At 67.3% G+C, this 46,620-nt stretch carries 41 protein-coding genes (1 of these 41 only partly in view); 18 read left to right on the top strand and 23 right to left on the bottom strand.

The features are described 5' to 3' along the window. On the top strand, positions 1 to 1,900 hold a 1,900-nt coding region (locus tag HF690_RS07015; RefSeq protein ID WP_168608944.1), incomplete at its 5' end, for a TonB-dependent receptor domain-containing protein. A gap of 529 nt (positions 1,901 to 2,429) precedes the next feature. After that, positions 2,430 to 3,290, top strand: a complete 861-nt coding sequence (locus HF690_RS07010; RefSeq protein ID WP_168608943.1) for a YbaY family lipoprotein — start codon at positions 2,430 to 2,432, stop codon at positions 3,288 to 3,290. 138 nt (positions 3,291 to 3,428) lie between these two features. On the opposite strand, the gene HF690_RS07005 is transcribed toward HF690_RS07010, so the two are convergent. Next, a complete protein-coding gene (locus HF690_RS07005; RefSeq protein ID WP_168608942.1) occupies positions 3,429 to 5,282 on the bottom strand; it encodes an autotransporter domain-containing protein in 1,854 nt (617 codons plus the stop codon). A 238-nt stretch (positions 5,283 to 5,520) separates the two neighbouring features. Between HF690_RS07005 and HF690_RS07000 the strand changes: the two genes are divergently transcribed. Beyond that, positions 5,521 to 6,126, top strand: a complete 606-nt coding sequence (locus tag HF690_RS07000) for a hypothetical protein (RefSeq protein WP_168608941.1) — start codon at positions 5,521 to 5,523, stop codon at positions 6,124 to 6,126. A gap of 55 nt (positions 6,127 to 6,181) precedes the next feature. Here the strand turns inward: HF690_RS07000 and mnmG are convergent, their stop codons facing one another. Then, complete coding sequence (gene mnmG, locus HF690_RS06995; RefSeq protein WP_113066095.1) at positions 6,182 to 8,059, bottom strand: tRNA uridine-5-carboxymethylaminomethyl(34) synthesis enzyme MnmG; 1,878 nt, start codon at positions 8,057 to 8,059, stop codon at positions 6,182 to 6,184. A 608-nt stretch (positions 8,060 to 8,667) separates the two neighbouring features. Here mnmG and HF690_RS06990 point away from each other — a divergent pair. Continuing rightward, positions 8,668 to 8,850: a hypothetical protein gene (locus HF690_RS06990; protein WP_146742354.1), complete on the top strand. Its 183-nt coding sequence runs from the start codon at positions 8,668 to 8,670 to the stop codon at positions 8,848 to 8,850. 119 nt (positions 8,851 to 8,969) lie between these two features. Here HF690_RS06990 and HF690_RS06985 read toward each other — a convergent pair whose 3' ends face one another. Together HF690_RS06985 and pepN are read right to left on the bottom strand one after the other, a co-directional pair. Continuing rightward, positions 8,970 to 9,518, bottom strand: coding sequence for a hypothetical protein (locus HF690_RS06985; RefSeq protein ID WP_113066094.1), 549 nt, complete (start codon positions 9,516 to 9,518; stop codon positions 8,970 to 8,972). Positions 9,519 to 9,601: 83 nt separating this feature from the next. Beyond that, a complete protein-coding gene (gene pepN, locus HF690_RS06980; protein ID WP_193568409.1) occupies positions 9,602 to 12,235 on the bottom strand; it encodes an aminopeptidase N in 2,634 nt (877 codons plus the stop codon). Between the two features lie 72 nt (positions 12,236 to 12,307). Between pepN and HF690_RS06975 the strand changes: the two genes are divergently transcribed. The 5 genes from HF690_RS06975 (at position 12,308) to HF690_RS06955 (ending at position 16,681) form a co-directional block, all read left to right on the top strand. Beyond that, the gene (locus HF690_RS06975; protein WP_168608940.1) at positions 12,308 to 13,282 is read left to right on the top strand and encodes a pyridoxal-phosphate dependent enzyme; all 975 of its coding nucleotides are present in this window, start codon (positions 12,308 to 12,310) and stop codon (positions 13,280 to 13,282) included. A 118-nt stretch (positions 13,283 to 13,400) separates the two neighbouring features. Further along, positions 13,401 to 14,135, top strand: coding sequence for an MHYT domain-containing protein (locus HF690_RS06970; protein ID WP_240151626.1), 735 nt, complete (start codon positions 13,401 to 13,403; stop codon positions 14,133 to 14,135). Positions 14,136 to 14,232: 97 nt separating this feature from the next. Continuing rightward, a complete protein-coding gene (locus HF690_RS06965) occupies positions 14,233 to 14,799 on the top strand; it encodes a DNA-3-methyladenine glycosylase I (protein WP_168608938.1) in 567 nt (188 codons plus the stop codon). A 210-nt stretch (positions 14,800 to 15,009) separates the two neighbouring features. Continuing rightward, entirely contained in the window at positions 15,010 to 15,768 is a 759-nt protein-coding gene (locus HF690_RS06960; RefSeq protein ID WP_168608937.1) for a hypothetical protein, read from the top strand. 91 nt (positions 15,769 to 15,859) lie between these two features. After that, positions 15,860 to 16,681, top strand: coding sequence for a transporter (locus HF690_RS06955; protein WP_113066088.1), 822 nt, complete (start codon positions 15,860 to 15,862; stop codon positions 16,679 to 16,681). 64 nt (positions 16,682 to 16,745) lie between these two features. On the opposite strand, the gene bioC is transcribed toward HF690_RS06955, so the two are convergent. Both bioC and bioH read right to left on the bottom strand, forming a co-directional pair. Then, on the bottom strand, positions 16,746 to 17,633 hold the full coding sequence (gene bioC, locus HF690_RS06950) for a malonyl-ACP O-methyltransferase BioC (protein WP_113066086.1): 888 nt from the start codon (positions 17,631 to 17,633) through the stop codon (positions 16,746 to 16,748). Beyond that, a complete protein-coding gene (bioH, locus tag HF690_RS06945; protein ID WP_168608936.1) occupies positions 17,630 to 18,406 on the bottom strand; it encodes a pimeloyl-ACP methyl ester esterase BioH in 777 nt (258 codons plus the stop codon). Before bioH ends, bioC begins: the two co-directional genes overlap by 4 nt. Before the next feature lie 126 nt (positions 18,407 to 18,532). Here bioH and HF690_RS06940 point away from each other — a divergent pair, with 126 nt between their 5' ends. Beyond that, positions 18,533 to 19,048 (top strand): hypothetical protein, encoded by a 516-nt coding sequence (locus tag HF690_RS06940; protein WP_113066084.1) that lies wholly within the window; start codon positions 18,533 to 18,535, stop codon positions 19,046 to 19,048. Here the strand turns inward: HF690_RS06940 and bioF are convergent. Next, positions 19,018 to 20,235 carry an 8-amino-7-oxononanoate synthase gene (gene bioF / locus HF690_RS06935; protein ID WP_168608935.1) on the bottom strand — a complete coding sequence of 406 codons (1,218 nt, stop codon included), beginning with the start codon at positions 20,233 to 20,235 and terminating at the stop codon, positions 19,018 to 19,020. The genes HF690_RS06940 and bioF overlap by 31 nt on opposite strands. 68 nt (positions 20,236 to 20,303) lie before the next feature. On the opposite strand from bioF, the gene HF690_RS06930 reads away from it, so the two are divergent. After that, positions 20,304 to 21,113, top strand: a complete 810-nt coding sequence (locus HF690_RS06930) for an SdiA-regulated domain-containing protein (protein WP_168608934.1) — start codon at positions 20,304 to 20,306, stop codon at positions 21,111 to 21,113. A 12-nt stretch (positions 21,114 to 21,125) separates the two neighbouring features. Here the strand turns inward: HF690_RS06930 and bioB are convergent, their stop codons facing one another. Further along, a complete protein-coding gene (gene bioB / locus HF690_RS06925; RefSeq protein WP_168608933.1) occupies positions 21,126 to 22,151 on the bottom strand; it encodes a biotin synthase BioB in 1,026 nt (341 codons plus the stop codon). 158 nt (positions 22,152 to 22,309) lie between these two features. Here bioB and HF690_RS06920 point away from each other — a divergent pair, with 158 nt between their 5' ends. The 3 genes from HF690_RS06920 to HF690_RS06910 all read left to right on the top strand — a co-directional run bounded on the left by HF690_RS06920 (position 22,310) and on the right by HF690_RS06910 (position 23,749). After that, positions 22,310 to 22,516 carry a hypothetical protein gene (locus tag HF690_RS06920; protein WP_113066080.1) on the top strand — a complete coding sequence of 69 codons (207 nt, stop codon included), beginning with the start codon at positions 22,310 to 22,312 and terminating at the stop codon, positions 22,514 to 22,516. An 83-nt stretch (positions 22,517 to 22,599) separates the two neighbouring features. Beyond that, the gene (locus tag HF690_RS06915) at positions 22,600 to 22,983 is read left to right on the top strand and encodes a hypothetical protein (RefSeq protein WP_168608932.1); all 384 of its coding nucleotides are present in this window, start codon (positions 22,600 to 22,602) and stop codon (positions 22,981 to 22,983) included. A gap of 46 nt (positions 22,984 to 23,029) precedes the next feature. Further along, positions 23,030 to 23,749 carry a ComF family protein gene (locus HF690_RS06910; RefSeq protein WP_168608931.1) on the top strand — a complete coding sequence of 240 codons (720 nt, stop codon included), beginning with the start codon at positions 23,030 to 23,032 and terminating at the stop codon, positions 23,747 to 23,749. Positions 23,750 to 23,765: 16 nt separating this feature from the next. Here the strand turns inward: HF690_RS06910 and ubiA are convergent, their stop codons facing one another. Beyond that, positions 23,766 to 24,659: a 4-hydroxybenzoate octaprenyltransferase gene (ubiA, locus tag HF690_RS06905; protein ID WP_425495905.1), complete on the bottom strand. Its 894-nt coding sequence runs from the start codon at positions 24,657 to 24,659 to the stop codon at positions 23,766 to 23,768. Positions 24,660 to 24,878: 219 nt separating this feature from the next. On the opposite strand from ubiA, the gene HF690_RS06900 reads away from it, so the two are divergent. Continuing rightward, the gene (locus tag HF690_RS06900) at positions 24,879 to 25,229 is read left to right on the top strand and encodes a VOC family protein (RefSeq protein ID WP_168608929.1); all 351 of its coding nucleotides are present in this window, start codon (positions 24,879 to 24,881) and stop codon (positions 25,227 to 25,229) included. Between the two features lie 16 nt (positions 25,230 to 25,245). On the opposite strand, the gene ilvN is transcribed toward HF690_RS06900, so the two are convergent. The 14 genes from ilvN to HF690_RS06830 all read right to left on the bottom strand — a co-directional run bounded on the left by ilvN (position 25,246) and on the right by HF690_RS06830 (position 42,434). Continuing rightward, positions 25,246 to 25,503: an acetolactate synthase small subunit gene (ilvN, locus tag HF690_RS06895; RefSeq protein WP_168608928.1), complete on the bottom strand. Its 258-nt coding sequence runs from the start codon at positions 25,501 to 25,503 to the stop codon at positions 25,246 to 25,248. Between the two features lie 25 nt (positions 25,504 to 25,528). Continuing rightward, on the bottom strand, positions 25,529 to 27,370 hold the full coding sequence (ilvB, locus tag HF690_RS06890; protein WP_338042885.1) for a biosynthetic-type acetolactate synthase large subunit: 1,842 nt from the start codon (positions 27,368 to 27,370) through the stop codon (positions 25,529 to 25,531). 62 nt (positions 27,371 to 27,432) lie between these two features. After that, positions 27,433 to 28,455, bottom strand: a complete 1,023-nt coding sequence (ilvC, locus tag HF690_RS06885; RefSeq protein WP_168608926.1) for a ketol-acid reductoisomerase — start codon at positions 28,453 to 28,455, stop codon at positions 27,433 to 27,435. Between the two features lie 44 nt (positions 28,456 to 28,499). Next, the gene (gene ilvD, locus HF690_RS06880) at positions 28,500 to 30,179 is read right to left on the bottom strand and encodes a dihydroxy-acid dehydratase (protein WP_168608925.1); all 1,680 of its coding nucleotides are present in this window, start codon (positions 30,177 to 30,179) and stop codon (positions 28,500 to 28,502) included. Between the two features lie 10 nt (positions 30,180 to 30,189). Beyond that, the gene (leuB, locus tag HF690_RS06875) at positions 30,190 to 31,287 is read right to left on the bottom strand and encodes a 3-isopropylmalate dehydrogenase (protein WP_168608924.1); all 1,098 of its coding nucleotides are present in this window, start codon (positions 31,285 to 31,287) and stop codon (positions 30,190 to 30,192) included. A 124-nt stretch (positions 31,288 to 31,411) separates the two neighbouring features. Then, the gene (gene leuD / locus HF690_RS06870; protein ID WP_168608923.1) at positions 31,412 to 31,996 is read right to left on the bottom strand and encodes a 3-isopropylmalate dehydratase small subunit; all 585 of its coding nucleotides are present in this window, start codon (positions 31,994 to 31,996) and stop codon (positions 31,412 to 31,414) included. 115 nt (positions 31,997 to 32,111) lie between these two features. Next, complete coding sequence (leuC, locus tag HF690_RS06865; protein ID WP_168608922.1) at positions 32,112 to 33,530, bottom strand: 3-isopropylmalate dehydratase large subunit; 1,419 nt, start codon at positions 33,528 to 33,530, stop codon at positions 32,112 to 32,114. Next, positions 33,527 to 34,582, bottom strand: a complete 1,056-nt coding sequence (locus HF690_RS06860; protein WP_168608921.1) for a branched-chain amino acid transaminase — start codon at positions 34,580 to 34,582, stop codon at positions 33,527 to 33,529. The genes leuC and HF690_RS06860 overlap by 4 nt, the downstream gene beginning before the upstream one ends. Before the next feature lie 55 nt (positions 34,583 to 34,637). Then, positions 34,638 to 36,248 (bottom strand): 2-isopropylmalate synthase, encoded by a 1,611-nt coding sequence (locus HF690_RS06855; protein WP_168608920.1) that lies wholly within the window; start codon positions 36,246 to 36,248, stop codon positions 34,638 to 34,640. A gap of 465 nt (positions 36,249 to 36,713) precedes the next feature. Beyond that, positions 36,714 to 38,012, bottom strand: coding sequence for a threonine synthase (thrC, locus tag HF690_RS06850; RefSeq protein WP_168608919.1), 1,299 nt, complete (start codon positions 38,010 to 38,012; stop codon positions 36,714 to 36,716). Continuing rightward, positions 38,000 to 38,944 (bottom strand): homoserine kinase, encoded by a 945-nt coding sequence (locus tag HF690_RS06845; protein ID WP_168608918.1) that lies wholly within the window; start codon positions 38,942 to 38,944, stop codon positions 38,000 to 38,002. The genes thrC and HF690_RS06845 overlap by 13 nt, the downstream gene beginning before the upstream one ends. Continuing rightward, complete coding sequence (locus tag HF690_RS06840; protein ID WP_168608976.1) at positions 38,941 to 40,068, bottom strand: homoserine dehydrogenase family protein; 1,128 nt, start codon at positions 40,066 to 40,068, stop codon at positions 38,941 to 38,943. Before HF690_RS06840 ends, HF690_RS06845 begins: the two co-directional genes overlap by 4 nt. 98 nt (positions 40,069 to 40,166) lie before the next feature. Next, positions 40,167 to 40,310 (bottom strand): hypothetical protein, encoded by a 144-nt coding sequence (locus HF690_RS06835; protein ID WP_168608917.1) that lies wholly within the window; start codon positions 40,308 to 40,310, stop codon positions 40,167 to 40,169. A 135-nt stretch (positions 40,311 to 40,445) separates the two neighbouring features. After that, on the bottom strand, positions 40,446 to 42,434 hold the full coding sequence (locus tag HF690_RS06830; RefSeq protein WP_168608916.1) for a bifunctional 2',3'-cyclic-nucleotide 2'-phosphodiesterase/3'-nucleotidase: 1,989 nt from the start codon (positions 42,432 to 42,434) through the stop codon (positions 40,446 to 40,448). A 237-nt stretch (positions 42,435 to 42,671) separates the two neighbouring features. Between HF690_RS06830 and HF690_RS06825 the strand changes: the two genes are divergently transcribed. The 3 genes in view from HF690_RS06825 to HF690_RS06815 are tightly spaced (at most 7 nt apart) and all read left to right on the top strand, a layout consistent with a single transcriptional unit that may run on beyond the window. Then, a complete protein-coding gene (locus HF690_RS06825; protein WP_168608915.1) occupies positions 42,672 to 45,125 on the top strand; it encodes a TonB-dependent receptor in 2,454 nt (817 codons plus the stop codon). A 7-nt stretch (positions 45,126 to 45,132) separates the two neighbouring features. Next, positions 45,133 to 45,828, top strand: a complete 696-nt coding sequence (locus tag HF690_RS06820) for a lysoplasmalogenase (protein ID WP_168608914.1) — start codon at positions 45,133 to 45,135, stop codon at positions 45,826 to 45,828. A gap of 1 nt (position 45,829) precedes the next feature. Beyond that, on the top strand, positions 45,830 to 46,620 hold the 5' portion of the coding sequence (locus HF690_RS06815; RefSeq protein WP_168608913.1) for a sterol desaturase family protein. 463 nt of this gene lie beyond the right edge of the window; the window shows 791 of its 1,254 coding nt (coding positions 1-791); the start codon lies at positions 45,830 to 45,832; its stop codon lies off the right edge, out of view.

Raw genomic sequence — 46,620 nt, 5'->3', positions numbered from 1 at the left:
CAACAGCGTCAATACGCAGTCGGCCGACAACGCCAAGATCATGATCGCCCACTACACCAGCTACATCACGGACAACGCTACGTTGAGCGTGCTGTACGGCAAGGGTGACTTCCAGAACCCGACGGTTTACGGCAACAAGAGCAAGCTGCCGCTGATCACGCGCGCCACCAGCCAGAACCCGGCGTACTGGGGCAGCAATGTCGATCCGAACATCGGCATCATCAACAACCAGAACCGCGCCACGTCCTATGCCGACGATGCTTCGTCGCGTACCAAGGGTCTGCGTGTCGACTTCAACTACGTGCTGGGTGATCACAACCTGGGTGTCGGCATCGACAACATGACGTATGTCGCGCACAACCAGGGTTCGTTCTACTCCGGTGGCCCTGGCCCCGCCGAGCTGGTCAACCCGATTGGTGCGCCGACCGACGGCACGCGTTGGGTCTACAACCAGGCTTCGGACGGCACGTACCTGGTCTACTACCTGAACATCGAGTCGCTGACCAGCATGTCGATGCGTCAGAAGGCCTACTACCTGCAGGACGAATGGCAGGCGACGCCGAACTTGCAGTTGAATCTCGGCGTGCGTAACGATCACTACACGAACTACAACAACAACGGTGTTCCGTTCGTTGATGAGAAGAACCAGTGGGAGCCGCGTCTGGGCTTCAGCTGGGACGTGAATGGTGATTCCAGCTTCAAGCTGTACGGCAATGCGGGTCGTTACTACCTGGCCCTGCCGAATAATGCGGCTGAGCGTGCGGCCAATGCGTCCACCTATGTGTATCAGTACTTCACCTACACGGGCATCGACGCCAATGGTGTCCCGACGGGTCTGACCCCGTACGCCCCGTACACGCCGACGCTGATCTCGCCGGACGGTGAGTACGGTCGCGCCAAGGATCCGCAGGAAGTCACCGCGGCCAACCTGAAGGCGATGTACATCGATCAGTACAACCTCGGCTTCGACAAGAAGCTGGGCGACAACTGGGTGTACGGTGCCAAGCTCAGCTATCGTGATCTGAAGACCACCATCGACGATGAGTGCGATCCGACCCGGATTGCCGCCAAGATCGCGAAGATGGGCCTGAACCCGGCCAACTACGACAACTCGCTGTACGGTGCTTCGTACTGCCGCCTGATCAACCCGGGCAAGACCAGCATCATCCGTGTTGCTCCGAACAATGATCCGGGTTACCTGAACGTTCCGATGTCGACCTCGGATTGGGGCTTCCTGAAGAAGCCGAAGCGCACGATCTACTCGGTCAACCTGTACATGGAGCATCCGTTCGACGGCAAGTGGTTCGGCCGTATCGATTACACCTGGACCCATGCCCGTGGCAACACGGCTGGTCAGGTGCGTCCGGACTTCGGTCAGTCTGACGTCTCCAAGACCGAGGATTGGGATTCCTGGCAGCTGATGCAGGGTCAGGACGGTGAGCTGCAGAACAGCCGCAAGCACCAGATCCGTATCCGCGGTGCTTACCAGCTGACGCCGGAATGGTTGTTCTCGGGTGTCGCCCTGATCCAGTCGGGTACCCCGCAGTCCTGCCTGGGTTACTTCGGCCCGGACGCCACCGGCGATCCGACGGGTTACAACCGTGGCAGCACGGGTAACTACCACTGGTGCGCAGGCAAGATCGTGCACCCGGGTGACAGCTTCGCTGGTCACACGCCGTGGACCCATCAGATCAACGTGGGCGTGCGTTACACCCCGGCCTTCGCTGACCACAAGTTGGCGTTCAAGCTGAATGTCTTCAACCTGCTCAACGAGCAGAAGCCGGTTCAGACGGAGCCCAGCTTCGTGGCCGCGCCGAAGACGAAGTACAACTACTATCACTACCCGCTGTTCCGTGAGCCGCCGCGTTACATCCGTCTCTCGGTCTCCTACGATTACTGATAGTAGTCAGCTAGACCCGGATTTTTTCGGAAATCCATTGGAGCGCCGCCCTTCGGGGCGGCGCTTTTTTTTGCGTGGGTTTTGCACGAAGGGTGATCCCGGATTCATGCGCATGGAATGAATGGACGTCCATACCCCCGCTCGTCGGAGAAGCACAAGGTACGAGAATGGTCGGAGTCAAGCTTGGTGCAAAGAGGCTGACATCCAGATGATTTAGGAGTTATGACGATGAAGGTTTCTTTCGGGGAAGGGGTGCGGTGGATGCCGGAATAGGGTGGTTTCGGAGCATACTCAACCCTGCACGTGAATCAGATTCATATGTTGTCGTGACGTGTGGATCGTTGGGAAGGCGGTGGTGCTTTCTGGGCTCGCCATGCGGCCGTACCGGGAGCGCGGTGATCGCTGTCTTTCCTGCGCACAATATTCCCGCTATGCTTGGAACTTCCCCCATCAAGCGTCGCTCACTCTGTAACTCTTGGTGAGGACAGCTTTTTTCCTATTACCACAACGTTTCCAATGAGGTTTCTCCATGCGCAGGATCGCCTTGACGCTGACGATGCTGGCCGCGCTCGGTGCCGCCGGTTGTAACAAGAACTCCTCCGAGAACCCGAATCAGGCTGCGGCGCAGGCTGTGCACAGTGTCTCGGGTACGGTCGGACTGCTGAAGCCGCGCGAGCTTTCGCCACAGGCGACGATGAAGATCCAGCTGGTGGATGGTTCGGCCGAGGGCGCTCAGCCGCTGGCCACGAAGAACATTTCTCCGGTCAAGCAGATGCCGGTGCAGTTCACACTCGATTTCGATGGCGCCAAAATCAATCCGGCGCACATCTACCTGGTCAAGGTTTCGCTGGTGGACGGTGAGCGCACGTTCAGCATGCCGGTACAGTCGCCGGTCATCACGCGCGATGCGCCGACGTCGCAGGTCAGCATCATGCTGGCCGCCAACCAGACGCCCGAAGAAAAGATGATGGGCGCCTTCGACAACCTGAAGAAGAATCTTGGCGCGTACGAGATCAGCAACGGACGTCAGCTCGAGAAGGACGTTTCGCACGGTTGGCAGACTTTCCGCAGCAACGACAGCGGCAAGATCGTTTTCGTGCGCGAAAACACCGATTACGGTGACAAGGGTTTCGCCAATACCGATTTCGCCTACAAGGACGGCAAGCCCTGGGTTGTCGTGATGCAGCGCAAGCCGAGTCAGAATGCTCGCCCCAGCGAAATCATGCGTGCCGGGTGGGATGCGGACGGCAACTTGGTCGTGAAGGAGCATGTGGCTTCGGGCAAGACGACCGTGCTTTCGGACAGCGATGCCACCATGCTTAAGAAGCAGGCAGAGTCGATGCTGAAGCTGGCACAGGCCAAGTCGCCAGCCAAGAAGAAGAAGCGTTGACGACGGCTCGGCTTGTCCCGAGCGACAGTCAGATAAAAAAAGACCGGGCCATCATGGTCCGGTCTTTTTTTGCCACCTGAAATCAGACGGCCGGAATCAGTCGAGTCGCTCCGAGCGGAGCGGCTCGATCTGTTGCGATCAGAAGTTGATCTTGAGGCCCATGTTGAAGCTATTGATCTTCTGATTGCTGTCGGCAAAGCGGCCCTGATAACCGATCCAGCCGGAGGTCGTCGGGCTGAACTCGGTCATGATGCCGAGATCGGCGTTGGCCCAGCTCTTATCCGGAACAAAGCCGGTCAGCGCGAAGCTTCCGTTCATGCCGATCAGGCCCGCCTCGACCTTGCGCGGATCGGCACGTTGGTCGTGGGTCCAGGAGACTTCCGCATACGGATGCATGGTCAATTCGCCGACGACCCAGTCGCCGCGCAGTCGCCAGCCGAGCGTCTGCTGCATGGAGAAGCGGGACTGTGCATCGAACCACATCGCAGAACTGTCGCCGCTGAATTCCTGGAAGCCGTTGACCTTGATCTTCTGCCATTCCAGACGCGCGAACGGGCCGGTGCGAAGCGAGCCGGCATGGAAGTCATAGCCGCCCATGAGGCCGGTGAATAGCTGCGAGCCGTCAGTGCGGGCGGCTTCGGTGCGCTGCATGGCGCCCAGCTGGAAGCGGCGCTGCACATCGTTGTAGTCGAGCTGAGCGAAGCCCATGTAGCCGCCGAAGTAGCCGCCACCGGCGTGATACATCGCGAATCCGGTGCCCTGGACCGAGTTGAGCTTGTAGCCGCCATGGTTGCCGCTGACGTCGGCACGGTTGTGCGAGACGCCCAGTGCGACACCGAGACTGACGTGATTACCGGCCGGCGCAGTCACGCCGAGGGTCAGGTTCACGTTGTTGCTGTGGGTCTTGGGCGAGGAGTCCGTGGCGTCGAAGTTCTGATTGCCGTAGGTGACGTTGGCGAACAGGCGGCTGCTGCTGGCGTTCAGCGAGTCCAGCGCATTGGTGCGCACCGTGCGCAGGTGTGCGGCGCTGGAAGCCAGCGGCGCTTCGGCCAGCAGCGAAATCTGGCGAGGTGCATTGATCTCGGCCACCACGTACTGAGCGAGCAGCCGGTGCGCTGCGGTGGTCGGGTGTACACCATCCGCGAACAGGTAGGAGTCCTGCGCACCGTCGGGATAGGTATACGGGAGGCCGGAGCCCTGCGGTCCACATTGCAGCGAGGTCGAGGTCAATCCACATGCGGCATCGGTGACGTTGCTGAAACCGTAGGCCTGCGGGTTGCCGATGACTTCGCTGAAAAGACTGTAGGTATCGACCGGAATGATGTTGAGTCCCTGGTCGCTGAGTTGCTTGATGCCGGAATTCAGCGCGCCGTTGTAGACCAGCGAAAGCGAGGTCAGGCTGGCGGAGGCGCTGGCGCCTGCAGCAAGCCCGGACGGGGTCTTGCCGATGTCGGGAAGGTTGAACACCAGGACATAGTTGGCGCCGGCGGCATGCAGCTTGCCAATCAGGTTGACCTCGCCGACGGCCGCGGCACCGACCATGGTCGGGATCTGATTCGGGGCGACCGCGCCGGAGGTGGCGTAGAAAATGTCATTGGCGCCGCCCCAGACCGAGTACAGCGTATGCGCATCGGCGGTGCCGCCATTCGCGGCCAGGTACATGTCCAACTGCTGGCCCAGAAGCGGGATCGGGCCGGCGCTCGAGTTGTTGTTGATGCCGGCTCCACCGAACGCGTAGTCGGTGCCGCCGGTCACGGACGGCGTCAGCATGAAGCCGAAGGAGTTGGCAATGTTCTCCACCGCGACCGTGCCGGGGTTGGTGGTGAAGCGCGTAGGTGTGGTGGAACCCAGCGCCAGCGACAGATTGCCGTTGTCGCTGAGGCTGTCACCGAAGACGACCATGTTGTTGAAATCGGTGGTGGCGGCGTGCGCGGCGCTGGAGAAGGCCAGCGTGGCGACGATAGCCGTGGTGAGGTGACGTAGACGGGGCATTGCGTGGTTCTCCCTGAACAAGCGGCTCTTGTGGGCGCACCCGTGTGGATGCGCGTGGCTGCAACATTATCGTAACGATAATCCAGTCCGTACGGCAGCGCATGTTGCGATGCGGAATCGTCGGCTTGGCTGCGTTTGCGCTTTCCCCAGCCTGTGAATATTCTTGCAAGACGCAACGCGCACGAGGCATGGAGCAACGTGCGGGACGGTTGCGTTTATCAAAATGGTAGGGGGATTCATGAAGAAGTACGTACGCATGACTGCGGCGCTGGCCGTGGCATTGATGCTGGGTGGCTGCATGTCGAGCCTGATGACCAAGACGCCGGGCGCGGCGCCTTCTCCAGAGCCGGGGAAAGCCTTGGTCATTTTCATGCGGCCGTCATCGTTCGGTGGTGCGATCCAGTCGTCGGTCTATGACACGGGCAAGCAGGGCGACGATTTCATCGGTGTCGTCTCGGCGAAGACCAAGCTGGCCTATCAGGCCGACCCGGGAACGCATCTTTTCATGGTGGTGGCCGAGAACGGCGACTTCATGAATGCGACGCTGGATGCAGGCAAGACCTATTACGTGCTGGTCTCGCCGCGCGTGGGCGTGTTCAAGGCCCGTTTCTCGCTGCTGCCGATCCATAACGATCCGGCGGCGAAGTACTCGCTGCAGTCCCAGCGGTTCCAGAGCTGGAAGAGTGAAACCAGCTTCGTCGTCAAGACACCGGCCGCCGACCAGTGGTATGCCGAGCACAAGGCGAGCGTGAACGCCAAGCAGGCGGAGTACATGCAGAAGTGGAATCGCGCCAGCGCGCAGCAGAAAGCGGAGCTGACACTGCATGCCGCGGACGGCATCTGAGTCGCGAGCATGAAAGGATGGCCGCGCTGCCGAATGGTGGCGTGGCCATCTTCGATCAGGCGGCCCGACGACGCTTGAGGTGCACCAACAGTAGTGAGATGGCGGCTGGCGTGACGCCGCTGATGCGGGCCGCCTGGCCGATCGTGGTCGGACGTGCGTGCTGCAGTTTGGTCAGCACCTCCGCGGACAGGCCGCGCACGCATGTGTAATCGAAATCATCCGGAATCGCCGTATGTTCGTTGCGTCGATGACGCGCGATTTCCTCGCGCTGGCGTTCGAGATAGCCGGCGTACTTGGTTTGCACCTCGACTTGCAGCGCAACCTGGGCATCCTCGACGCCCGGGCCGAAGCCGTCGACACCGGTCAGCGCCGCGTAATCGAGTTCGGGGCGGCGCAGGAGATCGAGTGCGCTGGATTCCCGGCTCAAGGCGATGTCGCGATCACGGACGAGTGCATCGCCCAGCGCGTTGCCGGGTGCCACGTGCAGGGCTTGCAGGCGAGCGCGCTCGCGTTCGACAGCATCGCGCTTGCGGCATAGCGCAGTGTGACGCTCGGGCGTGACCAAACCCATCTCGAAGCCCTTGTCGGTCAAGCGCAGGTCCGCGTTGTCCTCGCGCAAGTGCAGGCGATACTCGGCGCGTGAAGTGAACATGCGGTACGGCTCCAGTGTGCCGTTGCTGGTCAAGTCGTCGATCAGCACGCCGATGTACGCCTCGTCGCGACGCGGGGTCCATGCATCGCGCTCCTGCACCAGGCGCGCGGCATTGAGGCCGGCGACGAGTCCCTGGGCGGCGGCTTCCTCGTAGCCGGTGGTGCCGTTGATCTGGCCGGCGAAGAACAGTCCGGAGATGGCGCGTGTCTGCAGGGAAGGCAGCAGGCCGCGCGGGTCGAAGTAGTCGTACTCGATGGCATAGCCGGGACGCGTGATGTGCGCATGCTCGAATCCGGGGATCGATCGGACCAGGGCCAGCTGCACGTCGAACGGCAGAGAGGTGGAGATGCCGTTGGGATAGATCTCGAAGCTGTCGAGACCTTCCGGCTCGACGAACACCTGATGCGAGGTCTTGTCGGCGAAGCGCACGATCTTGTCCTCGATCGAGGGGCAGTAGCGCGGTCCGGTGCCTTCGATCTGGCCGCTGTACATCGGGGAGCGATCAAGCCCTGCGCGAATGAGGTCGTGCGTGTGTTCGGTGGTCTGCGCGATCCAGCAGCTGACCTGACGGGGATGATGGTCCCGATGGCCGAGGTAGGAGAACACCGGCATCGGCGTGTCGCCCGGCTGCTCCTGAAGGCGGCTGTAGTCGATGCTGCGGCCATCGATGCGCGGTGGTGTGCCGGTCTTGAGGCGATCCGCAGCGACCGGCAGTTCGCGAAGTCGCTTGGCCAGTGCGGAAGCGGGTGGGTCGCCGGCGCGTCCGCCGCTGTACTGGCTCTCGCCGATATGGATGCGGCCGGCCAAAAAGGTGCCGACGGTCAAGACCACGGCGCGGGCGCGAAATTGCAGACCCATCTGCGTCACCACGCCCGTCACGCGCCCGCTCTCGATGAGCAGGTCGTCCACGCCCTGCTGGAACAGGCTCAGGTTCGGCTGGTGTTCGACAGCATGGTGGATGGCGGCCTTGTAGAGGTTGCGATCGGCCTGACAGCGCGTGGCGCGGACGGCCGGTCCCTTGGAGGCATTCAGGGTGCGCCACTGGATGCCGGCATGATCCGCGGCCTGCGCCATGATGCCGCCGAGCGCATCGATCTCGCGCACCAGGTGTCCTTTGCCGATACCGCCGATGGCGGGGTTGCAGCTCATCTGGCCGATGGTTTCGAGATTGTGCGTCAGCAGCAGCGTATCCGCGCCGCAGCGGGCCGCAGCCAGCGCGGCTTCGGTGCCGGCGTGGCCGCCACCGATCACGATGACGTCGTAGGTATGCGGATGCTGCATGGCGAAATCGGACGGAAAAGCTGAAAGTTCAGTATTTTAGCCGTCTTGATGACGACAAGCCATGGTTGCGGTGAAGCCTGTTGCGCGATGGAAGAGGGGTGATGCCGGAGGTTGGCATGAAGCGTGCATGATCGTTCCCTGCACCCTCGCCGGGCATAGGCGCTGCGCTGCGCGCGCTGAGACTGGTTTCAGGGGCCGGTCGCGTGCCGGCGAGGGGAAGCACCTGCTGTCAGGTCCGACAGCCCTGCCCCGAGCAGGAAAGGAAGGATCTGGCACCCGGCGGTCCTCAGGAACAGGGGGAATCCAGGATGACCGTGTGCCGGGTGCCAGAAACTTTTTGATCGTTGACGGCTTAATCGGCTGCGCCCCCTGCGTCAGCCTTGACCGTTCATGGGACCGATCATGGAGCAATCATCGTGAACCGAGAATGACTCCATGCCGGACATGGGGCACTTGGTGTGCGGTTGTTGGCACTTTACGACGCTCTGCGTCAGGTCGCCATAGGAAAAAAGGCTAGGTGGCATGCGCCGTTTGCACCATGGGCGCTTGGCACGATTGATGCATCCGTATCCGTGAACAAGCGGCACGTGTTCATCAGGGGATAGACCATGTTTTCGAGTGAAGAACGTAAAAACGATCCGATGGCGTTGCATCACGATCTCCTGATCGAGATGGGACGTGTGGAACTGGCGATGGAAACGCAGTCCAGCGAGGCCGATCCGCTGCGCAAGCAGCGTCTGGAATTGCGCCTGGCCAAGCTGCAGGATGCCGTGCGCCGCCTTTCGGCCTGATCGTTTCGACGCACATCGATTTCGGCGATGCGCTTCGGCGCACCGCCTGCCACGCAAAAACGCCACGCCGGCATCCCGACGTGGCGTTTTGCTTTTCTGGGCTGCAGCCGACGAACCGCTTACTCACGCTCCCGGCGTCGCCGGTCATCGACCGAGCGGCGGAGCAGCTTCGGGTTGCTGCGATGCGCAGGTTGACGTTGCTGGCTCTGCTGGCGCTGCAAAAGTCTCTGGCCAGCCGCACCGAGGCGATTGCTGTGATGCTCGTTGCGGGAACGGGTCGGATAGGTGCGGCGCTGCGCGTGTTGGCGTCGGTCGCTGTCGCTTCGCGAGCGGTAACGGTCGTGGTCGCGGCGGTAGTCGCTGTCGCGATGGCGCCGATCATCGCGATCGCGGTAGCGCCGGTCGCGGTCATCGTGCCGGTAACGACGGTGGCCGTCCCCGTAGTAGTAGATCTGCGTGTGCACGCCCGGTCCCCAGGCATAAGGCGTGTACCACGGGTCTCCGTAGTAGGCGGAGCTGCCGCCGTAGATCACGGTCTGGCTGCGGGTGGGGGCCTGACCGTAGTAATAACCGCCGTTGCCGCCGCTGTAGCGATAGGCCGGGGTGACGCAGCCGCCCAGTGCGGCAAGAGCCAGGACCGAGGCAGCGAGAAGAAGAATGCGTTTCATGACACCCCCTGAGCGCGTCGAACGTGTGCGGAACACGGTTTCACTGTAGAACCGCACACGTTAACGGCAGGTAGACAGTGGACTCAGCCTTCCAGCGCACGTTGCACGATGTCGGCGAGGTCGCGCGACAACGCATGCTCCGAGGCCAGGGAGGCGAGCGCCTCGTGAGCGGCCTCGCGGCGCACGGGTTCGAGTCGCCGCCAGCCGTTGAAGGCATTCGCCAGCCGGGCCGCGACCTGCGGGTTCAACGCATCGATCTCGGCCAGTTTGGCGGTCAGGAAACGGTAGCCCGCGCCGTCTGCGCGATGGAACCCGGTCGGATTGGCCCGTGAGAACGAACCCAGCAGTGCGTTGACCCGGTTCGGATTGCGCAGGGTGAAGGCGCTGTCGTCCAGCAACGTCTCCACGCGTTGAAGCGTTTCCGTGCCGGGGATCTGCGCCTGCACGGCAAACCACTTGTCCATGGCCAGCGGCTGGGTGTGGTGACGTTCCCGGAACGCGGCGGCGGCCGCATCCGCGTGCGGTCCCTGCAAAAGGGTGTGCAGAGCCAGCAGGCGATCGGTCATGTTGCCGGTCTGTGCGAGCAGCGCTTCCGCGCGCCGCAGCGCGGCATCCGGGCGCACGCAGAACAGTAGGCGAAGTATGGTCTTCTTCAGGCGACGGTGGGCCTGCGAGACCGGGTCGAGATCGTCGCTGGCTACCGATTGCAGCGCGTCATAGCGATCCTCGAGACGCTCACCGCCGATGCGGCGAGCAAGGTGGTCGAGTAGCGATTCACGGGCGGCGTGCACGGCCTCGGGGTCGACATCCTGCTCGATACGCTCGGCCAGTTCGATCTCCGAGGTCGGCATCAGCAATTCAGCGAGCAGCGCCGGATCGATATCGGCGTCCTCGAACAGCCCGCACAGGGCATCGCACCATGCCTGCAGCGCGGCCGAACTGGTTTCCCCGCCAAGCATCGCATCGAAGGCGCGGCCGGACAGTTGCTGGCCCGCCGCCCAGCGGTTGAATCCGTCGGGATCGGCGCGCAGCAGCGTGGCCAGGTCCTCGGGTACGTAATCGTGTTCCAGTACGACCGGCGCGGAAAAACCGCGCAGCAGCGAAGGAATGGGCGCTTCCGGTACGTTCTCGAAGACGAACTGCTTTTCGGCGCCGTCCAGCTCCAGCACGCATTCGCGGCTCGGCACGCCTTCTTCGTCCCGCAGGTGCAGCGGCAGCATGTGACCGCCGCGATCGAACAGGGCCATGCGGACCGGAATCGGCACCGGGTGCTTGTGCGGCTGTCCCGGCGTGGCCGGCGTGCGCTGGTGCAGCGTCAGCGTGTAACGGCGTTGCGAGGCGTCGTACTCGCCCAGCGCACGCAGGCGTGGCGTGCCGGCCTGACCGTACCAGGCAAGATAGGGCGTGAGATCCATCCGGTTCGCCTCGCCGAGGGCGGCAAGGAAGTCCTCGATGGTGGCGGCCTCGCCGTCGTGACGGTCGAAGTACAGGTCCATGCCCTTGCGGAAGCGCTCGGCGCCGAGGCGGCCGGCGATCATGCGCACCAGCTCGGAACCCTTTTCGTACACGGTGGCGGTGTAGAAGTTGTTGATCTCGCGGTACTCGCTGGGCCGCACCGGATGCGCCAGCGGGCCGGCGTCCTCGGTGAACTGCGCGCGGCGCAGCAGCGAGACATCCTCGATGCGCTTGATCGAGGGCGAGTTCATGTCCGCCGAGAAGCTCTGCTCGCGGAACACGGTGAGACCTTCCTTCAGGCTCAGCTGGAACCAGTCGCGGCAGGTGACGCGGTTGCCGCTCCAGTTGTGGAAATACTCGTGCGCGACGACCGCCTCGACGTGCTGGTACTCGCTGTCCGTGCTCATGTCGGGCGTGGCCAGCAGGTACTTGGCGTTGAAGATGTTCAGGCCCTTGTTCTCCATCGCGCCCATGTTGAAGTCATGGGTGGCGACGACATGGAATACGTCCAGGTCGTAGTTGCGGCCGTAGGTCTCCTCGTCCCAGCGCATGGAGCGCTCGAGCGCGTCCATGGCGTAGCCGCACTGATCGATGGCGTCGGCCTCGGCCCACAGATTCAGCGTCACGTCGCGGCCATCGGCGGTGCGGTAGTCGCGGCTGATTTTCTCCAGGCGTCCGGCGACCAGCGCGAACAGGTAGCTGGGCTTGGGATGCGGATCGACGAAGCGCGCCCAGTGGCGGCCGTCTTCCAGTTCGCCGGCGCCGTCCGGGTTGCCGCCGGCCAGCAGCACCGGGAAGCGCGCGCGGTTGGCGCGAAGGGTCACGGTGTAGGTGGCCAGCACGTCCGGGCGGTCGGGAAAGAAGGTGATGCGGCGGAAGCCCTCGGCCTCGCACTGGGTCAGCAGGAAGCCGGCCTCGGACGAGCCGGACAGATACAGCCCCTCGAGCTTGGTGTTCTCGGCCGGCTTTACCCGCACCAGCGTTTCCACGACGCTGCCGTCGCGCACGCCGTCGACCTCCAGCGCGTCGTCGTGCTGGCGGTAGCGGTCTTTGTCGAGTGTCTCGCCGTCCAGTTTGAGTTCCAGCAGCTCCAGATCCTCGCCATCCAGACGCAGCGGGCGCTGACCGTCGCCGTGCACAGTCAGCCGTGTGCGAATGCGGCTCGAGGCGATGTCGAGATCGACCTCCATCTCGACGCTGGAAACGCGCCAGTCGGGTGCGGCGTAATCGGACAGTCGGACGGGCAGAGCAGAAGCGGACATGTGCAGTCAGGGGGTGTGGGTGAGGGCCGCAAAGGCTAACATGGCAGGCATTTACAAACACTTAGGAAGCCCATGTCCGTATCGTCCGAAGGTCGAATCGCGAATCTGCCGACGCTGGCCGATGTGCGCACTGCCGCCGCGCGGCTGGCGGGGCGGGCGCGGGTCACGCCGATCCTGCGCAGCGAGGTGCTGGATGCCGCGGCCGGTGCGCGACTGCATTTCAAATGCGAGCATCTGCAGCACAGCGGCGCGTTCAAGTTCCGCGGCGCGTGCAACGCGGTGTGGTCGCTGGACGAGGCGCACGCCGCGCGCGGGGTGGTCACGCATTCGTCCGGCAATCACGGCCAGGCGCTGGCGCTGGCGGCCGCCTCGCGCGGTCTGCCCGCGCACGTGGTGGTACCGGAGGGCGCGGTGCGGGCCAAGGTCGAGGCCATTGAGGCCGCCGGCGCGCGGATCTACCGCTGCGCGCCGACCCAGGCGGCGCGCGAGGCGGAGGCCGCTCGCGTCGTGGATGCCACAGGCGCGACCCTGGTGCATCCCTACACCGACTCGCGCGTGATCGCCGGGCAGGGCACCGTGGCGCTGGAGTTGCTGCAGGCTGTGCCGTCACTGGACACGCTGCTGGTGCCGGTCGGCGGCGGCGGACTGGCCGCGGGCTGCGCGCTGGTCGGGCGCGGGATCGCCCCGAATCTCGCTCTGCTGGCGGCCGAACCGGCCGGCGCGGACGATGCCGCGCGTTCCCTGCGTGCCGGGCGGCGCATTGCCGACGTGGTGCCCGAGACCGTGTGCGATGGCCTGCGCGCGACCGTCGGCGCGCCCAACTTCGACATCCTCAAGGCGTGCGGGGTCGCGGTGCTCACCGTGACCGACGCGCAGGTCCTGGCAGCCATGCGCCTGCTGTGGCGGGAGTTGCGCCAGGTGGTCGAGCCGTCCAGTGCCACGGTGCTGGCGGCGATTCAGGCGCACCCTGAAGTCTTCGCCGGCCGTGAGGTGGGCGTAGTGTTGACCGGCGGCAACGTCGATCTGGACGCGCTGCCTTTCGGCTGAGACGGCGCGTTCCAGTCGGCCGGCACGCACCATGCATCCAGACGCGGCGCCCCTGCGTATCTGTGCCGTGCCCTCCCGAGTGCGGGAGCGGCCATGACACAAGAAACAGGGGTTGCCCATGATCCATCATTCGTACGATTACATGCTCGTTCTGATGTCCTACGTGGTGTCCGTGCTCGGCTCGTTCACTGCACTTCGCCTGATGGCAGGCATCCAGGACGTGCACGACAAGGCCCAGCGCTGGAAGCGTCTGATCCTGGCCAGTCTGGTCGTCGGCGTCGGCGCCATCTGGGCGATGCATTTCATCGGCATGCTGGCGCTGAAGATGCCGGTCACTGTGGACTACGATCCCATTCTGACCGCCCTGTCCGCGCTGGTGGCCGTGGTGGCGTGCCTCATCGGGCTGTCGCTGACTTCGCGCGGTGACCATTCGCGGCTGAACCTGCTGACGGCCGGCACCTACATGGGCATCGGCGTGGCCGCGATGCATTACATGGGCATGGCCGCCATGCGCATGCCCGCGACCACGGTCTACAACGGCGCCATCACCTCGCTGTCGATCCTGATCGCGGTCGTGGCTTCGGTGGCGGCTCTGTGGATGGCCTACAAGCGCAGCAGCGCGCTGCAGTCGATGTTCGGTGCGCTGGTGATGGGCCTGGCGGTGTGCGGCATGCACTACACGGGCATGGCCGCAGCGCGTTTCGTGCTGATTGGCAAACCGGATACGGCCGGCGCCCACAGCATCGACAGCCTGTACCTCGGTCTGATGGTGTTCGGCGTCATCGTCACGATGCTGGTCGGCGTCCTGATCGCGGCGTTGAAGAACCGCCAGGTGCTCGCCATCGATCACTGAGCGAACGCGGCGGACGGGCCGGCCGCAGCGGCGGCCGCGCCTGTCGTCCGCGCGGCGGGCCGGGTAGGCTTGGCGTTCCGAATCAGGAGCGCCGCCCATGAAACGCTGCCGCTGGGCCGAAAATAGCGCCATCGAGCGCGACTACCACGACACCGAGTGGGGCACGCCGCTGCACGACGACCGCATGCTGTTCGAGTTCCTGTGTCTCGAGGGCGCGCAGGCGGGGCTGTCGTGGCGCACCGTGCTGGAGAAGCGCGCGCACTACCGCGAGGTCTATCGCGATTTCGACATCGCCCATGTGGCCGCGATGAGCGACCGCGATCTGGAACGGCTGCTGCGCGATCCGGGCATCATCCGCAACCGGCTCAAGGTCAACGCCATGCGCGAAAACGCCCGCGCCGCACTGCGCGTGATCGACGAGGAAGGCAGCCTGGACCGCTACCTGTGGTCGTTCGTCGACGGCGAGCCGGTGCGCAATCGCTGGAGGCAGCACAGTGATGTCCCCGCCAGCACGCCGGTGTCCGAACACATGAGCAAGACGCTGAAGAAGCGCGGCTTCCGCTTCGTCGGCCCGACCATCTGCTACGCCTTCATGCAGGCCACGGGGATGGTCAATGACCACTTGGCCGGTTGCTTCCGTCACGCGCAGGTGGCCGAAGGCTGAACGGCCCCGGCGCTCATTGCGCAATCTGCGGGGGTCGTCACGCTATCGCGTTTCGTTCGCGTGCCGTTTTGCCGAAATCCCGATTCGGTCAGGGAACGTTCGGTTTCTTCGGCTTAGAACATGGGGTCACGGAAACAAGGCAGCCGCCAAGTACGGTTGCCAGGCCGCAGGACAGGCCCCGATGACACCACACATGACGGGAGCGGGAACATGCATACACGAGGACATGCCGGCAGGAAGCTGCTGGTTGCTGCGCTGACGGCCCTGCTGGCCAGTGGCGCGGCCTTCGCCGACGACGGCGGCAGCGCCACCACGACCGATACCGCCGGCGGTACGCGAATCGTCACCCAGTACACGACGCTGGCCGGCTCGGACAGCAACGCTCAGGCTCTGGTCGACGGTCTGCGCAACGGTACTGACATCACCCTGAGCACCGCCACCACCGCCAGCGACGGCACCACGACCACGTCGGACACCACCTTCACGCCGGCCACCGGCGCGATGGGCTATGGCAATGTCAACATCAGCCTGGCGCTGGCACAGGCCGACCTGGCCGCTGCCGGCATCACCGATCCGACTGCCGATCAGCTGGAAGCGGCGCTCAACGGCGGCACCGTCACGCTGGACGACGGCAGCACCGTCGACCTCCAGGGCGTGCTGGCATTGCGCGCGTCCGGCCAGGGCTGGGGGCAGATCGCCCAGACGCTGGGTGTGAACCTGGGCGCCGTGGTTTCGGCGTCGCACACCACGCACAGCCAGGCCGGCATGACGCACGGCAAGCCGGACGACGTGGCCGCGAAGATGTCCGATCACGCCCACAGCGTGGCGTCCGCGAGCCGTCCGACGCGCCCGGACGTCGCGCAGCGGCCTGAGCGCCCGGATCGTCCCGATCGCCCGAGCAGGCCGGACCGTCCCGAACGTCCGGAGCGCCCCGACCTGCCCGATCACGCGGGCCGTCCGGGCGGTTGATCGCGCCTTCGCGCGATGCATCCATCGTCTCCCCTGAAGTACCGGCCGGGCGCTCTGCGTCCGGCCGCACCACCCCCCGAAGGACAGAATCATGATCCGCATGCGGACGCTTAGTCTCGGCCTGCTGGCCGCATTCGTCGCGATGCCGGCGCTGGCCGGCACGCCCAGCTTCACCGCCGGCGCCGACTACACCTCCGGCAAATACGGCACCGACACCACCACCGACATCTGGTCGGTGCCGCTGACGTTCGGCTACGACACCGGCAAGTGGCGCTTCAAGCTGACCGTGCCCTACATCCACATCTCCGGCACCGGCAACGTCGTGCCCGGCGTGGGCAAGGTCAACAATGGCAATCCGCGGGGTCTGGGGCGCGGCAACGGCAATGCGGGTGGCGGCACCACGACGACGACCACGCAGACCAGCAGCAGCGCTTCCGGGCTCGGCGACGTGGTGGCGAAGGCCAGCTACAACCTGTTCTACGACCAGACCGACCGCTTCGGCATGGATCTGGGCGCGAAGGTGAAGTTCGGCACCGCCGACGAGAACAAGGGCCTGGGCACGGGCAAGAACGACTACGGCCTGAACCTGGACGCCTACAAGGGCATCGGTCACTGGACCGTGTTCGGCGGCGTCGGCTACATGAACTACGGCAGCTCGCAGTACATCAAGCTGAAGAACGGTGCCAACGCCAACGTCGGCGCGAGCTACCGCTTCAGCAAGTCGGACAGTCTCGGCGCGTACTACTACTACCGCGAGCGCATCGCCGACGGCGGTTACGCGCAGAAGGAGCTGACCGGCTACTGGAACCACAACCTCGACGACAGTCTGCGTCTGCAGGCGTATGTCATGACCGGTTTCTCCGATGGCAGTCCCGACTGGGGCGGCGGCGCGTCGCTACGCTACATGTTCTGAGAAATCGTTCGATTTGCACGGATCACGGACGGGCGCCTTCGGGCGCCCGTCTTGTTTTCCGGGTTCAGCGCTTGCGCCGCGAGCCGCGCAGCTGGTCGAGCGAGAAGCTGGCGATTTCGCCGCCGCCTGCGGCGCGGCGCGACTGTCCGCTGGGCGGTCCCCAGGCGTGCGCGGTGACCACTTCCCAGGTGGCGGGGATGCGGCCGTCGGTGTTGCGCATGGCTTCGTAGTGGTCGAGCATGCGCTTCCAGCGGGCCTTGCCGGTCAGGCCGCGCGGGCGCGCGCTGTCGGCGTGGGTCGCGCCCAGGCCTTTCAGATCACGCGCCAGGTCGGCCGGTTCGGCGTAGGTCAGCGTGTAGCGGTCGACGTCCAGCACTGGATCGCGCAGGCCGGCGTTGATCATCGCGTCGCCCAGGTCGTGCATGTCCAGGAATCGGCCCACGTGCGACTGCTGGTCGGTCTCGGCCCAGGCCGCGCGCAGTTCGCGCAGCGTGTCGGGGCCGAAGGTGGTGACGGCCATGAAGCCGCCGGGCTTGAGCACGCGCACGAACTCGGCGAACAGCGCGGCGAGGTCGTCGCACCACTGGATGCACAGATTCGAGTGCAGCAGGTCGATGGAGTGATCGGCCAGCGGCAACTGCGTGGCTTCGCCGGCCACGCGTGCGAAGCGTCGCCGCCAGCGGCTGTGGCGCGCGGCCTGCTGCAGCATCGGCACGGCCAGGTCCACGGCGATGACGTCGGCCTTCGGATAGCGCTGCTTCAGCAGCGCGCTGCCGCGGCCGGTGCCGGCGCCGAGGTCGAGCACGCGCTGTGGCGTCTCCAGATAGAAATCGAGACGGTCGTGCAGGGCGTCGAGCACTTCGCGCTGCAGCACGTCGTGCTTCTCATAGGTGGTCGCGGCGCGACCGAAGGCGCGGCGCACATGTGCGCGGTCGAGGTGGAAGTCGCTCATGCCGACGCTCCTTCCAGCAGCGGGGCCAGTGCCTCGACGACCTGGTCGGCAAAACCGATGAAGGCGGCATGGCCGGCGCGGGGAATGTCGGTGTAGCGGCCCTCGCATTGCTCGGCCGCCCAGGCCATGGCCGCGCCGGGCACCAGGCGGTCGCGGTGGCCGGAGATCCATACGCTGTCCTGCTCCACGGATGCCAGCTCGGCGCGCAGGTCGCTGTGATCGAGCAACGCCAGGCCCTGCTTCAGCACGCGCTTGTCTGGTGCGCCATGCGCGAACACCAGCGCGCGCAGGTTGCGGATCTCCTCGCGGGCGTGCTCGCTGCCCATGGCTTCCAGCGCCAGGAAACGATCCAGCGTGGCCTTGTAATCCTGGTCGAGATCGTCGCTGAACTGCTCGAACACGTCCGGCTCCATACCGTACGGCCAGCCGTCCTTGCGCACGAAGCATGGTGTGCTCGAAAGCAGCGCCAGACCGCGCACATGATCGGGATGGCGCAGCGCGCCGGTCAGCGCGATCAGGCCGCCCATCGACCAGCCCAGCCACACGGCGGGCGGCGTGGCCTCGGCGATGGCGCGGGCGCAGGCCTCGGGTTCCAGCAGCAGCTCGCTGTCGCGCGAACGGCCGTGGCCGGGCAGGTCGACCACGTGCATCGTGCAGCGGTCGTCGAGCGCTTCGATCAGCGGCTCGAACACGTCGCCGTGCATGGCCCAGCCGTGCAGCAGGACGAGGTGGGTGTCGCCGCGACCGCGGGTTTGGATGAACAGAGAGGACATAGCCGATTATGATACCGAGAGGTGAACGGGCCGGCGTCGTGCGCGACGTGCGCCGGCGCATGGGGACGGGTGTCGACCTGCGGTCGATCCCGGCGATGAGCAGCGTTTCAACAGGGGGAACACGACATGGCCAGTTGCGATCAGTGCGGTCGCCTGATTCTGTTCGGCGGCAAGCGAAGCGGTGACCGCGTGTACTGCGGTGCGCGGTGTGCGAGTTACGACGCGGAGATCGCCCTCGGGCGCAGTCTCCCCGACGCGCAGGTGCGCGAGGTGATGCAGCGCTGGCGCAACGAGCCGTGTCCGCAGTGCAACGGGCCGGGACCGGTCGATCTGCGCGTCAGCCACAAGGTGCATTCGTTCGTCTTCATGACGCAGTGGAGCAGCCCGCAGGCGATCTGTTGCCGTCACTGCGCGCGCAAGCGGCAGCTCGGGCACGCGGTCTATAGCCTGCTGCTGGGCTGGTGGGGTTTTCCGTGGGGCCTGGTGATGACGCCGGTCCAGGTGACGCGCAACCTCAAGGCCCTGTTCGGCGACCAGGCCGCGCAGGCGTCCACGCCCGCATTCGAGCGCGCGGTGCGCCGGATCATGGTGCGGCAGTTGCAGGCGCAGCATCAGCAGGAATCCGAAGCAGGGTCGGCCTGAGTTTTGCGCGGCAGCGCGGCGAGGGCATCGAGTAGGCGGTCGACGTCGTCGTCGCGGTGCGCGGCGGACAGCGTGATGCGCAGCCGCGCCTGGCCGTCCGGCACGGTCGGCGGGCGGATCGCGCCGACCAGGAAGCCGGCCTGTTCCAGCGCGGTCGCGGCGGCGCTGGCGCGTTCGGCATCGCCCAGCAGCAGCGGTTGGATCGGCGTGGTCGACGGCATCAGCGGCAGACCGAGCTGGGCCGCGCCGTTGCGGAAGCGTTCGATCAAGTGGCGCAGCCGTTCACGGCGGTCGTCGGCAGCGCGGGCGATGCGTACGGCTTCCAGCGTGGCCGCGGCCAGCGCCGGCGGCGGCGCGGTGGTGTAGACGAAGCTGCGCGCGAACTGCACCAGCCCGTCGATCAGCGCGGCCGAACCGGCGACGAATGCGCCGCCCGTGCCCAGCGCCTTGCCCAGCGTGCCCATCAGGATCGGCGCGTCGTCCTGCGTCAGCCCCGCGTCGGCGAGGCTGCCCGCGCCCTGTGGGCCGAGCACGCCGAGACCGTGCGCGTCGTCGACCATCAGCGTCGCACTTTCGCGACGGCACAGCGCGGCCAGCGCACGCAGCGGCGCGATGTCGCCGTCCATGCTGAACACGCCGTCGGTCGCCAGCAGCGCGGCGTCATTCGGGTGCGCGGCGAGCTGGCGCGCGGCGGCGTCGACGTCGGCGTGCGGATAGCGGCGCAGGGTGGCGGCGGTGGCGCGCGCGCCGTCGATCAGGCTGGCGTGGTTGAGCTTGTCCTGCAGGCACAGGCCCGGCTGGCGCGTGTCGGTGCGACCCAGCAACGCCTGCATCACGCCGAGGTTGGCCATGATGCCGGTGGAGAACAGCAGCGCGCGCTCGCGCCCGGTCCACACGGCGAGCGTTTCTTCCAGTTCGGCATGCGCGCGGTGATGGCCGCTGATGAGGTGCGCGCCGGTGCTGCCGACGCCGTGTTCGGCGGCGGCGCGTTGCAGCGCGGCGATCACGTCCGGGTGCGCGGCCAGGCCCAGGTAATCGTTGCTGCAGAACACGATGAATTCGTGACCGTCGAGGCGGCAGCGGCCCGATGCCGTGTGCTCGACGGCGCGCAGGCGTCGGTGCAGGCCGCGTTGTGCGCGTTCCTGCGTGGCGCGGGCCAGTTGGTCGAGCAGGTCGGGGCGGTTCATGCGCGGGCTCCGGCGCTGCTACATTGCCGGTCACGCGCGCACTGGGCGTGCAACGGGAGCCGCACATCGTGACATGCCGTCATGCCTTGATCTGTCTGATGCTGGCGCTGTTCGTGGCGACGAGTGCGCAGGCATCGTCCGCGACGGGCGATCTGGCCGGCTACCAGTTGCAGAGGCAAGCGCGCGTGCAGGGCGTGGCCGACAATCTTTCGGGACTGGCCTACGACGCGCGGCACGACCGGTTGCTGGCGGTGGTCAACAATCCGTCCACCTTGCTGGTGCTCGACACCGACGGGCGCGTGTTGCGTCGCATCGCGCTCGACGGCTTCGAGGACACCGAGGGCGTGGCGCTGCTCGCCGACGGTCGCGTTGCGGTGACCGAGGAGGGCCGCAACCAGATCGCGATCTTCGCGCTGCCGCCGAAAGGCATCGAGCGCGCCCGGCATCGGGATGCACGTATTTTCCGGTTGGATCTGTTCGCGCATGGCAACGACGGCTATGAAGGGTTGGCCTACGACGCGCGTCACGATTGCTTCTGGATGGTCAAGGAGCGGCGTCCGCGCGGGTTGTTCCAGTGGTGCGGCCTGCTTCGCGAGGGCCCGGTGCAGGCGATCACCGACCACAGCGCATGGCTGAAGGTCGCGCATCCGGGCAAGGACCTCTCCGGTATCGAGTTCGACGCGTCCAGCGGGCATCTGCTGTTGCTCAGCGACGAGTCCCGGCGTGTCACCGAGATCGCGCGCGGCGGCAAACGGATCGCACGCCGCGCGCTGGATCAAGCCCATCCGCCGCAGCCCGAAGGCATTGCCGTGGACGGACACGGACATCTCTACATCGTCAGCGAGCCGAACCTCTTCTACCGTTACGGGCGCGACTGACACGGCGCGGTTTCACGCCGCCGATTCGGCGCGCGCCTCGCAGGCCGGCTCGACGATGTCGGCGTGCACGGTCTCGGAGGTCTCGGTGACCTGCAGCGGCTTCAGGTCCAGGCGCTCGAACAGCTTGCGGTCGCGCTCGGCTTCCGGATTGGAGGTGGTCAGCAGCTTCTCGCCGTAGAAGATCGAGTTGGCGCCGGCGAAGAAGCACAGCGCCTGCATCTCGTCGTGCATCTGCTCGCGGCCTGCCGACAGGCGCACCATCGAGTCCGGCATCATCAGGCGCGCCACGGCGATGGTGCGCACGAACTCGAACGGGTCCAGTGCCTCGGTGCCGGCCAGCGGCGTGCCTTCGACCTGCACCAGCATGTTGATCGGCACCGACTGCGGATGCTCGGGCAGGTTGGCCAGCGTCTGCAGCAGGCCGGCGCGCTGGCTGCGCGACTCGCCCATGCCGACGATGCCGCCGCAGCAGGTCTTCAGGCCGGTGTCGCGCACGTGTTCCAGCGTGTCCAGGCGGTCCTGGTAGTCGCGGGTCTGGATGATCTCGCCGTAGAACTCCGGCGCGGTGTCCAGGTTGTGGTTGTAGTAGTCCAGGCCGGCGTCCTTCAGCGCCTGCGCCTGTTCGGCCTTGAGCATGCCCAGCGTGGCGCAGGTCTCCAGGCCCAGGCCCTTCACCGCGCGCACGATCTCGGCGACCTTGGGAATGTCGCGGTCCTTCGGCTCGCGCCACGCCGCGCCCATGCAGAAGCGGCTGGCGCCGGCCTCCTTGGCGGCTTTGGCGCGCTCCAGCACGGCGTCCACGCTCATCAGCTTCTGCGCCTCGACGCCGGTGTGATAGCGCTGCGCCTGCGGGCAGTACGCGCAATCCTCCGGGCAGCCGCCGGTCTTGATCGACAGCAGCGTCGACACCTGCACCGCGTTCGGGTCGTGGTGCGCGGCGTGCACGGCGTGCGCGCGCGCCAGCAGGTCGTTGAACGGCAGGGCGAACAGCGCGGCGACTTCCTCGCGCTTCCAGTCGTGGCGAATCTCGGCGGACATGGACGGTTCCGGTGTCGGGAAAGGCGACAAGTGTCGGAAGCGCGCCCGAGGCTGTCAACTTGAACGCGGCGTATGGAGTTGACAGTGCGGCACTTGGGAGGTCGCGCCCGAGCCGCTAGGATCGAGCGAAACCGTCATCCACGAGAGAGGATTCGCCCATGAGCACCGGACAAGGCAGCGCCGGCAACGTCATCGCCGCACTGTGCAGTTTCTTCATCCCCGGCCTCGGCCAGCTTTTGCAGGGGCGCGTGCTGATCGCCCTGGTCATGTTCGTGCTGGCCGCCGTGCTGTGGTGGTTCCTGCTGGGCTGGATCATCCACCTGTGGTCGATCATCGATGCGGCGTTGTTCAAGCCGAAGCGGTAGGCGTATGGAAGAACGCCGCCAGCCCTCATTGCGGTCCAAGCTCGCCGGAATTTCCCCTCAGTGTGGACGAAATGAGTTCAAGGATGGAACTTTCAAAAGATCAAACTGATTCGGTGTCACTTGCAGCGCTTGCTGCAGATGCAGGGGTACGCCTTCGGGCAGGGCAGTACGATTGGCTTGCTTCCTCGTACGGTTACGCGTTGGCATACGGTCGCCCGATCCCCGATGCGATTCAGCAGGAACTTCAGGCTTCTCTGGACGAGTTGGGCGCAACGTCGCTCGTGAAGTCGGACCTCCCACCGAGGACATCGGTGGCGTATTTCAAGCCGGGTGAGTCGTTCTTGTTTGCCGTGGCAACATGTGAATTGCCTACGGATGCTTCGGGTTCGGTGCAGCTGGAATTGATCGTCACGATCAGGAATGACCGAACATATTTATGTATCGAGGGGATTAGTGCGCAATTCTGAAATTTGCATATTGCGCTTTTGATTGGAACGACAAAAAGGGTATGGCATGGAAGCCTTGAACCATCTGCGCCGAGTCGGCGCGCATCTTTCACTTCGTCTGCTGCCGCCTCGCTGTCTGCTCTGCGGCGCGCCCGGCGACAGGCTTGATCTGTGCGCGGCGTGCCGCGAGGACTTGCCGGGCAACGCGGTCTGCTGCGCACGCTGCGCGTTGCCGCTGGAGCATCCGGCGGCGCAGTGTGGGGCGTGTCTGCGGCGGGAACCGCGCTGGGATGCGGCATGGGTGCCGTTTCGCTATGCGTGGCCGCTGGATCGGCTGGAGGCGCGTTACAAGTTTTCCGGCCAGCTCGCCGCCGGGCGCACGCTGGCGGAGTTGTGGGCGCAGCGCGCGCCGCCGGCGAAGCCGCAGCTGATCGTGCCGGTGCCGTTGCATCGTCGTCGGCTGCGCGAGCGCGGTTATAACCAGGCGCTGGAGCTGGCGCGCGTGCTGGCGCGTCGGCAGCGCGTGCGGCTGCGGCACGACGTGCTGCGCCGGGTGCGGGCGACGCAGGCGCAGACCGAGCTGGACGCCACGGCGCGCCGGCGCAACGTGCGCGATGCCTTCGAGATACGTATGGCTTCGAAGCTGCCGGCGCATGTCGCGGTGGTCGACGACGTGATGACCACCGGCGCGACCCTGTCCGAGTGCGCGCGGGTGCTCAAGCGGGTCGGCGTCAAACGTGTCGACGTGTGGGCGCTGGCTCGCGCGCCGCTGCCACGTCAGCGCTGAACGGGCGTGGCGGCGATCAGCGGATCGCCAGCGCCACGGCCAGCCCCATCCACAGCGCGAAGCCGACCCAGTTGTTGTTGCGGAAGGCGTTGAGGCAAGGGATGCGCTCGCGGCCGCGGATCAGCCACTGCTGCCACACCATCAGTCCGCTGGCGGCGACGACGCCCAGCCAGTACGGCCAGGCCAGCTGCGCGCGGTGGCCGACCATGACCATCGCCAGCAGAAAGGTCGCCATCAGGATCGCGACGATCACGCGGTCGAGTTCGCCGAACAGAATCGCGGTGGATTTGGCACCGACCTTCAGGTCGTCCTCGCGGTCTACCATTGCGTACTCGGTGTCGTACATTGTCGACCACACCACGTTGGCCAGGAACAGCAGCCAGGCCAGCGGCGGCACGTGGTTGGCGACGGCGGCGAAGGCCATCGGGATCGACCAGCCGAAGGCCGCGCCCAGCACCACCTGCGGCAGGTGCGTGTAGCGCTTGGTGAACGGGTAGATCGCCGCCAGCGCCGCGCCGCCGAAGGACAGCTTGATGGTCAGCGGGTTGGTCAGCAGCACCAGGCCGAAGGCGACCAGCAGCAGCACGAAAAACACGGTCAGCGCGCGCTTCGGCGTGATGCGTCCGGCGGCGATGGGTCGCTCGCGTGTGCGCTGCACCTGCGCATCCAGCTTGCGGTCGGCATAGTCGTTGATGGCGCAGCCGGCCGAACGCATCACGAACACGCCGAGGGTAAAGATCAGCCACGGCTTCCACGGCGGGAAATCCATCGCCGCCAGCCACAGCGCCCACCAGCAGGCCCAAAGCAGCAGCAGTGCACCGACTGGGCGGTCCATGCGCGTCAGCACCAGCATGTCGTAGGTCGGCGCACGCCAGCGCTCGGGAAGGCACTTGAGCAGCCAGCCCAACACCTGGCCGGCGCGCTGCGAGCTGTCTTCGGTGCGTTGGACGCTGGTGCGCGCACGCGGCGGGACGCGCGGCGGCGGACGGCGGCGGGGAGCGGGGCGTGGCGGACGATTCATGCGCGCAAGTGTAGCCGCGCGTTGCGCGGCATTCGAGCGGGTTCTGTCACGAGCCGGTCAAGCGTTCCGTGCTAGCGTCGAGGTACGACTCACGGAACGAGCAGACCCATGCCACGACACCTCGATCACATCGCGCTGATGGTGCGCGATCCGATGCGCACCGCCACCTGGCTCGGGACCCTGTTCGACGATGCGCGGGTCACGCCGGGCGAAGGCGACCATGACACGCACGTGCATCTGGGCGGCGTCTGTCTGGCGCTGGTGGCGGGCGAGCCGCCGGCGAAGACCAACGGCGACCACATCGCCTTCGCGGTCGACGCGGACGAGTTGGCGTCGTGTGCGCAGCGGCTGAAGACGCAGGGGCGCTGCGTGCAGCTCGCTCGTGGCGAGACGGCGTTGTACTTCACCGACGACGACAATCACGTGTTCGAGCTGGATGTCGTGGCCGAGGCCAGATAGATACGGCGCGTCCGCGTCACGCCGCGTGCGATTCAGGCGACTCGCTGCGGTGCTCGACTTGCAGCACGTCGACCAGCTTGCGGGTCTGGTTGAGAATCTGCGTCAGCCTTGCGGCGTCGCCGTGGACGGTCAGGGTCAGGCGCGAGACGGCCGGGTCGCGGGTGGCGGCCACGTGCAGACTGTCGATGTTGTGGCCGCGCGCCGAGAACAGCCCGGCCACGCGAACCAGCGCGCCGACTTCGTTCTGCAACAGGATCGAGAGCGTGTGTTTCATGGTGTTCTCCGTCGGAAGGCTTCCGTCAGAACATGGCGGTGACCGACGGCGCGTTGTCGCCGTCCGCGTCGCGCGAGGGAATGAAGTCGCCGGTGATCATCTGCGCGTAGCGCGCGCCGGGGCCGATCATCGGGTAGACGCCGGCATCCGGGTCGATCATCACTTCAAGAAAGGCGGGGCCGTCGAAGGCGAGGAAGTCGGCGACAGTGGCGGCCAGTGCGCGCGGGTCGTCCAACCGTTTGGCCCATGTGAAGCCGTCGGCCTGCACGGCCTGGACGAAGTCCTTGCGGTGCAGGCTCTTGTCCGAGGCCATGAAGCGGCCGCGATAGAACAGCTTCTGCCACTGCCGCACCATGCCGTCGCCGCAGTTGTTGAGCACCACGATCTTCACCGGCAGGCCGTAGGTGGTGACGGTTTCCAGCTCGCCCAGGTTCATGCGGATGCTGGCGTCGCCGTCGATGTCGATGACCAGCGCGTCAGGCCGCGCGCACTGCGCGCCGATAGCGGCGGGCAGGCCGAAGCCCATCGTGCCCATCGAACCGGAGGTCAGCCAGTGGCGCGGTTCGCGGAAGTGCAGGTACTGCGCCGCCCACATCTGGTGCTGGCCGACGCCGGTGGTGATGATGGCGCGGCCCTGCGTGTGGCGGTTGATTTCCTCGAGCACGGCGTAGGGCTGGATCAGCGCGTGGTCGCGGTCGTAGTTCATCGCGTGGCGCGATTTCAGCGCGGCGACGTGCGCGTGCCAGTCGTTGACATCGAGCTGCACATCGTGTGCTCGACCCCATACGGTCAGTTGTTCGAGCATTGGCGTCAGGTCGCCGACGTGGTGCCAGTCGACGGGTTTGACCTTGTCGATCTCGGCCGGGTCGATGTCGATCTGGGCGAGGAACTTCGCGCCCGGGGCGAAGGCGTCGGGCACGCCGGCGACGCGGTCGTCGAAGCGCGCGCCGAGCGCCAGCAGCAGGTCGCAGTCCTCGACCGCGTAGTTGGCGTAGGCGGTGCCGTGCATGCCCAGCATGTGCAGTGCCAGCGGGTCGGTGGTGTCGATGCCGCCGATGCCCATCAGCGTGGTGACCACGGGCACGCCGAAGGCTTCGACGAAGGCGCGCAGCGCGCGCGCGGCCTCGCCGGCGATGATGCCGCCGCCGGCGTAGATCAGCGGCCGCCTGGATGCCTTGAGCGCGTCGAAGAAGGCGCGGCAGGCGTCGTCGTCGAGTCCGCCGGTGGCGCTGGTGGCGATGCGCGCGCGGTAGCCGGGCAGCGGCAGCTCGCCGTCGCCACGGAAGGTCAGCGCGGCGTTCTGCACATCCTTGGGAATGTCGACGACGACCGGCCCCGGCCGCCCGCTGCGCGCCAGCGTGAACGCGGTGCGCAGCGTGGCCTCCAGACGGTCCGGATCGGTGACCAGGAACACGTGCTTGGCGCAGGCGCTCATGATGTTGGTGATCGGCGCTTCCTGAAACGCGTCGCTGCCGATGGCGGCGGTGCCGACCTGGCCGCAGATCACCACCAGCGGAATCGAGTCGGCCATGCAGTCGCGCACCGGCGTCACCGTGTTGGTTGCACCCGGTCCCGAGGTGACGATGGCGACGCCGACCTTGCCCGAGGCGCGTGCGTAGCCGGCGGCCATGAAGCCCGCGCCCTGCTCGTTGGCCGGCACCACCAGCGGCAAGGGTTCCTTGCCATCGGTGTCGGCGTGCTCGGCGTTGTGGCGGAAGATGGCGTCGTACACCGGCAGGATGGCGCCGCCGGAATAGCCGAACAGCACGTCCACGCCCTCGCCGGCGAGCACCTGCACGACGATGTCGGCGCCGGTCGTGGCGGGCGTGGAAGCGGGTTGTTCGGCGGGCAAAGCGGAAGCGTTCACTGCAAATTCCCTGGATCTTCGAAACCAAGGGCCGGCCTCCGCGCGGGAAGCCGGCCCGCGCATCAGCCGGCTTTCTTCATCGGTTCGCCGGTGGCGGTCGCGGCCTGCTTGTCCTTGTGCAGCCAGGCCATGCGCGCGCGCAGCTGCGCGCCGACCTTCTCGATCGGATGCTCCAGATCGGCCTGCTTGAACTTTTTGTAGTTGGGCAGACCCGCGTCGTATTCGGCCGTCCATTCGCGGGCGAAGGTGCCATCCTGGATCTCGGTCAGGACCTGCTTCATGCGCGCCTTGGTGGCCTCGTCGACGATGCGCGGGCCGCGCGTGTAATCGCCGTACTGCGCGGTCTCGGACACGAATTGCAGCATCTTCGCCAGGCCGCCCTCGTAGAACAGGTCGACGATCAGCTTCAGCTCGTGCATCACCTCGTAGTAGGCGATCTCCGGCTGGTAGCCGGCTTCGGTCAGGGTCTCGAAACCCTTCAGCACCAGCTCGCTGGCGCCGCCGCACAGCACCGCCTGTTCGCCGAACAGGTCGGTTTCGGTCTCTTCCTTGAAGTCGGTCTGGATGAGCATGGCGCGCGCGCCGCCGATGCCGGCCGCGTAGGCGCGCGCCTTGGCTTCGGCCTGGCCGGTGGCGTCCTGCGCCACGGCGACCAGGCAGGGCACGCCGCGGCCGCGCTGGTATTCGCTACGCACCAGCGCGCCGGGGCCCTTGGGCGCGACCAGGTTCACGTCGATGTCCTCGCGCGGTGTGATCTGGCCAAAATGCACGTTGAAGCCGTGCGCGAACAGCAGCGCCGCGCCGGGCTTGATGTGCGGCGCGATGGCTTCCTCGTACAGCTTCGGCTGGGTCATGTCCGGCGTCAGCACGGCGACGAGGTCGGCGTCCTTGACCGCGTCGGCGGGCGTGGCGACCTTCAGGCCGTCGTCCTGCGCGCGCTGCCAGGACGGACCGCCCTCGCGCGCGCCGACGATCACGTCGAGGCCGGATTCATGCAGGTTCAGCGCGTGCGCGCGGCCCTGGCTGCCGTAGCCGAGGACGGCGATGCGGGCGTCTTTCAGAAGGTCGGTGGTGGCGGTGCTCATGGTGTTCTCCAGTGAAGTGCGGATCGATGCGGGGTCGTCGGGTTTCAGGCGGATGTGCGCCAGCGGTAGGGCGTGGAGCCGTTGGTGACGGCGCCCACCGAGGCTGAGCCGACCAGCTGCGCGTACTTGGCCAGTGCGCCGCGGGTGACTTTCGGCGGCGGGGCGTTCCAGCTTTCGCGGCGGGCGTCGAGGTCGGCGTCGGTGCTGAGCGTGCGGGCCTCGCTATCGATGACGATGCGGTCGCCGTCGCGCAGCAGGGCGATGGGTCCGCCGCGTGCGGCCTCGGGCGCGACGTGGCCGACCATGAAGCCGCGCGTGGCGCCGGAAAAGCGGCCGTCGGTCATCAGCGCGACATCGTTGCCGAGGCCACGGCCGATCAGCGCGGCGGTGACGCCAAGCATCTCGCGCATGCCCGGGCCGCCGGCCGGTCCCTCGTTGCGAATGACGAGGAAGTCGCCCTTTTGGATGCGATCGTTCTGCACCGCGGCGAAGGCGTCTTCCTCGCTCTCGAACACGCGCGCGGTGCCGGTAAAGCCGCCCTGGCCGAGGCCGGCCAGCTTCAGGATGCAGCCCTGCGGCGCGAGGTTTCCGTACAGGATCGCGTAGCCGCCGCGCGGCTTGATCGGCGCGTCGACCGAATGCACCAGGTCATGCGCGACCTGCGCCGGCGGGGCGTCGTCGAGCTCGGCGAACAGGCTGCGGCCGGTGACGGTCGGCGTGTCGACCAGCATGCCGGCGCGGCGCAGTTCGTTGGCGATGGCGGCGACGCCGCCGGCCTCGAACATCTCCACCGCGCTGTAGCGACCGGCCGGCATCAGGTCGGCGATCACCGGGGTCTGCTCGGAGGCGGCGTTGAAGTCCTCCAGATCCAGTTGCACGCCGGCTTCGTGCGCGATCGCCAGCAGGTGCAGCGCGGCGTTGGTGGAACCGGCGGTGGCGGCGACCAGGCGCGCGGCGTTGATGAAGGCTTCGCGCGTCATCAGCTGGCGCGGCGTGCGCGATTGCGCCAGGCACGCCATTGCCAGTGCGCCGCAGCGGCGCGCGACGTCCGGCTTGTCCGCGTGCGTGGCCGGCACGTCGTTGAAACCGACCGGCGACAAGCCCAGCGTGGTCAGGATCATCGCCATGGTGTTGGCGGTGTACTGGCCGCCGCAGGCGCCGGCGCCGGGACAGGCGCGGGTCTCGACCTGCTTCAGCTCGGCGTTGGACATCTTGCCCGCACCGTGCGCGCCGACCGCCTCGAACACGTCTTGCACGGTGATCGACTTGCCGCCCAGTGTGCCGTGGCCGATGCTGCCGCCGTACAGCGCCACGCCCGGAATATCCAGGCGCGCCAGCGCCATCGCGGCGGCGGGAATGGTCTTGTCGCAGCCGCACAGCACCACCATGGCGTCGAGGCAGTGGCCGTTGACGGCCAGTTCGATGGAGTCGGTGATGACCTCGCGGCTGACCAGCGAGGCGCGCATGCCCGGCGTGCCCATCGCCATGCCGTCGGTGACGGCGATGGTGTTGAACTCGATCGGCGTGCCGCCGGCGGCGCGGATGCCGTCGGCGACGTCGTTGGCCAGGTCGCGCAGGTTGAGGTTGCACGGGCTGACGTTGGACCAGGTGTGCACCACGGCGACCAGCGGCTTGCCGATGGCGTCGTCGTCCAGGCCGGTGGCGCGCATCATCGCGCGCGCCGGGGCGCGGTCTGGGCCTTTCTTCATGGTGTCGCTTCGCATGCGCCGCCCCTCAGCCACAGGCCCGCATGCCGGCGAGAAACGCCGGCCTGCAGTCCTCGTCCAGATCCAGTGCGGCGATCACCGCGTCGCGCACTTGCGTGGTGCTGGCGGTGCCGCCGAGGTCGCGCGTCCACGGACCGTGCGCGACCACATGCTCGACCGCGGCCTCGATCACGGCGGCTTCGGCTTCCAGCCCCAGCGCATGGCGCAACAGCAGCGCGGCGCTGGCAATGGCGCCGAGTGGATTGGCGGCGTTGCGCCCGGCGATATCCGGGGCCGAGCCGTGGATCGGCTCGTACAGGCCGCCATGGCTATCGCCCAGCGAGGCCGAGGGCAGCAGACCCAGCGAGCCGGCCAGCGCGGCGGCCTCGTCGGTGAGGATGTCGCCGAACAGGTTCTCGGTGACGATGACGTCGTAGCGCGACGGCTGGGTCAGCATCAGCATCGCCATCGAGTCGACCAGCTGGTGCTCCAGATGCACTTCCGGGTAGTCGCGCGCGACCTGCTCGGCGGTGTGCCGCCACAGGCGCGAGGTCTCCAGCACGTTGGCCTTGTCCACCGAGGTCAGGCGGCGGCCGCGCTGGCTGGCCAGCTCGAAGCCGCGGCGCAGCACGCGCTCGATCTCGGTCACGGTGTACGCGCATTCGTCGGTGGCGCGGTCCCTGTCGCGGGTCTTGGCGCCGAAGTAGGCGCCGCCGGTGAGTTCGCGCACGACCACGAAATCGACGTCCTTCAGACGCTCGGTCTTCAGCGGCGAGCGCTCGGCCAGGCGCGGATGCACCTTCAGCGGCCGCAGGTTGGCGAACACGCCGAGCGCCGCGCGCAGCGCCAGCAGGCCCTGCTCGGGACGCACCTTGGCGTTCGGGTCCGACCACTTCGGACCGCCGACCGCGCCCAGCAGCACCGCGTCGGCGGCCAGGCAGGCGTCGCGGGTGGCGTCGGGCAGCGGCGCGCCGGTGGCGTCGATGGCGGCGCCGCCGATGGCGTGCTCGCTGAAGCGGAAATCGTGGCCGTGATGGGCGGCGACGTGCTTGAGCACATCGACGGCGGCGGCGGTGACCTCGGGGCCGATGCCGTCGCCGGGGAGGGTGACGAGATGAGCGTGCATGTTTAGATCCTGGAGATGGGAAGTGAGTGATGAGGCGTGAGAACTGAGAAAAGCGAGGGGCATGGGCTAGGGTGGAAGTGGCCTTGCTCACTTCTCACTCCTCGCCCCTCACTTCTGAACACCCTCATGCGGCCTGCTCCACGCGTTGTTCGTAGGCGTCGATGGCGTCGGCGTGCTGACGGATGAAACCGAGCTGATCCACGCCCTGCAGCAGGCAGTGGCGGGCGAAGCCGTCCAGCTCGAAGGCGAAGCGGCCGCCATCAGGCAGTTCGATGAAGCTGCCGGCGACGTCGATGGACAGTTCCACGCCGGGGTGGTCCAGCAGCCAACGGTGTTCGGCTTCGCTGACCACCACCGCGAGCAGGCCGTTCTTCAGCGCGTTGGAGCGGAAGATGTCGGCGATCTCGCTGGACAGCACCGCCTGGATGCCGAAATCCAGCAGCGCCCAGGGCGCGTGCTCGCGCGAGGAGCCGCAGCCGAAGTTGCGGCCGGCGACGAGGATGCGGCAGCCGCGCGCTTCGGGTCGGTTGAGTTCGAAGTCTGGGTCGTCGCTGCCGTCGGCGCGGTAGCGCCAGTCCTCGAAGGCGTGCCGGCCCAGGCCGGTGCGCTCGGTGGTGGTGAGGAAGCGCGCCGGGATGATGCGGTCGGTGTCGATGTTGGCGTGCGCCAGCACGGCGGTGCGCGAGCGGATGCGGGTCAAAGGCTTCATGTGGCGTCTCCGGGATAGCAAGCGAGGAGTGAGTGGATAGGACTGAGAAGTGAGGAAAGGCCGAGCCGCGGCTGGCTCTGCTCACTTCTCATTCCTCGCTCTTCACTTCTGGCCTTCATGCCGCTTGCTCCTCGTTCATCAGCGTGCGTGGATCGGCGATGCGACCGGCCACGGCGGAAGCGGCGGCGGTGGCCGGACTGGCCAGCACCGTGCGCGCGCCCTTGCCCTGGCGGCCCTCGAAGTTGCGGTTGGAGGTCGACACCACCAGCTGGCCGGGCTGGGCCAGGTCGCCGTTCATGGCGATGCACATCGAACAGCCGGGCACGCGCCATTCCGCGCCGGCAGCAGTGAAGACTTCGTGCAGGCCCTCGGCCTCGGCGGCGCGACGCACCGATTCGGAGCCGGGCACCACCAGCATGCGCACGCCCTCGGCGACGCTGCGCCCGCGCAGCACCTCGGCGGCGGCGCGCAGGTCGGGCAGGCGCGAGTTGGTGCAGCTGCCGACGAACACCACGTCGACCGGCATGCCGGCCATCGCCTTGCCCGCGCGGACCTGCATGTACTCCAGCGCGCGGGCTTCCTGGGCGTTGGCGGCGGCGGGCACGGGCGCGTCCATCGCCGCGGCCATGCCCGGATGGGTGCCGTAGGTGACGGTCGGGCACACGGTGGCGGCGTCGATGCGCACTTCGCGGTCGTAGCGTGCGCCGTCGTCGCTCTTGAGCGTCTGCCAGTGCGCGACGGCGCGGTTCCAGGCGTCCCCCTGCGGCGCGCGCGGGCGGTTCTTCAGCCAGTCGAAGGTGGTTTGGTCGGGGGCGATCATGCCGGCGCGCGCGCCGGCCTCGATGGCCATGTTGCACACCGTCATGCGTTCTTCCATCGACAGCGCCTCGATGGCCGGGCCGCGGAATTCCAGCACATGGCCGGTGCCGCCGCCGACGCCGATCGTGGCGATCACGTGCAGCACCAGGTCCTTGGCCGAGACGTCGGCCGGCAGGGCGTTGTCGACATGGATGGCGAAGGTCTTCGGCTTGCGTTGCAGCAGGCATTGCGTGGCCAGCACGTGGCCGACCTCGGTGGTGCCGATGCCGAAGGCCAGCGCGCCGAACGCGCCGTGCGTGGCGGTGTGGCTGTCGCCGCAGACGATGGTCATGCCCGGTTGCGTCGCGCCCAGTTCCGGGCCGATCACGTGGACGATGCCGCGCGCGTCGCTGTCCCAGCCGTGCAGCTCGACGCCGAATGCGGCGCAGTTGCTTTCCAGCGTGCGCACCTGTGCCTCGGCCTGCGGCGTCACGTAGGGGCGCGTGCCGTCGGCGGCCGCGGGCAGGGTCGGCGTGGAATGGTCCAGCGTCGCCAGGGTGCGATCGGGACGGCGCACGCGCAGCTCGCGGCGGCGCAGTTCATCGAAGGCCTGCGGCGAGGTGACTTCATGCACCAGGTGCAGGTCGATGTAGAGCACGGCTGGCGCATCGGCTTTTTCGGCGACGACCTGGTGGGTGTCCCAGACTTTTTCGAACAGGGTGCGTGGGGTGGTCATGCGGAGGCCTCCATCGAATCCGGCGCTTCTCGGACAGTGCGGCCATGGGCGGCCGCTTCTCGCTCTTCGCGGTCATGGATGACCGCGGAGGCAAACCCCGGATGCTCGGAGTTACTCGTAAGGCTTGCCGAAACCGGTTCGTCCAGCCCGGTCAGCCAACCCCAACGATCCTCGGTGCGACCATCGAACAGGCCGAAGAAGGCGTCCTGCAGCGCGCGCGTGATCGGACCGACGCCGCCGCGACCGACGGGCGCGCCGTCGACCGAGCGCACCGGGGTGATCTCGGCGGCGGTGCCGCACAGGAAGATCTCGTCGGCGTACAGCAACGCCTCGCGCGGCAGTGCGCGCTCGACGAAGGGGATGCCCAGCTCGCCGGCCAGCGCGATGACGCTGTCGCGGGTGATGCCGACCAACACGCCGGCGCTGGTCGGCGGCGTGACCAGTTCGCCGTTCAGCACCAGGAACAGGTTCTCGCCCGCGCCTTCGCTAAGCAGGCCGTCGCAGCCCAGGGCGATGCCCTCGGCGTAGCCGCCGCGGCGCGCTTCGAGTGCGATCAGCTGGCTGTTGAGGTAGTTGCCGCCGGCCTTGGCCCAACTGGGAAAGGTGTTCGGCGCGGCGCGGTTCCAGCTGCTCACGCACACGTCCGCGCCCTGCTCGCGCGCGTCGCCGTGGTAGCTGCCCCACGGCAGCGCGAGCACGGCGACGTCGACCACGTCATCCTTGGGCAGGATGCCCAGGCCGCCCGCGCCGCGGAACACCACCGGACGCACGTAGGCACAGTCCATGCCGTTGGCGCGCACGACCTCGCGGCAGGCATTGTCGATCTCGTCCGGCGTGTAGCCGATGTCGATGCCGTACACGCGTGCCGAGGCGAACAGGCGGCGAGTGTGGTCGGCCAGGCGGAAGAAGCGCGGGCCGTCGGGGGTGGCGTAGACGCGCTCGCCCTCGAACACCGAGGAACCGTAGTGCAGCGCGTGCGCGCTGACATGCACCGTGGCCTCGTGCCAGGGCTTCAGCGCGCCGTTCTGCCAGATCAGGGTGGAGTCGCTCATGGGGTCCTCGCGGGGCTGTGCGTGGGGGTGACGGGGGTGGAAAGGCGGCGCGGCGTCATGCGTGGGCCGCCTCGGCGACGGACGTCTTGCGGGCCTGACGTGCGTGGTCGCGGGCGATGGCGTTGGCCACATCCAGCGCGGCCAGCGCGGCGGCCTCGACGATGTCGGTGGACCAGCCGTGACCGCGCCACTGGCGTTGCTCGCGGTCGACCACGAGCACGGCCTGGCCCTGTGCGTCGCCGCCTTCGCTGGCGGAGAGGATGCGGAAGTCGGTCAGCGGAAGCGCTTCGCCGGTGGCGCGCTCGACCGCGCGCACCACGGCGTCGACCGGGCCGTCGCCGATGGCCGCTTCGCTGACTTCATGGCCATCGTCGTGGCGCAGTTTCAGCGAGGCCGAAGCACCGCCGCGCAGATGCGAGGCCGCATGCAGCTGCTCGATGCGCCACGGGCCGGGCTGGTCCGGATCGCGGCCCAGCGCCAGCGCTTCCAGGTCGCCGTCGTGGATCTCGCGCTTGCGGTCGGCGAGTTGTTTGAAGGCGTCGAAGATGGCGCCGAGGCGGGTTTCGTCGGGCGTGTAGCCCAGCTCCTCCAGCCGCTGACGCAATGCGTGGCGGCCCGAATGCTTGCCCAGCACCAGCCGCGTGGGCGGCACGCCGACGTCCTCGGCGCGCATGATCTCGTAGGTGCCGCGATGCTTGAGCATGCCGTGCTGGTGGATGCCCGATTCGTGCGCGAAGGCGTTCTCGCCGACTACGGCCTTGTTGCGCGGAAGCGCCTGGCCGGTCAGCCGCGACAGCAGGCGCGAAGTCGGATACAGACGGCGTGCATCGATGCGCGTGTCGACGGCGTAGTGCGGCGCTCGCACGCGCAGCGCCATGACGATTTCCTCCAGCGCGGCGTTGCCGGCGCGCTCGCCGATGCCGTTGATGGTGCACTCGACCTGGCGCGCGCCGGCGCCAATGGCGGCCAGGCTGTTGGCGACGGCCAGGCCCAGATCGTCGTGGCAGTGCGCGGAGAACACCGCGCGCTCGGCGCCGCGCACATGCGCGCGCAGCCAGGTGAACAGTTCGGCGACCTCGGTCGGCGTGGTGTAGCCGACGGTGTCCGGCGCGTTCAGCGTCACCGCGCCGGCGTCGAGCACGGCGGAAAAGATCTCGGCGAGGAAGTCGTGCTCGGTGCGCAGCGCGTCCTCGGCGGAGAACTCGACGTCGTCGCACAGCGCGCGGGCGCGGCGCACGGCGTCGACGGCGGTATCGATCACCTGCTGCTTGCTCATGCCCAGCTTGTGCTCGCGGTGCAGCGGGCTGGTCGACAGGAACAGGTGGATGCGCGCGGACTTCGCCTGTTCCAGTGCGCGCGCGGTGGTCTCGATGTCGCCGGGCAGGCAGCGCGACAGGCCGCACACGGTGCTGTGCCGGAGCGCGCCGGCAATCTGCGCCACGGCGGCGAAGTCGTCGGGCGAGGCCTGCGGGAAGCCGGCCTCGATCACGTCCACGCCCAGCTCTTCCAGCGCGTGCGCCAGGCGCATCTTCTGCGCGCGGTTCATGGAGAAACCAGGCGCCTGCTCGCCGTCGCGCAGGGTGGTGTCGAAAACGCGTACATGATCGTCGACGGCAACGGAGTCGTCGTCGGTGGCGCGTGGCGATGTGTGATTCTGTTGATTCATCCGAGGCTCCGCTGGGCGGGCCAAGGGCAACAAAAAACCCCGCATCCGTTTCCGGGTGCGGGGTTTTTGACTGTGTCCGTGTTGCGCTAATCGTGGACGCGTGCCCTTAACCCGCACCTCCGCTGGTAATAATGACTACGACTAGGATTAGGGCTAGCTCGATGCGCACGAGCGCGACGTCACGCAGTGACGACAGCAGCGCGCGGACCGGGGCAAAGCCGGTCGGGGCGTTTTCGTGCTGGCGCGTGTGCTGCGACATGTCTACCGAACCTACGCAGGGTTTTCGGCGCTGTCAACGAAAAGTGCGTGTAGATGGATGGACGTCCATATGGCTAGATTGCATATGCGTGGTGAGAGCGTGATGTGGTGCGGATCATCATGGTGTGGCGTTAAGTCACCCAGCGACTTCTGCGGGAACACCCTCATACTCTGTTCGGCCAGCAGACACCGCTTGTCCACGTTGTGTCATCGACCGCCATCGAGCAAAACCGCGCGCAGCGCATCGTCGCCCGCCGTCAACGGTTCGGCATGGGCAGCGCGACGCAGCAGATGGTCCAGGGTGGAAGGCACCGGCACGGAACGACCGATCAGCGGCTCGATCACGCCTTCGAACTTGGCCGGGTGCGCGGTGGCCACGGCGACGCGCAGGCGCGTCGGGTCCACATCGCGAAGCTGTGCGAGCACATGCAGTGCGGTTGCGGTGTGCGGGCACACGATGAGATCGTGCGCATCAGCGAACGTGCGCACGGTGTTGCGGATGGTGGCATCGTCGACGCTCTGCGCGGTGAAGCGCGCGCGCAGGGTTTCGTCGTCGAACATCCAGCGCAGGCGTTCGGCGTTGCTTGGTGCGCCGACGTCCATCGCATTGGCGAGCGTGGCGACGCTGGCGCGCGGCGCATAGTCCGCGCCGGCGAGGAAGTCGGGCAGCACCGCGTTGGCGTTGCAAGCGAGGTGCATGTCGCCGATGGGCAGGCCCATCGCGCGCGCCCAGACGCAGGCCAGCGCGTTGCCGAGGTTGCCGGTTGGCACCACGAAGTCGGGGGCGATGCCGTACTCGGCATGCAGGCGCAGCGCGGCCTGCGCGTAGTAGCTCATCTGCGGCAGCAGGCGGCCCAGGCTGATGCTGTTGGCCGAACTCAGCGGTGTGCGTGCTTGCAGATCCGTGTCGCCGAGGGCGGTCTTCACCATGCGCTGGCAGTCATCGAAGCTGCCGGCGACGCGGAAGGCGTGCACGTTGTCGCCGAAGCAGCCGAGCTGGTGTGCCTGGCGCGGCGACACGCGACCGTCCGGATACAGGATGACGACGCGAAAGCCCGGCAGGCGATGGAAGGCCGCGCCCACGGCCGCCCCGGTATCGCCGGAAGTGGCGACCAGAATGGTCAGCGGCGGATCGTCCGGCGCACGCAGCCGGCGCATGCAGGCGGCGAGGAAACGCGCGCCGATGTCCTTGAACGCAGCGGTCGGGCCGTGAAACAGCTCCAGCAGGTAGGTGTCATTCCACGGCAGCGGGCGCAGCGGCGTGTCGAACGACAGCGCCTCCTGGCAGATCGCGTCGAGGTGCGCGGCCAGCGGGTCGCCCGCGAACCATGGGCGCAACAGCCAGGCGGCGATATCGGCCAGCGCGGCGTCAGGCGCGATCGCGTCGAGGTCCGCGCGCGGGAACGCGGCGGGGACGTACAGGCCCCCGTCCGGCGCCAGTCCGGCGGCGATGGCGGCGCTCAGGCCGACGGCGGGCACGTCGCCGCGAGTGCTCAGGATGCGCATGATTCGAGCCGTGCGGCGGGGCCGTTGATCGGCGCGACGAAGCGGTCGCTGTCCAGACCGTGATCGGCGAAGGCGCGAGCCATGGCGACGGCGGCGGCTTCGGCTTCGGCGCGTCGCTCGAACCAGCCGAACACGCTGGGGCCGGCGCCGGAAATGCTGGCGCCGAGCGCGCCGTGATCCAGCGCGGCGCGCTTCACCGCATCGAAGCCGGGAATCAGCGGTGCGCGGCGCGGTTCGACCAGCACGTCGCGCAGGCCGTCGCGCACCAGGCCGGCGTCGCCGCGCTGGCAGCCGGTCAGCACCAGCGCCAGGTGCGCGCTCTGGGCGACGAACTCGCCGATGGCGTAGGCTCCGGACAGCGCTTCGCGCGCGCGGCGCGTCTCCACCACGACGTGCGGATGCACCAGCGCGCAATGCCAGGCGTCGGGCACGTCCAGGCGGATCAGGTGTTGCTCGGTGGTCAGCACCAGCCCGCCGAGCAGCATGCCGCCGACGTTGTCGCCGTGACGGCCGCCGCTGGCCACGGCCTCGCCGTCGAGCGCGAACGGGTACAGGGCCTCGCGTGACAGCGGTTCATCCAGTAGCGCGTTGGCGGCGACCAGCGCCGCCACGCACGAAGATGCGGAGCCGCCCATGCCCGAGCCGAGCGCGATGCCCTTATGCAGATGCACGGCGAAGCCGAACGGCAGGTCCAGTGCTTCGCGCAGGGCGATCAGGGCCTGGCCGGCGGTGTTGGCGGCGGCTTCGCGCGGCAGGTCGGTGACGCAGCCGTCGATGCCGTCGATGCGCACGAGCGGCGCGTCGATGCGGCGCACGCGGGCGCGGTCGCCGGCGCCGTCCAGGCTGTGGCCGAGGATGTCGAAGCCGATGCCGATGTTGCCGACGCTGGCGGGCGCCCAGGCGCAGGCTTCGTGTCGAATGTCCGCGTTCATGCGCGCGCCTCCGCGGCCACGCGCAGCAGATCGGTGAACACGCCGCCGGCGGTGACGTCGGGGCCGGCGCCGGGCCCCTGCACGCGCAGTGGCGTGTCGGCGTAGCGGCGGGTGTGGAATTGCACGATGTTGTCGGCGCCGCGTGCCTGCGCGAAGCCGTGTTCCGCGGGTAGCGCAACCAGACCGACGCGCGCGCGGCCGTCCGCATCAAGGCGGCCGATGTGCCGCAGCACCGCGCCCTCGGCGGTGGCCTTGGCGTGCAGCGCCGCCATGGGGGCGTCCAGCAGGTGCAGGTGATTCATGAAGTGCTCGCGATCGACGTGGCGCAGAGAGTCCGGCACCAGAGACTGCACCGAGACGTCGTCGAGGGAAAGCCCGCGACCGCTTTCGCGCGCCAGGATCACCAGCTTGCGCGCCACGTCGAGACCGTCCAGGTCGGCGCGCGGATCGGGTTCGGTGTAGCCCAGTTCATGGGCTTGGCGCACCAGCTCGGAGAACGGACGCTGGCCGTCGTAGGCGTAGCAAAGCCAGGCCAGGGTGCCGGATAGCATGCCTTCCAGCGCGATCAGTTCGTCGCCGGTGTCGAGCAGGTCGCGCAGGGTTTGCACCACCGGCAGGCCAGCGCCGACCGTGGCCTCGTAACGCAGCTGCACGCGCTGTGTGCGGGCCAGGTTCTGCAACGCGCGCCAGTGCGGCAGCGGTCCGCTGGGCGCGAGCTTGTTCGGGGTGACCACATGCAGGCCGGCGGCGAGCCAGTCGGCGTAGCGCGCGGCGACGGCCTCGCTGGCGCTGCAGTCGACGATCACCGCGCCCGGCGCGCCGTGCAGGCAGGCCGCGACATCGTCGAGGCTGGACGGTCGCCAGATCTGCGCGCCGCCGAGGCGCGCGTTCAGCGCGTCGTCGTCGCTGTCCAGCCACATGCGCCGGCTGTCGGCGACCACGCGCAAATGCAGATCGATGTGCTGTTCGCGGCGCAGACGCTCGCGCGCCGCGCGCAATTGCTCCAGCAGCGCGCTGCCGACGCGGCCGGGTCCGACCACGCCCACGGTCAGCCGTCGCAGCGCGGGCGTCGGCGCGGCCGTCGGCGGTTGCAGGCCGTCGGGGTCCAGTTGCGATGCGTGCATGTTCACGGTGTTGCCTCCCTGAGAGGCCCGTGTCCTGCATCGTCGGGGGTCGCGTCACGGCCCCGTCCGGTGCGGGGCGGGCCGTTTGCGTGATGGAATCAGTCGCGCACGAACACCTGCCCCGGGCCGGTGGTACCGGTACCGGTGGTCGTAATGGTCGTGGTCGTGGTGCGCGCCGCCGCCGCGCTTCGGCCGGAAGCCGAAGGATCGAGGAATCGATGCGGGCGCGCGTCAATGTGCATGACTCGAACCTAATCCTGCGCGCGTATGCCGGTCAATGAAGCAAATGGCATAAGCGGGATGCCGTCGCCGGTTTTTGCGCCGATGGCGGCGGCACCGAGGCCGCGCCGCCGCATGCGGGCGGCGCGGTATGGCGATCAATGCGGGTCGAGGTCGATGGCGTAGGTGGCCAGGCCGTTGCCGTCGTCGTGCAGTTTGCGCACGGCGCCGACGTGGTCGCCGCGGGTGACGTTCAGCGCGTCGGTCGGAGCGATGATCGTCACCGGGCCCTTCGTCTTCAGCGGCGCGAACTGCCACGGGCGCGGGCCGAAGTCGGCGCGGGTGACGTGCGGATGGGCGCGAATCCACTGCACCAGGATTTCGCGGTTGGCGTCAGGTGCGTCGAGCACGGTGGCGTGGCCGTCCAGGCCGGGGAAATGACCGCCGCCGCTGGCGCGGTAGTTGTTGGTGGCGACGATGAAGGTCTGGTCGGCGCGCACCGGCTTGCCGTTGAAGGTCAGGTCGCGGATACGCTGGCCGACCGGCTGGCTGACGTCGATCCGGTAGTGTACGCCGCCCTGAATCTGGTCGAAGTTGTAGCCGGTGTAGTTCGGGTTGATGAGTGCCTGCGGTGCGCTCTGGCTCGGGTCGATGCGCCGGAAGCGCTGGGCGGAGTGTTCCAGCCAGGCCTTCAGGCCGGCGCCGTCGACGCGCACCGCGGCCAGGGTGTTCGGGTAGTAGTACAGATCGGCCGCGCTGCGCAGGGTCAGCGCGCCCGGCGGCACGTCGGTGTAGTCGTCCGGACCGCCGAAGCCGGTGCGGAAGGCGGCGGCGGCGGACAGCACGGGCACGCCTTTCAGGTCCGGGCGGTTCTCGGCGATCCAGTGCTTCACGTAATCGCGCTGCGCGGCGTTGACGATGCTCAGCGCGCTGACGTTGCCGAGGTCGGCGAACACGCTGGTCATGCGGAAGTCAGTGTGGCCGATGGGCGTGTTGACGTAGGCCACGGTGGCCTTCTGCACTGCGGCCACGCGCGGCGCGATGTGCGAGTCGGCGGGGACGCAGTCGGTCTTGCCGGTGCAGATCGGCAGCACCTGGCTGCGTGCGGCGGCGCGGTCGGACACCCAGCGGCCGTCCTTGCGCACCAGCTTCAGGTGGATCACGCCGAGGTCCTTGCCGAAGAAACCGCCCATCACCGCCGGCATGCCATGCACGGTGCCGCGTTCGGCGTCGACGCCGGGCATGCCCTTGAAGTGCGGGCCGGGGAAGGCTTGGTGCTGATGGCCGAGCAGCAGGGCGTCGATGGCCGGCACGTCCTTGGCCAGGTACCAGCCGGCGTTCTCCATCTTCGGCGTGTACGGACTGTCGTCGAGGCCGCCGTGGACCAGGGCGACGATCAGGTCGGGATGCTGTGCTTGCAGCTGCGGCAGGTACTTGCGCGCGGCATCGACCACGCCCATCACCGTGACCTTGCCTTTCAGATGACGCTTGTCCCACTGCATGATCGGCGGCGGCGCGAAGCCCAGCACGCCGATGCGCAGCGGTACGCGAATGGTCTTGCCGTCGGGTGTGGTGGCGGTGACGGTCTTCTCGATCACGCGCCAGGGGCGGTAGATCGGCTGGCCGTTTTCGGTGCTGAACACGTTGGACAGCACCAGCGGGAAGTGCGGGCCGGCGCAGCGGCGGTTCTTCACGCCGGCCACGTGCATGCGCTGGTCGGTGACCTGGGCCAGGAACGGCAGGCCGTAGTTGAACTCGTGGTTGCCGATGGTGCCGGCGGCGTAGCCGAGCGTGTCCATGGCGCGGTAGATCGCCAGTTCACGGTCGCACGGCAGCGGATGCGCCAGCGCCTGGTAATCGGCCAGCACCGAGCCCTGGATGGTGTCGCCATCGTCGAACAGCAGCGTGTTCGGATACTTCGCGCGGGCGCGGCGGATCAGCGTCGCGGTGCGCTCCAGACCGACGTGCGGGTCCGCCGTCAGCTTGTAATAGTCGTAGCTCAGGATGTGGCTGTGCAGGTCGGTGGTTTCCAGCAGCGTCACGCGCGCGGTGGTGCCGGCGGGCACGGTGGCGGCGAACGCGGCGGTGGCGAGGCACAGGCCGGTCAGCAGGCTCAGCCAGGAGAGGGTGATGCGGCGCAGGGACATGATGGGGCGCAAGTCGATGGAAGACGGCCCATCACAGCATCGGAATGTTTCGCTCGCAAGTCACGACGCGGAAGGCGACCGCCCGTGAGCGCTCGGCGCGGAACAAACGATCGTTTCACCGCGTATGCGCTTTGGTTATGATCCATGCGTGGCGCGTTCCGGGGGGAGCGCATCGCGATCCGACGTCGGCGACCACGATCCGTCGGCGGCGCGTTTCCATCTTGGGGAGGACATTCGATGAGGCATTCGCATTCCGGCGCGCGGGCGTCACGGATGGCGCGTCGTGCGCTGACGATGGCGGTGGGACTGGCGCTGTTGCTGCCGACGGGCGCGGCCTTGGCGGGCCACGCGCCGGCGCCGCAGACCACGAACAATGGCCCGGCTTCGGCCGCGTCTGCCTCGGAGACGCCGCAGGCGGTGAATCTGCACAGCATCACCGTCACCGCGCAGAAGCGCGAGCAGCAGGTCACCGACGTGCCGATCGCGATGTCGGCGTACTCGGGCACGTTCCTCAAGGACATGAACATCCAGAACGCGCAGGATCTCAGCGACTACGTGCCCGGCTTCAACGCCGAGCTGCAGAGTCCGAACACGCCCGGCTACCAGATCCGCGGCCTGACCTCGGACGACACCGCCGCGACGCAGACCTCGCGCGTGTCGATCTTCCAGGACGGCGTCGACATCAGCCGCCTGCAGGGCTCCAACGTGGCGATGTTCGACATGCAGCGCATCGAGGTGCTGCGCGGTCCGCAGGGCACGCTGTTCGGCCGCGGCGCGGAGAGCGGCGCGATCTCGCTGATCGAGAACAAGCCGGTCGACGCGACCCGGGCCGGTTACGATCTGAGCATCGGCAACTACCAGGCGATGCGGTTCAGCGGCTTCGCCAATGTGCCGCTGAGCGACCGGGTCTACGGTCGCCTGGCGGTCTACAGCGCCTCGCACGAAGGCTATTACGAGAACCTCAGCGGTGGCCGGTTGAACGGTCAGAACACCATCGCGGTGCGGCCGAGTCTGCTGTTCAAGGTGGGCGACGACAGCAGCATCACGCTGATCGGCAACGTCCAGCGCGATACGCCGCCCGGCACCGATTTCCACAGCCGCCTGATCCCGAACCGCTACGGTTCGACCGACGTGTGGGGTCCGGCCGATCTCAACCGCGGCAAGCAGCTGGGCATCGACCGCCGGCTCGGTGGCCTGACCATGCTCGGCGACTTCCGCCTCAACGACGATTGGCGCCTGACCAGCATTACCGGCTACCGCCACGTGGATTCGGCCGAGAAGCTGGACGCCGACGGTTCGCCGTTCAATCTGGTCGAGATCAACACGCATGTGCGCTCGCACCAGTTCAGCCAGGAATTCCGCTTCAACTACGACGCCGGCGGGGCGCTGACAGCGTTCGGCGGCCTGAGCTACTTCCAGGACGACGCGCTGGAACACGTCACTATCCACTTCGACGAGAGCCAGTTCTTCCCGTATGTCATCGTCAACGGCCTGTCGCGCTTCTTCCCGTCCGGCTACGTGCCGGGCGCGCTGCTGGGGCAGCCGACGGACCTGCCGGTGCCCTACGTGCAGCAGTTGCTGAACCAGCAGCTGGCGGCGTATCCGTCGATCAACCCGGTGGCTTCGCTGCTGTACAGCATGCCGGTGCCGTTCAATACCGATATGAGCGAGGGCTATGCCGACAGCAGCAACACACGCGCGCTGGACGCGTTCGCCGACGGCACCTGGCACGTCACCGACCGCTTCGATCTGACCGCCGGCGTGCGCGTCTCGCGTGAGCGCATCCGTTCCGGCTATCAGGTCTACAACACGCCGGTGCCGGGCACGCTGGGTTTTCTCGGTCTCAACAACGGCTTCATGCCGGTGACGCCGAACGACCTGTTCGCGCCCACCGACGGCAAGGTGACCGGGCAGGGCACGTTCACCAGCGTGGTCGGGCGTCTGGTCGGCGCGTGGCGGATCGGCGATCACGTCAACGCCTACGCCAGCGTCGCGCGCGGGCGCAAGCCGAACGTGATCCAGGTCAGCGCCGACGGCAGCGAGACGTTGCCGCCGGAGATCCTGCTCAGCGCCGAGGCCGGCGTGAAGGGCGATGCGGCCAACGGCCGTTTCCTGTACGACGTGGCCGTGTACCGCTACCGCTACAGCGACTTCCAGAGCACCATCTACCAGGACGCGCGCTACATCGTGCGCAACGCCGGCCGCGCCAACGCGCACGGTCTGGAGATGTCGCTGCAGGGCAAGCTCAGCGACCACGCCAGCCTGCTGTTCAACTACAACTACATCCACGCGCGCTTCGCCAACACCGACAAGAACGGCAACCCGCAGCAGTGGGCCGGCAACCGGTTGCGCCTGACGCCGGACAACTCGGCCTCGCTGGCCCTGCTGTGGGACATCCCGATGGACGGCGGTCGCGGGTTATACGTGCGTCCGAGCTACAACTGGAAGTCGGCGGTCTACTTCGAGGACGACAACAATCCCGATTACTACCAGAAGGCCTACGGTCTGCTGAACCTGCGTCTGGGCATGACCTTCGATCACGGTGCCTGGGACGTGGGCGTATGGGGTCGCAACCTGACCGGAGAGAAATATCTGCTCGACGCCGGCAACACCGGCGCGACGTTCGGGCTGCCGACGTACATTCCGGGTGCGCCGCGGACGTACGGCATCAGCCTGTCCGGCCGCTTCTGAGCCGGTGATGGCGCGAGGACGATGGCTGATCGTACCGGCGGTCGTCGCGGCGATCGTCGGCGCACTGCTGGGCGAGCGCGGCCTGTGGCTGTACCAGGCCGCCAAGCCGCTGGCCACGTTGCTGATCCTGGTCGGCGCGTGGTCGGTGTCGACGGCGCTGTCGTCGTGCTACCGCACAGCGATCGTCGTCGGGTTGGCGTGGTGTCTGCTTGGCGACATCTGCCTGCTGCCGCCCTGGAACGCTTTCCTGCCCGGATTGGGTTGTTTCCTGATCGCGCATCTGACGTTCCTGGTCGCCTTCGCGCAGGGCGTGCGGCGGCCGGCATGGTGGCCGGCGACGCTGCTCTGTCTGGCGCTCGGCGCGACGGTCGTCGCCGCGTTGTGGCCGGATCTGCCTTCGACGCTGCGCGCGCCGGTGTCGGCCTACGTCGCCGTGATCGGCGTCATGGCGGGGCAGGCGATCGGGCGGGCGTGGCGCTGGCGTGGGCAGGGTGCGAAGGCTCGCGGTGCGCGCTTCGCCGCCGCTGGTGCGGCGCTGTTCCTGCTCAGCGATACACTGTTGGCATGGGATCGCTTTCACGCCCCGTTGCCGCTGGCGTCGTTGTGGATTCTCGGCACCTACTACGCCGCTATCGCCTGCATCGCGCATTCGGTGCGTCTGCCGTCCGTTGCGTCGGCGGACATGCGCGGCGTGGAGGGCTGACATGAATACCGCCGCCGTCATCATGCTGTATGCGATTCCCGGCTTCTTCCTGCTGATGGCGGTCGAAGTGGCCGTGGCCGCCTGGCGCGGACACAAACGCTATCGCCTCAACGATGCCATCAACAGCATCGGGCTGGGCATCCTCTCGCAGCTGACCGGCGTGTTCACCAAGACGCTGACCATCGGTATCTACGCCTGGTGCGCGACGCGCCTGGCGCTGTTCGAGCTGCCTGCCGACAGCGTGTGGGTGTGGGCTGGCGCATTGCTGGGCTACGACTTCTGCTACTACTGGCTGCACCGTATGGGGCATGAGGTCAACGTGCTGTGGGCCGCGCACGTGGTGCATCATCAGAGCGAGTGCTACAACCTCAGCACCGCGCTGCGTCAGACCAGCAGCGGTGCGCTGTTCGGTTGGCTGTTCTATCTGCCGTTGGCGGTACTGGGCGTGCCGTTGGAAGTGTTCGCCGTGGTGGCGCTGATCGATCTGCTGTACCAGTACTGGATTCACACCGAGGAGATCGGCCGGCTGGGCTGGTTCGACTACGTGTTCGCCTCGCCGTCGAATCATCGCGTGCATCACGCCGTCAACGACCGCTACGTGGACCGTAATTACGGCGGCATCCTGATTCTGTGGGACCGTCTGTTCGGCACTTTCCAGCCGGAGCGGGCCGACGATCCGCCGCAGTACGGCACGCGTTCACCGCTGCGCAGCTGGAATCCGCTGTGGGCCAACGCCGAGGTGTACTGGGCGACGTGGCTCGATGCCGTGCATGCGCGCCGTTGGCGCGACCG

This window comes from Oleiagrimonas citrea, from assembly GCF_012395255.1.
Taxonomy (GTDB): Bacteria; Pseudomonadota; Gammaproteobacteria; order Xanthomonadales; family Rhodanobacteraceae; genus Oleiagrimonas; species Oleiagrimonas citrea.
Note: the sequence above shows the minus strand (reverse complement) of the source record. Positions and strands in the feature narration are given on the sequence as shown.

What these genes read in the sequence shown, in the direction of transcription:
- HF690_RS07000 (WP_168608941.1), top strand. Translation starts at nt 5,521, where the DNA reads ATGAAGAAGTACGTACGCATGACTGCGGCGCTGGCCGTGGCATTGATG.
- HF690_RS06855 (WP_168608920.1), bottom strand. Translation starts at nt 36,248, where the DNA reads ATGAATCAACAGAATCACACATCGCCACGCGCCACCGACGACGACTCC.
- HF690_RS06845 (WP_168608918.1), bottom strand. Translation starts at nt 38,944, where the DNA reads ATGAACGCGGACATTCGACACGAAGCCTGCGCCTGGGCGCCCGCCAGC.
- HF690_RS07010 (WP_168608943.1), top strand. Translation starts at nt 2,430, where the DNA reads ATGCGCAGGATCGCCTTGACGCTGACGATGCTGGCCGCGCTCGGTGCC.
- HF690_RS06955 (WP_113066088.1), top strand. Translation starts at nt 15,860, where the DNA reads ATGATCCGCATGCGGACGCTTAGTCTCGGCCTGCTGGCCGCATTCGTC.
- HF690_RS06960 (WP_168608937.1), top strand. Translation starts at nt 15,010, where the DNA reads ATGCATACACGAGGACATGCCGGCAGGAAGCTGCTGGTTGCTGCGCTG.
- HF690_RS06915 (WP_168608932.1), top strand. Translation starts at nt 22,600, where the DNA reads ATGGAACTTTCAAAAGATCAAACTGATTCGGTGTCACTTGCAGCGCTT.
- leuD (WP_168608923.1), bottom strand. Translation starts at nt 31,996, where the DNA reads ATGAAGCCTTTGACCCGCATCCGCTCGCGCACCGCCGTGCTGGCGCAC.
- thrC (WP_168608919.1), bottom strand. Translation starts at nt 38,012, where the DNA reads ATGCGCATCCTGAGCACTCGCGGCGACGTGCCCGCCGTCGGCCTGAGC.
- ilvN (WP_168608928.1), bottom strand. Translation starts at nt 25,503, where the DNA reads ATGAAACACACGCTCTCGATCCTGTTGCAGAACGAAGTCGGCGCGCTG.
- leuC (WP_168608922.1), bottom strand. Translation starts at nt 33,530, where the DNA reads ATGACCACCCCACGCACCCTGTTCGAAAAAGTCTGGGACACCCACCAG.
- HF690_RS06825 (WP_168608915.1), top strand. Translation starts at nt 42,672, where the DNA reads ATGAGGCATTCGCATTCCGGCGCGCGGGCGTCACGGATGGCGCGTCGT.
- pepN (WP_193568409.1), bottom strand. Translation starts at nt 12,235, where the DNA reads ATGTCCGCTTCTGCTCTGCCCGTCCGACTGTCCGATTACGCCGCACCC.
- HF690_RS06985 (WP_113066094.1), bottom strand. Translation starts at nt 9,518, where the DNA reads ATGAAACGCATTCTTCTTCTCGCTGCCTCGGTCCTGGCTCTTGCCGCA.
- HF690_RS06920 (WP_113066080.1), top strand. Translation starts at nt 22,310, where the DNA reads ATGAGCACCGGACAAGGCAGCGCCGGCAACGTCATCGCCGCACTGTGC.
- HF690_RS07005 (WP_168608942.1), bottom strand. Translation starts at nt 5,282, where the DNA reads ATGCCCCGTCTACGTCACCTCACCACGGCTATCGTCGCCACGCTGGCC.
- HF690_RS06830 (WP_168608916.1), bottom strand. Translation starts at nt 42,434, where the DNA reads ATGTCCCTGCGCCGCATCACCCTCTCCTGGCTGAGCCTGCTGACCGGC.
- ilvD (WP_168608925.1), bottom strand. Translation starts at nt 30,179, where the DNA reads ATGCGAAGCGACACCATGAAGAAAGGCCCAGACCGCGCCCCGGCGCGC.
- HF690_RS06835 (WP_168608917.1), bottom strand. Translation starts at nt 40,310, where the DNA reads ATGCACATTGACGCGCGCCCGCATCGATTCCTCGATCCTTCGGCTTCC.
- ilvC (WP_168608926.1), bottom strand. Translation starts at nt 28,455, where the DNA reads ATGAGCACCGCCACCACCGACCTTCTGAAAGACGCCCGCATCGCCGTC.
- mnmG (WP_113066095.1), bottom strand. Translation starts at nt 8,059, where the DNA reads ATGCAGCATCCGCATACCTACGACGTCATCGTGATCGGTGGCGGCCAC.
- HF690_RS06860 (WP_168608921.1), bottom strand. Translation starts at nt 34,582, where the DNA reads ATGAGCGACTCCACCCTGATCTGGCAGAACGGCGCGCTGAAGCCCTGG.
- bioC (WP_113066086.1), bottom strand. Translation starts at nt 17,633, where the DNA reads ATGAGCGACTTCCACCTCGACCGCGCACATGTGCGCCGCGCCTTCGGT.
- HF690_RS06820 (WP_168608914.1), top strand. Translation starts at nt 45,133, where the DNA reads ATGGCGCGAGGACGATGGCTGATCGTACCGGCGGTCGTCGCGGCGATC.
- HF690_RS06910 (WP_168608931.1), top strand. Translation starts at nt 23,030, where the DNA reads ATGGAAGCCTTGAACCATCTGCGCCGAGTCGGCGCGCATCTTTCACTT.
- HF690_RS06900 (WP_168608929.1), top strand. Translation starts at nt 24,879, where the DNA reads ATGCCACGACACCTCGATCACATCGCGCTGATGGTGCGCGATCCGATG.
- leuB (WP_168608924.1), bottom strand. Translation starts at nt 31,287, where the DNA reads ATGCACGCTCATCTCGTCACCCTCCCCGGCGACGGCATCGGCCCCGAG.
- bioB (WP_168608933.1), bottom strand. Translation starts at nt 22,151, where the DNA reads ATGTCCGCCGAGATTCGCCACGACTGGAAGCGCGAGGAAGTCGCCGCG.
- bioF (WP_168608935.1), bottom strand. Translation starts at nt 20,235, where the DNA reads ATGAACCGCCCCGACCTGCTCGACCAACTGGCCCGCGCCACGCAGGAA.
- HF690_RS06990 (WP_146742354.1), top strand. Translation starts at nt 8,668, where the DNA reads ATGTTTTCGAGTGAAGAACGTAAAAACGATCCGATGGCGTTGCATCAC.
- HF690_RS06940 (WP_113066084.1), top strand. Translation starts at nt 18,533, where the DNA reads ATGGCCAGTTGCGATCAGTGCGGTCGCCTGATTCTGTTCGGCGGCAAG.
- HF690_RS06970 (WP_240151626.1), top strand. Translation starts at nt 13,401, where the DNA reads ATGATCCATCATTCGTACGATTACATGCTCGTTCTGATGTCCTACGTG.
- HF690_RS06965 (WP_168608938.1), top strand. Translation starts at nt 14,233, where the DNA reads ATGAAACGCTGCCGCTGGGCCGAAAATAGCGCCATCGAGCGCGACTAC.
- bioH (WP_168608936.1), bottom strand. Translation starts at nt 18,406, where the DNA reads ATGTCCTCTCTGTTCATCCAAACCCGCGGTCGCGGCGACACCCACCTC.
- HF690_RS06975 (WP_168608940.1), top strand. Translation starts at nt 12,308, where the DNA reads ATGTCCGTATCGTCCGAAGGTCGAATCGCGAATCTGCCGACGCTGGCC.
- HF690_RS06840 (WP_168608976.1), bottom strand. Translation starts at nt 40,068, where the DNA reads ATGCACGCATCGCAACTGGACCCCGACGGCCTGCAACCGCCGACGGCC.